The organism is Dactylosporangium salmoneum (genome assembly GCF_039532525.1).
Lineage (GTDB): Bacteria > Actinomycetota > Actinomycetes > Mycobacteriales > Micromonosporaceae > Dactylosporangium > Dactylosporangium salmoneum.
The window spans coordinates 1-53,833 of record NZ_BAAARV010000138.1 but is presented as its reverse complement, the minus strand read 5'-3'; the positions used below and the strand labels follow the sequence as shown (position 1 = coordinate 53,833).

Sequence of the window (53,833 nt, the reverse complement as noted above, 5' to 3'; positions counted from 1 at the left end):
AAGCCGTCCTGACCATCGCCATCATCAACGAGTGGCTATGACTGGGTTATGAAACACGCCTTAGGGTCGTGGGCCCTCCCCCAACCGATTCATCGACTCGGCGCCGCCCGCATAGCCGGCCACATCAGGCGACGGAACGCCGAGGGCAGGTGGCCGGCATCGAAGCGGGCATTGCGGGTACGGCGCAGGTCGCCCAAAGACTCTTTACGCGCCGAACCCGGGGCTCAGGCCGATACGAACGTGTGCGCCGAATACATCTCCAGCTCCTCCTTGACGCCGGTTTCCTCCAGGATCGGCGTGAGGCGGTCGCCGAATCGACGGCAAGCCTCCTCGGACTCCCACACGTCGACTACCCGGAAGCCGTGTTCGCCCTCTCCGGCGATGTGCGTCAGCAGGCCCTCGGCGGGCCAGTCCGCAGGCGTCTCCAAGCGGGTTTTGCCGCCGGTGAGCCTCCGGACGATTTCCTCGTACCGCTCCTGCGTAAAAGTCGGCCCCTGTGTAACAAGTACAACCGGCATGGCGACCCCCTCGCAGATCTGGGACTCAACCCAAAGGATAGTCCCGGCCTGCGGTGCTGGTCGCCCACAGCCGGTAGCCCGATGTCCACGTCGCCGCGGTCTGTCTAGGCTCGGGCCATGCGAAACGCGGAGGCCGAGGCCCTGGCGCTGCTGTCCGACCTCGTCCGCATCGACAGCGTCAACCCGGGGCTGGTCCCGGGTGCCGCGGGCGAGGCGGACATCGTCGAGCACCTCCGCTCGCGGCTCCACGGCTCGGGCTTCGTCACCACGGTGGTCCCGGCACCAGGCCATGCCAATCGCCCCAGCCTGGTGGCGGTGCCGCCGGGGCCGGCCGAGTGGCCGACGCTCGTGCTGAACGGCCACCTCGACACCGTGGGTGTGGCCGGGATGCCGGAGCCGTTCGTGCCTCGACTCGACGGGGACCGGCTCTTCGGTCGCGGCGCCGCGGACATGAAGGGTGGCGTGGCGGCGATCGTTGCCGCCGCGGAGCACCTGGTGGCGACGAAGGCGCCGGTTCGCCCGGTGCTCGCGCTGGTGGCCGACGAGGAGGACGCGAGTCTGGGCAGCGAGGCCGTGATCGACGCGCTGCCCGGGCTCGGGGTCCGGCCGGACGCCTGCCTGATCGCGGAGCCGACCGACCTCGCGCTGAGCAGGTCGCTGCGCGGATTCGCCGTCGTGCGGGTGAGCTTCACCGGCCGCGCCGCGCACAGCTCGCAGGCAGACCTCGGCGTCAACGCCGTCACCCATCTGGGCCGGTTGTTGCACGCGGTCGACGAACGAGCCGCGGCCGTCCGGGCCGGCGGCGGCGACCTGATGGTGACGGTCGCGCGCGGCGGGGAGTCGCCGTTCGTGGTGCCCGACCACGCGGAGTGCCTGGTCGAGCTGCGCACGACGGCGGGCCGCTCGAGCGCCGCGGCTCTCGACGAGGTGCGCTCGCTGCTCGAGCCGGAGTGGTGCGCCACTGCCGAGCTGGTCGCTTATCGCGACGGATGGCAGCTTGATACAGCAGGGCCGGCCGCCGGGCTTTCCCGCCGGCTCGGCGCCGAGCTCGGAACCGGACCGACCTTCGACGCGCCGTACTGGATGGAGGCTCCCTTGTGGCAGCAGGTCTGCCCCACCCTGGTGTGCGGCCCATCCGGCGGCGGGTTGCACGCGGTCGATGAGTGGGTCGACGTGCGCCAGGTCCGCGCCCTCGCCTCCGCACTGATCACGGTCCTCGCCGACTGGAGACCCGATGCCGACTGACCCGCGCGGGCTACGCGGTGACGCGCCACTGCTGGATGCCTGGCTGCGCTTCCGTGAGAGCCCACCGACGCCGTTCACCATCCCGGGCCACAAGCAGCGCACCGACCTCGTCGGCGATGTGGTCGCCGGTGATGTCCCGCTCTACGCCGGCCTCGACACCATGAAGCTCAGCACCGGCGTGCTCGCCGAGGCCGAGGCCCGCGCGGCGCGGCTGTGGGGCGCGGACTTCTGCCGCTTCTCCACCGGCGGCGCGACCCACGCCAACCAGGCCGTCGCCCTGGCCGTCGCGGGCGACGGCGACCGGGTCATCGTCAGTCGCACCCTGCACCGTTCGCTCTTGCTCGGACTGGTGCTGGCCGGCCTGACTCCCGTCTGGGTACGCCCCGAGGTCGACCCCGTCACCGGCCTCCCGCTCGGCGTCGCACCTGCGACCGTACGGCGCGCCTTGTCCGCGAATCCCGACGTGCGGGCGGTGTTCGTGGGCGACCCGTCCTACGTCGGCACCGTCGGCGACATCGCCGGCCTGGCCGACGCGGCACACGAGTTCGGTGTACCCCTGGTCGTCGACGCGGCGTGGGCCGCCCACTTCGGCTTCCATCCCGCGCTGCCCCGGCACCCGCTCCAGCTCGGTGCCGACGTCGTGGTGACCAGCGCCCACAAGACGCTGCCCGCCTGGAGCCAAGCCGCGCTCGTGCTGGCCCGCACCGACCGCGTCGAAGCCGCACGTCTCGACGCCGGCGTCGAGGCGACCGCGACCACCAGCCCGGCGGGCGCCATGCTCGCCAGCATCGACGCCGCCCGCGCGCTGCTCGAACGCGACGGCGAGGCCCTGCTCGGCGACGCCATCGCAGCCACCCGCGAGGCTCGGGACCGGCTCCGCGACGTCGACGGCCTCACCGTCCTCGACGGTCCCGGAGTCGACCCGCTCAAACTGACGCTGCTCCTGTTCGGAACCGGTGCCGACGGCAACCTCGTCGAGCAGGACCTCCTGGCCGCCGGGCTGCCGGTCGAGTCCGCCGACCGCGACGTGCTCGTCGCCGTCGTCTCGCTCGCCGACACCCGTGACTCCCTCGACCGCCTGACCACGGCCCTGGCCGATTCGGTGCGGCGGCACCGGGGCGCACCGCGGCCGGTCATCGGACCCGCGGCGTACCACGTCGAGCCCGTCGCGTCGATGCCCCCACGACAGGCGTTCTTCGCCGCCGCCAAGACGCTGCCGATTGACCTGGCCGTCGGACAGGTCTGCGCCGAGCTCGTCGCGCCGTATCCGCCCGGCATCCCGGTCCTCGCACCCGGTGAGCAGATCACGGCCGAGGCGCTCGCGGCCCTCAACCAGGCCCGGCGTGCCGGCGTCCGAATCGCCTACGCAGCGGACCCGTCCCTCAGCACTCTGCGGGTCACAAGTAGCTGAAGCAGCCGGGATAGCACATACCGCGCGACGGTATATGCTTCGACGGTGGACTCTATGAGTGAACAGGCGTTCCTGATCCTCGCGGCGCTCGCCGATCAGCCCCGGCACGGCTACGGGCTGGTGACAGAGGTCGCCGCGATGTCCGAGAACCGCATCCAGCTCCGGGCGAGCACGCTCTACGCAGCCCTGGAGCGTCTCGTCGCCCGCGGGCTCATCGAGCCCGAGCGCGACGAGGTCGAGAACGGCCGGCTGCGCCGCTACTACCGCCTGACGGACGCGGGTGCGGCCGCGGTGGAGGCCGAGACGCAGCGGATGACCGCCCAGGCCCGCGCGGCGAAGCGCCGCCTCGCCCGGCGCGCCCAGCAGTCGGCGCCTCGGCTCGGACTGACCGGATGAGCCCCGCGGACCGGATGGAGCCCTTGGAGCGGCGCTACCGCCGGCTGCTGCGGCTGCTGCCCGCCGACCACCGGGCCACCCGCGGCGAGGAGCTGCTCGGGCTGCTGATCGACCTCGACGAGGGTCGCACCCGGCCCAGCCTCCGGCAGGCCGCCGGGGTGTTCGGCCTCGCGCTGCGGCTTCGCGTGCCCCGCGCCGCATCCCTGCTGTTCGCGGCGTTCCTCGTCGCGTACAGCACCGCGGTGCTCGCCACCGTGTACGACGTCAGCACCACAACCATGACGGTCAGCGTCGACAGCCGGTTCCCCGTGCACAACGTGACCCTCGCGCTGCTGATCCCCAACGTGCTCCGGCTCGGCGTCGCGGTGTCATGGATCATCGGTGCCCGCCGCACGGCGGTGGCCGTCTTCGCCACGCTGCTCGCCTACTCGCTGTTCAACTCGGGACCCAACCTCCTCCTGTTCGACGTCGCGGTGCTCGTGGTGCTGGGAGCCGCCGTGGCGCTGCGGTGGCCGGCGCCGCGGCCGCGTGTCGTGCTGCTGGCGACGATCCCGCTCGCGATGCTGCTGTGGACGCTCACCGCGGCGGTGGGCAACCACGTCGCCTACGGCGGGCTGCCGTTCCTCGTCACCCACTTCGGCGGGCTGCCGTCCATCACCGTCGTCGTCGCCCTGATCGGCGCGATCGGCGGCCTGGTGTCCCGCCGGACCTCCGGCAGCAGGAGCCAGCCGAGCGGACCGCAGGACGAGCCCACACCCGCGACAGGCTGATCCGCCCATCGGCCCCGGGTTTGCTTGTCCTGAGACCCGCAAGCCCGGGGAACGAACGGGTCAGCTAAGGATGTCTCGTAACGGCGTTGGGGCCATTCAGTCATCCATGACGATGTCCCGGTGCAGGTGATCTCGGCAGCACATCCGGAGTGGATCGTGCCGTTCACCGGGTTACGCCCGGCCCAGTCCCGCCGGCTGGTGCGCCTCGTTGCCGAACGCGGCGGGAACGCCATCGCCGACGGACGCCCCGGCCGACAGTGGACGCTGCCACTGGCCGACCGGCTCCTGCCGGTCATCGCCTACGGGCGCACCAACCTGACGATGCGCCACCTCGGGCCGCTGTCCGGGGTGTCGCATCGGCTGGCCGGGCCAGGGTAGCGCGGTTGAGCGCTCGCGCGTCGAGGTGTCCGGTCATCCCCGGTCCGCTGCGGCGCGGTCGGCGGTGCGGCGCCGGCGCAGGTGGGGTTGCGCGAGCTCCGGCGGCACGTAGGAGACGTCGATCGGCCCGAGGTCGACGCCGGGCGGGACGACCTCGTCGATCCGGTCGAGGATGTCGTCGTCAAGGGTCGCGCCGGCGCCGGCGAGCAGATCGTCGAGGTGGGCCATGGTGCGCGGGCCGATGATGGCGGACGTGACCGCCGGGTGCGTGATGGTGAAGGCCAGGGCGAGGTGGGTCAGTGACAGACCGGCCTGTTCGGCGATCGGGACGAGCCGCTCGACGGCGTCGAGTTTGCGCTCGTCGGTCATGTGCCTGGGCACCCAGTGCATACGCGCCTGCGACGCCTGCTCGCCGCCGCCCTTGCGGTAGCGGCCGGTGAGCAGGCCCATGGCCAGCGGGCTCCAGACGAGCGTGCCGATGCCGTAGCGCGCGCAGACCGGGAGGACCTCGCGCTCGATGCCGCGGTTCAGGATCGAGTACGGCGGCTGCTCGGTGCGGAAGCGGGCCAGTCCGCGCCGCTCGGAGACCCACTGGGCCTCGACGATCTCCGCGGCCGGCAGGCTGGAGTGGCCGATCGCGCGTACCTTGCCCGCCCGTTGGAGGTCGGTCAGCGCGGCGAGGGCCTCCTCGATGTCGGTGCCGGGTTCGGGGTGGTGTACCTGGTACAGGTCGATGTGGTCGACGCCGAGGCGGCGCAACGAAGCGTCGACCGCGGTGACGATCCAGCGGCGGGAGTTGCCGCGACGATTGGGATCCGCACCCATCGGGCCGTTGACCTTGGTGGCGAGCACGACGTCGTCGCGGCGCCCGCGCAGGGCCTTGCGCACGATCCGTTCGGTCTCGCCGTCGCCGCCGTAGACGTCGGCGGTGTCGATGAAGTTGATACCGGCGTCGAGGGCCCGGTGGATGATTCGGACGCAGTCGTCGTGGTCAGGGTTGCCGGCCGGGCCGAACGTCATGGTGCCCAGGCAGTAGGGGCTGACCTGGATGCCGGTGCGACCCAGGGGACGCATACGCATGCATGGCTCCTTCTCGAGGCTGGGGGATCTGGCAGCGGGACGAAGGGCCCCTCGTCCCGCTGCCGGAGGGCGAGGATCAGGCGTTGGCGTGCTGGGCGGCGACGTCGAGGATCCATGTGATGCCGAAGCGGTCGGTCAGCATTCCGAACGCCGGTGCCCACTGCGCCGGGCCGTAGGCCTCGACGACGGTGGCGCCGTCGGCCAGCTTCTCCCACAGCGCGCCGACCTCTTCGACGGTCTCGCCGCGGACCGACAGGAAGAACGGCTCGCCGGTCAGCGTCATGCCGTGCTCGCGCCGCGTGGAAGGCGCCGCCGCGGAGAGCGGCGCGGAGAGCGCTGACGCGGAGGGCGCCGGCGCGGTGCCGGCTCCGGCCTGGCCGGGCACGTCGTAGGCCATGACGCGGAAGCCGTCCTCGGCCGCGACCTGGCCCCAGACGACCTTGCCAGCGTCGGGCAGTTCCTTCGGCATCCCGAAGTCGCCGTACGTGATGACCATGATCTCGCCGCCGAACACCGAGCGGTAGAACTCCAGTGCCTCGCGGGCGTTGCCCCGGAAGTTGAGGTGGGCTGTGGTGGTGATGCTCATCAAGACTCCTGGTGAGAGTTGTTCCGGGCACGGTGCCCGGCCGGCGTCACCACCAAGGTTCGACGGCATAGGTGACAGGTTGTGGCACCTACTGCGGGTAGATTCGAACTCGTGCCGAAAACGTCCGGTCGACTGCTGGCCCTGCTGTCGCTGCTGCAGACGCGCCGCGACTGGCCGGGCACGCTGCTGGCCGAGCGGCTCGACATCAGCCTGCGGACCGTGCGCCGCGACGTCGACCGGCTGCGCGAGCTCGGCTACCCCATCGCCGCGGTCAAGGGTCCTGACGGCGGCTACCGGCTCGGCGCCGGCGCCGAACTCCCCCCGCTGCTGTTCGACGACGAGCAGGCCGTCGCCCTCACCATCGCGCTGCAGATCGCCGCCACCACGCTGGGCGACGGCACCGGCGAAGCGGCAGTACGGGCGTTGACCACCATCCGGCAGGTCATGCCGTCCCGGCTCCGGCACCGCATCGACGCCCTGCAGGTCACCGCCGTCGAACGGCCTACCACCCGACCGGCCGCCCCGATCGACGGCGACGTGCTCCTGGCGATCAGCTCCGCCGCGCGAGCCCACGAGATCCTCCGCTTCGACTACGGCCCCGGGACCGCGGACAGGCCCCCGCGCCGCGTCGAGCCGCACCACGTCATCACCTGGGACGGACGCTGGTACCTCGTCGCGTGGGACCTCGACCGGTCGGACTGGCGCACCTTCCGCGCCGACCGGATCGCCCTGCGCATCCCCAACGGGCCCCGCTTCACGCCCAGGGAACTGCCCGGCGGCGACGTGACCGCCTTCGTCACCGGCAGGTTCCGCGGCGCCGACGACGGCTTCGTCGGCTGGCCGTGTCAGGGCACCGTGCTCCTCGACCTGCCGGCCGCCACCGTCGCCCTCTACACGCGCGACGGGATCGTCGAGGAGCTCGGCCCGGACCGCTGCCGGCTCACGCTCGGCTCCTGGTCCTGGCCCAGCCTTGCCGCTGCCATCGCCCGGTTCGACGCCGAGATCGAGGTCGTCGGCCCTGCCGAGCTCGTCGACGCCTTCAGCCACCTGGCCCGCCGCTTCGCCAGGACCGCCGCCGGCCGTACCCCGGGCGGGACTTCCTGATCCTCACGGCCGGGCCGCCCTGGGGGTTCGGTCCGGGTCGCGCTCAGCGGTGGGATCGATCAGCCCTGCGAAGGGTCTCCACCCGGGTCACGTCGGCGGAGGCCGGCGAATGCGTCGGCGCCGCGGGACCGCCCCGTCGCCGAGCCGCCGCGGGGGCAGAAGACCCTTGGAGGGTAGTCATGGTGTGCTCCGTAAGCTTTATGTGGTTACGGCACCACGTTCGCTGAGCCGACTGGTCCGCCACTGGTTGCCGTTGATGGATCGACGGTTGCGGACCGGTGTCATGAGACTGTCATGCTTCCGCCGTACCCCCGCCGCATCAGCGATCGATGGTTGCACTATGCACATGACGCTCAGGGTGCTCGCATGACCGCGTTGCTCAGCCGCGACGGCGCGGACTTCAGCCTGGTCTGCGATGCCTGCGGGCGGCTGGTCGGCAGCCTCGCGGCCTCGACCGGCGACTGGGACACGGCCTGGAACCTGTTCAGCCTTGACGGCTGGCAGGGCAGCAGCCTGGCCGTCGGTCCGCATACCTGCGGGGTATGCGGACCGGTGACGTCGCTCGCAGGCATCGTCGCCCGGTCGCTCGACGCGCCGTCGATCACCCCGGCCGGCCGGGTGAACCAGCGGGTGGTGACGCAGTTGCTCACCGATGTGCGCGCCATCTATCTTCGCGGCGAGCTGGGGTATGCCGACAACGCCCAGCTCTGGGATCTTCTCAGCGGGGAGCCAGGCCCCTTCGCACACCTGATGGTCGACCTCGGCGGGGTCGGCCGGCTGAGCTCGGCGACGATCGACGTGCTGGTCCGGGGTGCACAGCGCCTCGCCGACCGCGGCGGCCGAGCCTGCCTGGTGTGCGCCGGCCCGGGCGTTGCCGCAGCACTACGCATGCTGTGCCTGCAACGGGTCCTGCCGACGTTCACGGATCAGATCACCGCACTCGACTGGTTGCGCGCCGACGAGCCCGCCCTGCGGTCCTGACCCTGGCGGCGACGCGCGGCGGGGTCGTGGGCGTCAGGCATCGGCCGGTTCGGCCTCCTCGTCGACGGACGGGAACCCGAGCCACCACTCCCCTTCAGGCACTTCGCCGGAGGCGGCGGCGAAGGCGCGCAGCGCGGGCGCGACCGCCGGGTGCCACACGTCCGCGGTCGCCGCGACGACCGCGGCGAGGTGCTCACGCCGGCTGTCAGTCACCTGTTGTACGAGCCGCCGCCCGGCCGCGGTCAGCGTGAGCCGCACCACCCGCCGGTCCGACGCCGGCCGGGACCTGCGGGCCAGACCCTTGCGGACCAAGCGGTCACACATGCGGGTGCCGGTTGACGCGGCCACCTGCAGCTCGGCCGAGATGTCGGCGACCCGCTGCGGCCCCCGCGCGGCGAGGACGACCAGCGCACGGTACTGCGGCAACGTCACGTCCGGGTCGATGTCGGCGAGCGACCGGGCGGCGATGCCGACCAGCGCGCGGCTCGCGGCCAGCAACGCCTCGACCGCCTCGGGAGCTGCGATGCCGGCGTCCAGCGGGCGTGCGTCCTTGGGCATGCGCACACCCTAGAGGTGTGCCACATCATCAGGAGAAACGCCTCGCACATCGAGGGCAGCGGTGCCGGGAGACCTCTGTGGCCCGCGGATCGGTGGTGACGATCATGGCTCGCCCGCCTCCGCGGGGGCGCCGACGGCGTAGATCGACACGGTCCGCTGACACGGGCTGCCGTCCAGCTCGAAGGCGGTCGGGAATCCGGCGTCGGGCCGGTCGAGCACGCCGCCGAGCTCGACGCGGGCGGGCTCGGCGGTGATGAGCGGCCCTTGACCCGTCACCGTGATGAGCGAACCGGACTGGGTCCAGCCGGCGCCCTGGACACGCGTCACCCGCTGCCCGGAAGGTGCCGTGAAGCGCAACGTCCACGGCCGGCCGGCCGCTCCGGTGATCGAGACGTCGGCGGTGAAGGTGGTCGGCGTGCGATGCCCGACGTACCGGACGGCGCACCGGGAACGGGCGTCGTGCTGCGGACCGCTGGCGGTTGCCGCCGGCGTGGACCACATGGGGCGCGCCCACCCGGCCGCCGCGACGAGGGCCACGGCGGCGACCAACAGGGCCCGGCGGGGCCGGCGACGCGATGGCGCGGTCCGCCACGGGACCGTGCAGGGATGGCGGGGGCGCTCCGGCCGCTGCTCCCGCACCGGTGGAGGCGGCGCGGGAGCGCTCGCCTCGACGCCGTCCCCGTGGCGGCCCATTGCCGCACGCATGACCGCGGCGAGGCGCCGGGCCGACGGCCGGGCGTCCGGATCATCCGCCAGACAGGCGTCGACCGCGCCGACGATCTCGGCGGGCACCTCCGCCATCGGCGGCAGGCGCACCGCAGTGCATGCCCGGCGCTGGCGGACGAGCGCGTGCCGGCTCGCCTCGGTCCACGGCAGCGCACCGGTCAGCATCTGGTACAGCACCAGCCCGAGCGCGTACACGTCGGTGGCCGCCGTGACCGGCTCGCCACGCAGCTGCTCCGGGGCCATGTACTCGGGGGTGCCGACCAGCCCGCCGGTCCGGCCGCCCGGAACGGCACTGAGGATCGAGGCGAGCCCGAAGTCGACGATCTTCACCTGCGACGCCGTGAGCATGATGTTGCCCGGCTTGACGTCGTGGTGGACAACCCGGTGCAGATGCGCCGCCGCAAGCCCGTCGGCGACCTGCGCGACGATCCACGCAGCCTCCCGCCAGGGCATCGACGACGGCCCCCTCAGGCGACGATCGAGCGTCTCGCCGTCCACGTACTCCATCACCAGATACGGCACCCGCCGGGTCACACCCCGCGGGCGATGCCCCGCGTCGTACACCGCGGCGACGTTGGGATGGTTGATCCGGGCCGCGGCCCGCGCCTCCGCGACGGCCCGCTCCCGTGCCCGCGCGGAGCCGGCGAGCTCGGGCAGCAGTTCCTTGACCGCCACCGTCCGGTCCAACCGGGTGTCGAGGGCCTGCCACACCTCGGCCATGCCGCCCGACCCGGCCTGGCTCACCAGCCGGTACCGCCGGGCAATCGTCGGCATCGCCGCAACCCCTCCCCGGGCCTTCGCTCTCCTGAGCCGGAACCGGATCAGGAGCCTACCCAGCGGCCTTCGCCCAGGGCCAGAATCGGCCACCCATCCAGCACGACTGACACGGAACCGTCACATCAACAATCAATGCAGCCGCTAAATATTGCACTAATGCAACACTTCGCGTAATGCCGTGCAAAGGCCCCGCGAGCAGCGGCATACTCGGCTCAGCGGCATGACCCACGAGACGAGGACGCATCGGCACCATGGAGCTGGAAGGCCGGTACCGCCTGGAGCGGGTCATCGGCATCGGCGCCACCGCAGAGATCTGGCGCGGACACGACATGCTGCTGGAGCGGCCGGTGGCAGTCCGGCTGCCACGACCGGGCCGCCACGGGCGTCCGGAGGGGTTCCTGGCCGCCGGACGGATGGCCGCCCGCCTGACCCACCCCAACGTGACCGCCATCTACGACGTGGGCGTCACCGACCTCCCTGAGCGCGGGGCGGTGCCGTTCGTGGTCATGGAGCTCGCCGAAGGCCCGCTGCTGAGCGCGCGTCTCGACGCCCGGGCCATGACCTGGCGGCAGGCCGCGCGGATCGGGGCCGAGGTCGCCGCCGCCCTCTGTGCGGCGCACGGCCAATGGGTCGGCCACGGCCACCTCGGGCCGGACAAGGTGCTGTTGACCGACGTCGGCGCCAAGGTCATCGGCTTCGGTGGCAGCCTGTCCGACGACTTCGACGTCGCCGCTCACGACGTCCGGGCACTCGGCGCGATACTGACGGCCGGCCTCGCCGCCGACTTCGGCAGCGCGCCGGCCGCCCTGCTGGCCCTCGCCGACCGCTGCGCGAACACGGAGTCGGCCACGCTGCCCGACAGCGCCGCGGTGGCGGCCGAGCTCGCCCTCCTTGCCAACCTCGCCGCCGAGGTGCCCGCTGACGCACCCTCGCGGGCCGGCGCGCCGGCCCGCGGACGGCACGGCAGAACGCGATCCCAGTGGACCGTGCGGGTGGCCGTTCAGATGGCGGCCGTCGCCGTCCTGCTGCTCGGCGGAGTGGCAGCGCTCGGGCAAACCCGGCCGTGGTTCGGTCATCCGCCCGATGTCGCCGCCGTGCCGTCCAATGACGACCCGTGCGCGGACGCGGCCCTCGACCCGGGGTCCTGCCTCCCTGCCACGGCCCCGACGCAACCCCGTCCGACCACGGTCCCGTCCAGGCCGCGGCCGACCCCTTCAGCGTCCACGCCGGCGGCCGGCCACCACACCGCGGTGGCCGGCGTGAAACCGTCCACGTCCAAGTCCCCGGCCGCCTCCGCGACCCCGTCGCCGTCGGACTCCCCATCGCCGCCACCGTCGACTACGCCGTCGGATCCGGCGCCGTCCGATCCGGCAACGTCAGAACCGGCGCCGTCAGATCCGGCAACCTCCGATCCGGCGGCGACCGGCTCAGCGGCGACCGGTTCAGCTGAGGTTCTCTGAGTCGCTGCCGTCCGCCGGCTCAGTCCGGTGGCCGGCTGCGAATGCAGTGCGCCGGCGGCACCGCGAAGTCGCGCAGGAGGCCGCCCCGGGCTCCTGGCCGCCGGACGTCAATGGACGTTGAGCAGCCCCAGGAGCGCGCGGCGTTCGGCGGCGAAGCCGGGGGCGTCGGCGGCGCGCGGGCGCGGCAGGGGCACCTCGCGGTTCTCCGTGATCCGGCCGGCGTCGAGGATCAGGACGCGGTCGGCGAGCAGCAGCGCCTCGTCGACGTCGTGGGTGACCAGCAGCGCCGCGAACCCGTGATGCTCGCGCAGCCGGCCGAAGAGGCCCTGCATCCGCAGGCGGGTCAGCGCGTCCAGGGCGCCGAACGGCTCGTCGAGCAGGAGCAGGTCCGGGCGGCGGACGAGGGCACGGGCGAAGGCGACCCGCTGGGCCTGGCCGCCGGACAGTTCGGCCGGCCAGGCGCCGGCCCGCTCGGCGAGGCCGACCTCGGTGAGCGCCTCGCGGACCCGGGCCGGCAGGTCGCCGCCGCGCACGCCCAGGGCCACGTTGGCCCCGACCCGCTTCCACGGCAGCAGCCGGTGCTCCTGGAAGACCACGGCGGTGGCGCCCTCGGTGCGGTACGTGCCGGTCGCCTCCTCGTCGAGGCCGGCGAGCACGCGCAGCAGCGTGCTCTTGCCCGAGCCGCTCGCGCCCAGCAGCGCCACCACCTCGCCGCGCGCGATGGTGAGGTCGACGGCGTCGAGGACCACGGCCGGGCCGAATACGCGCCGCACCCCGGCGGCGACCGCTACGTCGCCCGCAGGCCCCGGCGCCATGCCAGCGCCCTCCTCTCGGCGTACCGCAGCGCGAGATCGGAGACCAGGCCGAGCAGCGCGTACGTGACCAGACCGAGCACGACGATGTCGGTCTGGCTGAACTCGCGGGCCTCCATCATCATGAAGCCGAGGCCGCCCTCGCCGTTGACCTGCTCGCCGACGACGAGGCTGAGCCAGCCGGCGGCGAAGGCGAGCCGCACGCCGAGGAACAGCGAGGGCAGCGCGCCGGGGATGACGACGTGCCGGACGCGTTCCAGGGCGCTCAGGCCGCAGGCACGCGCCGCCTCGACCAGGCGCTCGTCGATGTCCCGGATGCCGGCATAGGTGTTGAGGTACACCGGGAAGAACGCACCCAGCGCGACCAGCGTGACCTTCAGGGGCTCCCCGATGCCCACCCAGATGATGAGCAGCGGCACGAGGCCGAGGTGGGGCAGCATGCGGCCCATCTGCACGGTCGGGTCCACGAGGTCGTCGCCGAGGCGGGAGAGCCCGGCCAGCGCGCCGAGGGTGAGGCCGAACAGGCCGCCGATGAGCAGCCCGAGCAGCGCCCGCTGGATCGAGTCGAGCAGATAGCCGCCGAGGGGCCCGTCGGCGGCGAGCCGCCAGCCGGCCTCGAGCACGGCGCTCGGCGCCGGGAGCTTGTCGGTGTCGAGCAGCCCGGCCCGGGCACCGCCCTCCCAGGCGGCGAGCAGGACCACGGGGGTGACCGCGCGCCGCCACCGCCGGGCGCGGGCCCGCCGGGCAGTGACGGGCGCGGCGGCGGTGGCCGCGGTGTCACGGGCGAGGAGCGTCATCGCAGCAGGTCCGAGAACTGCTCGTCGACGCGGGCCTTGATGTCGACCTTGACCGGGATCAGCTGCAGGTCGGTGAAGCCGTCGGAGATCTGCTGCAGCTCGCCGCCGATCTCGGGCGTGATCGCGGCGAGCGGCTGGGCGCTTCGCTCCAGGGCGCGGCGCGCGACGTCCTCGGGGATGCCGAGCTCCGGGGCGAGGATCTTCACGCGCTCGTCGGGGTTGGCGATGCCCCAGTCGGTGACCTGCCGGTAGCTCTTGAGGAACTCGCGGATCTTGCCGGGCTTGGTCTTCAGCGCCTGCGGGGAGACCAGCAGGTACTCGCGGTTGTTCGCCAGCCCGGTGGCGTCGACGAGCACCTTGACGCCCGGCGTCTCGGCGAGGGCGAAGTACGGATCCCAGATGATCCACGCGTCGACCTGGTCGTTGTCGAAGGCGGGGCGGGCGTCGGCGGGCTTGAGGTACTGCACGTCGATGTCCTTGATGGTCATGCCGTTGGCCTCGAGCAGGCGCACGAGCAGCCAGTTGACGTTGGAGCCCTTGTTGAGGGCGACCTTCTTGCCGCGGAGGTCCTTGAAGGAGGTGTACCCCTTGCTCGCCTTCACCAGCACGGCCTCGCCCTTCGGCACGGGCGCCGACGTGCCGATGATCCTGAAGTCGATCTTCCCGGCGGCGGCGAAGATGGGCGGGGCCTCCCCCACCTGGCCGATGTCGATGGCGCCGGCCTTGAGCCCCTCGGTCAGCGCCGGGCCGCTCTCGAACAGCGACCAGGTCGTGCCGGGCGCCTCGGCCTTGCGGGCCTTGACCAGGCTCAGGCCGCCGAAGCGCTGGTAGCCCACGCGCAGCGGCTCCTCGGCCGCACCGGGCGCGGCGGCGGGCTGGCCGGACTTGTCGGCGCAGCCGGCGACCAGCGACGTGCCGAACAGCAGCAGCGCGCCGGCCAGGACGGCCGTGAGTCGACGCATCGGTGTACTCCCATGGCGGTAGGGGAAATCCAACGGCACCGGACTATACCCACCATCCCTACCTTTTGAATAGGAGATCACCTAGGATTCGGCCGTGACGCTCTCCTTCCACTGGTTCCTGCCCACCTACGGCGACAGCCGCGACATCGTCGGCGGCGGCCACGGACTGCCCGCCGGGTCGGCCGGCGGCGCGCGCCCAGCCACGGTCGCGTACCTCGGCCAGATCGCCCGCACCGCCGAGCAGCTCGGGTTCGTCGGCGCGCTCACCCCCGCCGGGCTGTGGTGCGAGGACGCGTGGCTGTCCACCGCGATGCTGGTGGAGGTGACCGAGCGGCTGAAGTTCCTGGTGGCGTTCCGCCCCGGCCTGATCTCACCGACCCTGGCCGCCCAGATGGCGGCGACGTTCCAGCGCCTGTCGCAGGGGCGGCTGATGCTCAACGTCGTCACCGGCGGCGAGAGCCACGAGCAGCGCGCCTACGGCGACCATCTCGACAAGGACGCCCGCTACGAGCGCACCGGCGAGTTCCTGCACATCGTGCGCGCGTTGTTCAGGGGCGATTCGGTGACGTACCGCGGCAGCCACCTCCACGTCGAGGACGCCCAGCTGCAGCGCCTGCCCGACCCGGTGCCCGACATCTACTTCGGCGGCTCGTCGCCGGCGGCGCTCGACGTGGCCGCCGAGCACGTGGACGCGTACCTCACGTGGGGCGAGCCGCCGGACGCCGTCGCCGAGAAGCTGGCCCGCGTCACCGAGCTCGCCGCCGGCCGGGGCCGGACCCTGCGCCTCGGCATCCGCCTGCACGTCATCGCCCGCGACACCGCCGACGAGGCCTGGGCCCAGGCGCGCCGCCTGCTCGACGGCATCGACCAGGCGAGCATCGAACGCGTGCAGGCCGGGCTGGCCCGCAGCGAGTCCGAGGGCCAGCGCCGGATGCTGGCCCTGCACGGCGGCAAGCGCGACGCGCTGCACATCGCCCCGAACCTGTGGGCGGGCGTCGGCCTGGTGCGCGGCGGCGCGGGCACGGCGCTCGTCGGCAGCCACGCCGAGGTCGCCGACCGGATCGAGGAGTACCACCGCCTGGGCGTCACCGAGTTCATCCTGTCCGGCCACCCGCACGTCGAGGAGGCGTACTGGTTCGGCGAGGGCGTCCTGCCGCTGCTCGCCGCGCGCGGCCTGTGGCGACACCCGGCCGCCGCCCCTGCGGAGCCGCCATCGGTGCCGTTCGCCACCGCGCCCTGATTCCGCCGCGGCGCGCCCGCACTGGCATAAAGCATATCTTGTACGTAGGATTAGTATGCAATTGCTCCGGTGCCGACGGAGGTTCACCATGTCCACCCTGCCGCGCTCCAGCCGCCTGGCCAGCCCCGTCGACACGACCGAGTACGGGGAGTACCGCATCAACCGCCGGCCCGGCGACCCACGCCCCCTCTACCGATTCACCGGCCGCGTCGAACGGGGTGTCGCCGGCCGGTACCACATCTACGCGGGCTGGTTCTGCCCGTGGGCGCAGCGCGTCACCATCGCCCGGGAGCTCGCCGGCCTCGGCGAAGCCGTGAGTGTGTCCTATGTGGACAATGCCCGCGACGGCCGCGGCTGGGCGTTCCGGGAGCGCTACGGCCCCGACCCGGTCAACGGGTTCGCGCTGCTGCGCCAGGCGTACGAGAAGACCGAGCCCGGCTTCGACGGGCACGTCTCGGTGCCGGCGCTGTGGGACAAGACCACCGGCAGCGTACTCAGCAACGACTACCGCACCATCGGCATCGACCTCGCCACGAGGTTCCGCGACGTCGCCGAGCCGCTGGTGGAGGCCTACCCCGAGCCGCTGCGCGACGAGATCGAGGAGCTGACCGCGTGGCTCGCGCCGGGGATCTCCGGGGACGAGACCCGGGCCCGGTTCACCGCGCTCGACGAGCGTCTCGCCACCCGGCGGTACCTCGTCGGCCCCACCATCACCGAGGCGGACATCCGACTGTACGTCGCGCTCGTGCGCTACGGCAGCGGTCTGACCGCGTATCCGAACCTGTGGGCGTACGCGCGTGACCTCTACACCGTGCCCGCCTTCCGCGACACCACCGACTTCAGCACGTACGGCGACTCCGGCGCCGCCGGCCTGGACTGGTCGGAGCCCGCGCACCGGCCGGAACGGAGCCACCGCCCCTTCGAACTGCTGGCCAAGGAGTCCTCATGAGCGACCTGTCCCCCGCCGACCTGCGCCGGGCGTTCGGCGCGTTCCCGACCGGGGTCACGGCCGTCGCCGCGCTCGTCGACGGTGTCCCGGTCGGCCTGGCCGCAAGCTCGTTCACGTCGGTGTCGCTCGACCCGCCGCTGGTGTCGATCTGCATCGCCCGCACCTCGACCACGTGGCCGGTGCTGCGCCGCGCCCGCCGCCTGGGCGTGAGCGTGCTGAGCGCCGAGCAGGAGCGCCTGGGCCGCCAGCTGTCCCGCCGCGGGGTCGACCGCTTCGCGGGCGCCACCTGGCGAACCAGCAACGACGGCGAGATCCTGCTGGACGGCGCGTGCGCCTGGCTGGACTGCACCGTCTACAACGAGCACCCGGCCGGCGACCACAGCATCGTCCTGCTGCGCGTGCACGACCTCGACGCCGATCACACCGCGGCCCCGCTGGTCTTCCACCGCAGCGGGTTCGGCCGCCTGCAGCTGGCCGCCTGAACGCGCCGGGCCGTGGCGGTCTCTGGCAGCCGGGCAGCAGCCTCCGCGGCCACGATCAGGAGTCGGGCGCCCAGCCCAGCGCGGGGGCCACGAGCAGGGACAGGTCGCTGAGCAGCCGGACGTTGTCGGCCAGGCCGAACGCCGGTGGGAGGAACAGCACCCCCCGACCGGTGGGCCCCCGACGCCGCGCTGCTGCGTCACGGTGTGGATCGGCTCCCCTGCCACCGCGGCCAGGAACCGCGCGAGGCGCCGCTGCCCTTCCGTGCGCGCGTCGGTGGCGACGCCGCCGAACACCGCGTCCCAGACGTCGGTGCCGCTGGAGAAGGCGAGCTGGAGCCGCCCGCCGATGAGCAGGTCGGTTGTGCAGGCGGCCTCGGCGAGCAGGATGGGCTCCTGGTAGCGGGCCGGGATGACGGCGCTGCCGAGAGTGATGCGGCTCGTGTGCTGACCGGCCGCGGCGAAGAAGGGGATCGGCGAAGACAGGTAGTTGTCGAAGTGGCGCTGGTAGGCCCATCCGGACTGGTATCCCAGGCCCTCGGCGGCCCGGAACAGCTCGATGCCCTCGCGCAGGCCGCGGGCGGCGGCGCCGGTGGGGAAGGAGACACGGGTGTTGAATCCGAGCCGGCGGATGTTCACGGATGCGCTCCTGTCCAGGCGGCGACGAGATCGGCGTAGGGGCCCGGCCGGGCGACGAGCTGCGCGTGGTTGCCGGACTGGACCAGGCGGCCGGCGGCGAAGACGAGCACCCGGTCCGCGGCCACGGCGGTGTTCATGCGGTGGGCGATGGAGACGATGGTGCGGCCGCGGGTCAGCGCGGCCAGGGCGTGCTGCACGGCGACGTCGGTGGCCGGGTCCAGGCCGGATGTCGCCTCGTCCAGCACGACGAGATCCGGATCGGCCAGCGCGGTGCGGGCCAGGGCGACGAGCTGCCGCTCACCGACCGAGAGGCGCTCGCCGCGCAGGCCGGCCGGGGTGAGCAGCCCGCCGGGCAGCGTCGCGAGCCAGCCGGCCAGCCCGAGCTCGTGCAGGATGCGTACCGCGTCGTGGTCGGTGGCGGCGGGCGATCCGAGCCTGATGTTCTGCCCGATCGTGCCGTCGAACAGGAACGGGTCCTGCGGGACGATGACCACCCGGCCCGCCAGCGACGCGGCGGACAGCCGCTGCAGCGGCACCCCGCCGAGCCGGATGGCTCCGACGGCCGGATCGAGGCGGCGGGTGAGCAGCTTGGCGAACGTGGACTTGCCCGATCCCGTACGGCCGACGACGGCGACGTGCTCACCCGGCTCGATGCGAACCGTCACGTCGCGCAGGACGAGCGGGCCGTCGCCGTAGCGCGCGGATACGTGCTCGACATCGACGCCGACGGGGCCGCCCGGGAGCGCGTCGCGGCCCTCGGCGTCGGTGCTGGGCGCCGTGGCCAGCTCCAGCGCGCGCCGCAAGCCGGTGAGCGCGTTCTGCGCCTCGCCGAGGCTCTGCACGAGGAACTGCAGCGGGCGGACGAAGAAGCCGACCAGGAACACCATCGCGACGACCTGGCCGGCGGTGAGGCGCGGGCGGCCCGGGTCGCCGGTCAGGGCCCACCAGACGCCGCCGAGCAGCACCGCCACGGTCATCGTGGAGATCGCCAGCTCGCCGAGCGAGGTGTTGGCGTGCAGCGGCGCGAGCGTGCGCACGAGACCGTCGCGGGCCCGGTCGACGGCCGCGTCGAGCTTGGCCCGGGCCCACGCGCCGGTGCCGGTGGCACGGATGACGGGCGCGCCGAGGACGGCCTCGGTCACGGCCGCCTGCATGGCGGACAGGTCGCGGCGGGCCCGGTCGTAGCGGCGGGCGATCACCCGCTGCAGGACGAGCATCACCCCGAACGAGAGCGCGGCCAGCACGAGCACCGGCGTGGCCAGCAGCGGGCTGTAGGCGAGCATGACGGCGGTGGCGACGAGCAACTGCGCGGCGCCGGTGAGGAACTGGATGCCGCCGCCCTGCAGGAAGGTGGTCACCTGGTCGGCGTCGGCGGTGAGCCGGGCCGTCGCGTCGGCGGTGGGCACCCGGTCGGCGGCGCCGGCCGCCATCTCGTGGAAGCGGCGCAGCCCGGCCCGGCGCAGCGCGGCGAGCGCCTCCTCGACCCGGGCGTGCAGCCGGCGGTTGAGCAGCATGGAGGCGACCCAGGCCACCAGGACGGCCGCGCTGCCGACGGCGACAGCCGGCCCGACGGCGCCCGGCGTGAGCCCCGCGTCGATCGCGTGTTGGACGGTCAGCGGCGCGATGACCCGGCCGGCGCCGCCGAGCAGCGCGAGCCCGCCGGTGAGCAGCAGGCCCCGGCGCAGCTGCGGCGAGACGCGTAAGGCCGTGGGGAGCAGGTCCCGCGGCCGGATGCCGGGGATGGGCTCAGTGGACACTGGAGTGCTCGTAGGCGGTCACGATGCGGCGGTACTCCTCCAGCTCCAGCAGTTCGGCGTGGCCCCCGACGGCCACGATCCGGCCGGCGTCCAGCAGCACGACCCGGTCGGCGAGCGCGACGGCGGCCGGACGGCTCGTGGCCAGCAGCACGGTCGGGCCGTCCCCGGAGGCGGTCAGCTCGGCGAGCCCGGCCAGGATCTGCCGCTCCACGCGCGGGTCGAGCGCCGACAGGGCGTCGTCGAGCACGAGCAGCCGCGGACCGCGCAGCACGGCACGGGCGAGGCAGATGCGCTGGCGCTGGCCGCCGGAAAGGGTCGCGCCGCGCTCGCCCACGACGGTGTCGAGCCCGTCGGGCAGGCCCCGCACGACCTCGTCGGCGGCGGCCACGCGCAGGGCGTGCCAGAGCTCAGTCTCGGTGTAGGGGCCGGGCCGGCGGGGATGCCCGGAGAGGACCAGGTTGGCACGGACGGAGTCGGCGAACAGGAACGAGGTCTGGGCGACGACGGCGACGTCCCGCGCCACGGCGTCCACGGCGAGCTCGCGCGCGTCGACGCCGTCGAAGAGCACGGCGCCGTCGGCCGGGTGGTCCTGCCCGGCGGCGAGGTCGAGCAGGGTGGTCTTGCCGGCGCCGACGGGGCCGACGACCGCGGTGACCGTGCCCGGCTCCAGGACCAGGTCCGCGCCGTCGAGCAGGCGGTGGCCGTCCCGGGTGACGCCGGCGCCGCGCAGCTCGACCCGCAGCGGGCGCCCGGCGGCCAGCCGCCGCCGGCCGGGCCGTGCCGGGCCCGGATGCCGCAGCACGGCCTGCACGCGGGCCAGGCCGGCAGCGGACATCGGCAGCATGGACAGGAAGCGGCTGATGACGTTGAGCGGGATGGAGATGGTGATCAGCAGGTACACCACCCCGACGAGGTCGCCGACGGTGAGGCCACCAGGGCGGGTCCGCGGCGCCCCGACGGCCAGGACGGCGAGCACGGCCACGGTCGGCAGCAGCTCCAGCAGCGGATCGAAGACCGCGCTGACGGCCGCGATGCGCAGGTTGGCGGCGCGCAGCCGCTCGACGGCCGGCGCGAAGCGGGCGTCCTCGGCCGCGGTGAGGCCGAGGCTGCGCACCACCGGGCCGCCCTCGACCGACTCGTGGGCGACGCCGGCGACAGCGCCGCGGGCGGCCTGCGCCTCGTGGGCGCGCGGCGCGAGCAGCCGCTGGTATACGGCGTTGAGGGCGAGGACGAGCCCGACCAGCCCCAGCCCGGCCAGGCCGAGCGCGGGATCGCGCAGGAACAGCTCGGCCAGCGCGAGCAGCAGCATGAACACCATGCCGGCGGCGAAGTACGCGAACTGCATCGGCGACCACAGCGCGTCCACGTCGGACACGGCGTGCGCGAGCAGCCGGCCGGGAGGATGTCGGCGATGCCAGGCCGGCCCGAGCTCGAGGTAGCGGTGCGCTACGGCCCGGCGGGTCTCGGCCTGCGCCCGGTACTGCACGCGCCCGGTGGCGAGGCCGCGCACGAAGATGGTGCCCCACCGGACCGCGGAGACGCCCATGATGAGCAGCGCACTGGTCCACCAGACGGCCGCCGAGGTGGGCCGGCCGGTCAGGGAGGGCACCACGAGGTGGTCCGTCGCCCAGCCGATCGCGACCGCGCCGAGCACCATCGTGGCCCCGTTGAGCAGGCCGGTGACGGTGGCCAGGGCCGCCGGGCTGGGATGGGCGCGAGCCCCGGCGAACTGGGCCGCGAGCGCCGAGGGCCGCTCAGGCATGCACGCCGGCGGCGGGACGGCGGGCCGCGGCGCGGCCGGGGACGGCGTCGAGCAGCTCACGGGTGTGCGGGCTGCTCGGGTTGGTGAAGACCTCGGCGACCGGTCCCTGCTCGACGACCCGGCCGCCGTGCAGCACCGAGACGGTGTGGGCGATCTCGGCGACGACGGCCAGGTCGTGGGAGACGAACAGGTACGACAGCCCCAGCCGTTGCTGCAGGTCGGCCAGCAGCTGCAGGATCTGCTCCTGTACCAGCACGTCGAGCGCGGAGACCGGCTCGTCGAGCATGAGCAGCCGCGGGTGCAGGGCAAGGGCGCGGGCGATCGCCACCCGCTGCCGCTGGCCGCCGGACAGCTCGGCCGGGCGCCGGTCGAGGTAGGCGGCCGGCAGGGCGACCTGGTCGAGCAGCTCCCGGGCGCGCGCCTCGCGGGCGCGACGGTCGCCGACCTTGAACGCGGCCAGCGGCTCGGTGATCGACTGCCGGACGGTGAACCGGGGGTCGAGGGCGGCGAACGGATCCTGGTGCACGAGCTGGGCGGTGCGGCGCAACGGCCGTAGCTCGTTCCAGCCCAGCCCGGCGATCTCGGTCCCGTCGAGCACGATGGAGCCGCTGGTGGGCGCCTCGAGGCCGAGCGCGATGCGCAGGGTGGTGGTCTTGCCGCACCCCGACTCGCCGACCAGGGCGTGGGTCTGCCCGCGCGGCACGGCGACGCTGACCCGTTCCAGCGCGTTGAAGCCGCGCCGGCCGCGCCGAGGGTCGGTGACGGCGAAGGTCTTGCTCACGTCGGTGAGGGTGAGGATCGGCTCGGGCATCTCCCGGTCGCGCACGTCGAAGCGGGGCACGACCTGGCCGGCGTGGGCCAGGCGCGGCGCGGCGGCGATGAGCCTGCGGGTGTACTCCTGACGGGGCTCGGTGAGGATCGCGCCCGGCGCGCCCTCCTCGACCTTCCGGCCGCCCTGCATGACCAGCACCCGGTCGGCGCGGTCGGCGGCGACGGCGAGGTCATGGGTGATGACGAGCAGCGAGATGCCGTGCTCGCGGACCAGCCCGCCGAGGTGGTCGAGGATCTTCTGCTGGACGGTGACGTCGAGGGCGCTGGTGGGCTCGTCGGCGATGATGAGCTTCGGCCGGCCCGCAAGCGCGATCGCGATCAGCACCCGCTGGCGCAGGCCGCCGGACAGCTCGTGCGGGTACTGCCGGATGCGCGACTCGGGGTCGGGCACCCCGGCCTGGTCCAGGTAGCGCACAACCTCCTCGCGCGCCGCAGGTCCGCCGATCCCCCGCCGCGTGACGGCCTCGCCGACCTGGACGCCGACCCGCTTGGTGGGGTTGAGCCCGACCATCGGGTCCTGCGGGATCAGCCCGACGACGCCGCCGCGCAGCCTGCGCAGGGTGCGCTCCTTCGCCCCGGCGATCTGCACGCCGTCGACGAGCGCGGACCCGGCGGTGATCCGCCCGTTGGGCGGCAGCAGGCCGATGAGCGCGTTGGCGGTGGTGGTCTTGCCGGAGCCGGACTCGCCGACGATCGCGACGACCTCGCCCGCGTTGACGGTCAGGTCGAGCCCGGCCACGGCCGGAATGAGCGTGCGGTGCCGTGCGTAGCCGATGTCGAGTCCGGCGATCTGCACGAGGGGCTGACCCGTCATCGCGTGATCTCCTGCAGGGTCTTGGAAATGTGGTTCAGGCTGAGCACGAGCAGCGCGACGAACAGGCCGGGCAGCAGGCTCAGCCACCACGCCGTCACGAGGTAGTTGCGGCCGTCGGCAATGAGGGTGCCCCACTCGGCGGCCGGCGGGGCCGCGCCGAAGCCGAGGAAGCTCAGCGACGCGATGGCGATGATCGCCACGCCACCGTCGAGCACGGCGAGCACCGCGACCGGGCCCCACGAGTTGGGCAGGATGTGCCGCAGCAGCACCCGCGACCAGGAGGCGCCGGCCGCGCGGGCGGCCTCGACGTACGGCAGGGTCTTGACCCGCAGCACCTCGGCCCGGGTGGTGCGGGCGAAGCCGGGCACGATGCCGACGCCGACGGCCACGGCGACCGGGATGGTGCCGTAGCCCAGCGCCGTGACGATCGACAACGCCAGCAGCAGACCCGGAATGGCGAGCAGCACGTCGATGACCCGCATGAGCAGCGCGTCGGTGACGCCGCCGAAGAACCCGGACACGACGCCCAAGGTCAGGCCGGCCACCAGCGCGATGCCGAGCGCGATGAGGGTGGCCTGGATGGTCAGCGGCGAGCCGTACAGCACCCGCGTCCACAGGTCCCGGCCGTAGCTGTCGGTGCCGAACAGATGGCCGGGTCCGGGCGGCAGGATCGCCGCCTCGGGGTGGGTGTCGTACGGGCCGGCCGCGGTGAACAGCCGCGGCCAGAACGCCGAGACCACCACGAAGAGCAGGTAGCCCAGCGCGACGAGGAACACCGGCTTGCGCGCCAGCCGCCCGATCACAGCGCACCTCCGTCCGCGACGGCCGCCGGTGGGCGTGCCCGGCCGCCGGTGTAGGAGATCCTCGGGTCCAGCAGCGGGTAGAGCAGGTCGACGAGGAGGTTGACCAGCACGAAGATGCTCGCGGCGACCGTGACCACGCCGAGCACGACGGGCACGTCCTGCGACAGCACCGACTGCTGGGCGAGGTTGCCCATCCCCTCGCGGGTGAACACCGTCTCCACGACGATCGAGCTGGTCACGGTGAGGCCGACGATGACGCCGAGGATCGTCATCGCCGGCAACGCCGCGTTGCGGAAGGCGTGCCGCAGGTGCACCGCCGATCGGGACAGGCCCTTGGCCCGCGCGGTGGCGATGTAGGGCTGGCCCAGGGCCTCGTCGAACGTCTTGATGAGCACCTGTGCCAGCACGGAGGAGGTGAGCACCGAGATCGTCGCCACCGGCATCACCAGCGACGCCGCGCCCTGCGTCCCGGTGGCCGGGAACCAGCCGAGCTGGAACGAGAAGAACTGGATCAGGAAGAGCGCGACGAAGAACTGCGGGAACGAGGCGCCCAGCGCGGGCAGCCGGGTGAGCACCAGCCGTACCGGATGGAAACGCACGAACGTGGCGAGGTAGGCCAGGGCCGAGCCGGCCACCAGCGACACCACGGCGGCGCAGGCGCTCAGCAGCAGCGTCTGGCCGATCCGGGCGCCGATCAGCTGGGTGACCGGCACCCCCTGGGTCAGCGAGATGCCGAGGTCGCCGCGCAGGAGCCCGGCCACATGGTGCCAGTACTGGGCCCAGATCGGCTCGTCGAGGCCGAACCGGTGCCGCATCCCGGCGTACTGCTCGGGGGGCAGGCTGTCCTGCTGGATGCCGGCGGCGGCCAGCTGCAGCTGCATCGGGTCGCTCGGCAGCAGGTAGAGGATCGCGAAGGTCAGCGTGAACGCCGCCCACAGCACCCCGACGGCCTGCCCCACCCGGCCCGCGATGTACCTGGCCATCAGTCCTTCCAGACGTCGTTGAGGCGCAGGAAGCTCTCGGAGGTGAAGGCGAAGCCGTGCACGTGGCTGCTGACGCCGGCCTTCTGGACCCGCTCGAACAGCGGGAAGGTGACGCCGGCGTCGATGAGGTAGTCCTGCAGGTCGGCGTAGGCCTGTTTGGTCTGGGTGGCGTCGGTGGTCTGCAGCGCCTTGCCGAACAGGTCCTGGATCTTGGAGATGCCGTCCGGGGAGGCGGAGCGGCGGGCCAGCGCCTTGGAGTTGGCGACGTCGGGGTTGAGGATGAACTGCAGGGCGCCCGGGTCGGCGCGGGTGAAGTACGTGCCGGTCAGGTCGTACTCGCCGTTGGTGAGGTACGTGGTCTGCTGCGCGGTGGTGAGGGTGCGCAGGCTCAGGTTGATGCCGACCTTCTTCAGCTGTGCCTGCAGCAGCTCCGAGCCGGCGCTGAACTGGGTGGTCGGGTAGTCGATGGTCAGCTGGGCGCCGTTCTTGTACCGGAAGCCGTCCTTGCCCACGCTCCAGCCCGCCGCCTCGAGAATGCGCTGGGCGCCGTCGGGGTCGTAGGCGAGCTTGTCGGTCTGCGGCCCGAAGAAGGGGGTGGTGGCGTCGAAGGCGCCCTGGACGACCGGGTAGTTCGCGCCGAACACGGTGCTCGCGTAGGTCTTTCGGTCAATGGCCTTGTTCAGCGCCTGCCGCACCTGCGGGTCGCCGAGGACGTGCCCGTCGGCGGTGTTGGCGAACAGGGTGTAGGACACGCCCGGCAGCGCCCGCTGCTCGACCTTGGCCCCGGAGCGGGTGATGAGCTGCTCGTCCTGCGGTGTGAAGGGGTTGCGAGGCCAGGCGATGTCCGTGGCGCCGCTGACGAGGTTGCCGGTGCGGACGCTGTCCTCGGCGATGTAGTTGAACACGACCTTGTCGAGGTACGCCTCACCCTGGTTCTTCGGCAGCGCCGATCCCCATTGGTAGCCGGGGCGCTTGGTGAGCACCGTCTCCACCTTGGCGGTGTAGTGGTCGAGCACGAACTGCCCGGATCCGACGACGCCCTTGCCGGTGCAGCGCTCGGCCGGGCTCAGCTGGTACTCGGCCGGGTCGGTGATGGCCAGGTTCGTCGTGGAGGTCGCCTGCAGGAACGACGAGTTCGGCCGGCTGAGGTGGAACGCGACAGTGCTCGGGTCGACGACCGTCGCGCCGGTGAGGCCCTGCACGTAGGAGGCGCCGTAGGCGGCGCCGTTGGTCGCCTTGACCGTGGCGATCCAGCCCGCGGCGTCGTCGGCGACGGCCTGGGCGTCGACCTTCTTGCCGTTGCTGAACGTGACCCCGTCGCGCAGCTTGAAGGTGTAGGTGAGCCCGTCCGGGCTGATCTGCCAGCTGCTCGCCAGCCATGGCACGATCTCGCCGGTCTGTGGGTCCTGGTCGGTCAGCGAGTCCGCGAAGTTGCGGATGATCGAGCGGCTCTCGATCCAGTACACCTGGAACGGGTCGATGCAGGCCAGGCTCGGGTTGTCGGGGAAGAACGAGACCTTCAGCGTCCCGCCGCTCTTGGGCGGCCCCGCGTCGCCGGCTCCGGCCGGCGCGGTCCCGCCGCCGCAGCCCGCCAGCGCGAGCAGCGCGGCACCGGCGGCCAACAGTCGAAACTTGTCCATGGAAGTCCTTTTCGGTTCGAGGGGCTTCAGGTGCCGAGGACCCGGCGGCCGCCCGCGAGCAGCACGGCGTCCTCCTGCGGCGGATGGACCCGGATGCACAGCGCGTCGCGCAGGTGCCGCTCCAGCGGGTGGTGCCGCGACAGGCCGGGGTTGCCCAGCGCCGCCACCGCCGCCTGGGTGGCGGCGATCACCGAACGCGCGATCGCCACCTTGACGGCGGACAGCTCGGGCAGGATCGACTGGTCGCCGGCCTCGAGGCGCAGCAGCGCGCCGTGCAGCAGCGTCTCGGCCTGCACGATCTGCAGGTCGATCTCGCCGGCCACGGTCTGGATGCGCTCGGTCTGGGCGATCGGCCGGCCCAGCGCGGCGGGCACCCGCTCGCGCGCGAACGCGGCAAAGGCCGACCGGGCCGCGCGGGCGACGCCGACGTACAGGGAGACGTGCCCGAGACTGCCGGGGCCGGCCGCCGCGGCGGGGTCGCGGTAGACGCCGTCGGGCCCGCGCGGGATCTCCACGAACGCGTCGGCCGGGACCTCGACGTCGCTGTAGATGACGTCGTGGGTGTTCGACGCGCGCAGCCCGAGGTGGTCCCAGGTGTCGATCCAGGCGATGCCGGGACGGTCGCCGGGAACGACGACGTGGCCGACGCGGGGCCGCTGCGGGTCGCCGCCCGGCTCGTCGGCGACGGCCCACACGACGTGGTAGGCCAGGCCGGCGCCGCCGGTGGCGTAGGCCTTGCGCCCGTTGAGCCGCCAGCCTCCGGCGGTGCGGGTCGCGGTGGTCTTCGGCAGCCCGCCGCGGGCCGGCGCGCCCAGCTCCGGTTCGGCGCGCACGGCGTTGGCCAGGGCCGGGCCGTCCTGCGAGCGGCGCAGCAGGTCGTCGTAGGCGGCCGCCGGCCAGCTCGGGTGTGCGGCCTGGCCGGCGTGGGTCAGCAGCAGGTTCGCGGCGAGCAGGCCGACCGAGGCATCGCCCTCGCCGATGGCGGTGAGCATGCGGGCGACGTCACGCGGCCCGGCACCGGGCCCGCCGTACTGACGGCCGACGGCGGCGGTGAGCAGCCCGGCGCGGTGCGCGGCGCGCAGGCCCGCCCAGGGCAGCTCGGCGGTGCGGTCGTACTCCGCGGCGGTCCCCGCGATCTCGGCGGTCACGGCCGCGAGGGCAGCGTCGGACAGGTCCGGTGCGGCGAACGTGTGGGCGGGCGCCTCGACGCCGGTCACGGCCGGACCGCCGTGGCGTACTGCGCATAGTCGGCGCCGTAGTTGCCGGGGTGTTCGGCCTGCAGGGTGCCCCGCCGGCCGGTCGCGCGGCGGTGGGCGAGCTCCTGGCGGACCAGCGGCAGGATGTACCGGCCGTAGTCGACGGCGTCGGCGAGCGTGTCGTAGCCGCGGATCGACACCAGCGACGCGCCCTGGTCGACGTAGTCGAGGATCGCCGCGGCGACCGTCTCCGGCGAGCCGACCAGGGCGGTAGAGGCGCCGGCGGCGTTGGTGACGGCGGCGGTGCGGGTCCACAGCGCACGGTCGTAGAGCTCCGAGCGCTCCGCGAAGGCCAGGGCGCGCTGCGAGCCGACGTTCTGCGGGGTGTCCTGGCGGTAGCGCTGGCCACCCAGGCCGTGGCGCTGGAAGTTCTCGCCGATGCGGGTGACGTAGCGGTGGGCCTTCTGCCAGGCCAGCTCGTCGGTCCGGTCGATGATCGGGCGGAACGTGACCCAGATCCGCGGAAGCGTCGTGCGGCCGGCGGCGCGGGCGATCTCGTGCACGCGGTCGATCTCGGTCCGCAGGTCGGCCAGCGGCTCGCCCCAGAAGCTGAAGATGTCGGCCTTGGCGCCGCCGACGGCGAACGCCTCGTCGGACTGGCCGCCGATCGAGATCGGGATCGGGCTGTAGTAGGGCGCGAACCCGGGGCCGAACCCGTCGAACTTGTAGAACTCGCCGTCGTGATCGAACGGGGCGGGCTCGGTCCACGCTCGGCGCACGATGTCGATGTACTCCGAGGTGCGCGCGTAGCGGCGCTCCTTGGGCAGGTAGTCGCCCTGCCGGGCCTGCTCGGCGTCGCTGCCGCCGGAGATGAGGTGGACCACCGCGCGGCCCTCGGTGAGCTGGTCGAGGGTGGCGAGCTTCTGCGCGCCGACCGTCGGGAAGGTGGTGTTGGGCCGCAGCGCGACGATCGGCCGGATCCGCTCGGTGAGCTGGCCGACCGCGCTGGCCACGACGAACGAGTCCGCGCTGCCCGACCCGTACGGCAGCAGCGTGTAGTCGTAGCCCGCGTCCTCCAGCGCGCGCACGTACCGCCGGAAGTACGGCAGGTCGATCCCGCGGCTCGCCACCGGCTCCAGTTCCGTCGACGGGTTGAGGTGCGACAGACTGATGAACTCCACCTCGGGCGAGGCGGTCGGCGGGATGGTGGTGGCGCCCTGCGCGACATCTCCTATCATACCTATCAGCTTGATAGGGAATACCCTGGGTGTCCAATGCGAAATCGAGGTCGGCACCGACCGCGATATTCGATCGGTCCGAGCCTTGCCCTTTCCTATGGTCCGAGTAGGAAAATAAAGGCATGAGCATGAGCGCGGTACTGCACCCAGTCGAGCTGCGCCGGGTCTTCGGCGCCTTCCCCAGCGGGGTCACGGCCGTGGCCGCGCTGGTTGACGGCGCGCCGGTCGGGCTCGCCGCGAGCTCGTTCACCTCGGTGTCGCTGGACCCGCCGCTGGTATCGGTCTGCATCGCCCACACGTCGAGCACCTGGCGGGTCCTGCGCCGCGCGGCGCGGCTGGGCGTCAGCGTGCTCGCGGCGGACCAGGAGCGCCTCGGCCGGCAGCTCAGCGCCAGGGGCGTCGACCGGTTCGCCGACGTGACGTGGCGGGCGACGCGCGGCGGCGAGATCCTGCTCGACGGCGCCTGCGCCTGGCTGGACTGCAGCATCGAGCGCGAGATCCCGGCCGGCGACCACGACATCGTCCTGCTGCGCGTCCGTGCCCTCGACGCCGACCGCAGCGTCGCGCCGCTGGTGTTCCACCAGAGCACGTTCGGCCGGCTGCACCGCGCCGCCTGAGGGCGGCGCCGGGCAGCCGGCCGATGCCGGTCGCGCTCAGGCGTCGACGGGCAGTCCCGCCTCGGCCCAGGCGGCGAACCCGCCCTCCACATGCGCAACGTCGGTGAAACCCTGCTCGATGAGCGCCGCGGCGACGGGGCGAGAGCCGTCGACCGATCCGCACACCACCACGACGGATGCCTGCCGGTGCGGCGAGTCCGGCCCGAAGCGCGCCCCGAGGTCGTCGCGGTTGGCGATGAGCGCCCCGGGAATGGTCCCGTCGGCGGCCCGGCGCGGCGCGCTGCGCACGTCCACGAGCACTGCGCCCGCCTCGACGCGGCGGGCCGCCTCGGCCGGCGACACGAGCGGCGGCTCCGGGCGGGGCTCGGGGCCGACCACGGCCGGCCGGCCGGGCAGGGTCGCCCACTGCGACCACGAACCGGGGTAGAGCACGACGTCGTCGACGCCGGCCAGCCGCAGCGCGGCGATCTGGTGCGCGGCCGTCACGCCGGAGCCGCAGTAGACGCCGACGGGGCGGCCGGGCGTGACACCGAGTGCGGCGAAGCGTTCGGCGAGCTCGGCCGGGTCGCGGAAGGTGCCCTCGGCGGTGAGATTCTCCGTGGTCGGGGCGCTGAGTGCGCCGGGAATGTGGCCCGGGCGCGGGTCGATGCTGTTGGGCTCGCCGCGGTACCGCTCGGCGGCCCTCGCGTCCAGCAGAACCCCGCCGTCCGCGAGCAGCCGGGCGACCTCGTCCGGGCCCGCCGACGGCAGCCCGCCGGCGGTGAGCACCACGTCGCCCGGTTCCCGCTGCTCCTCGCCGGTCGCGATCGGGTGTCCGGCGGCCCGCCACGCGGCCAGGCCGCCGTCGAGCAGCCGGACGTCAGCGACGCCGGCCCAGCGCAGCAGCCACCACGCCCGGGCGGCGGCGAGGTTGCCGTTGTCGTCGTAGGCGACGACGGTGTCGCCTACGTTGATGCCCCAGCGACGGGCGGCGGCCTGCAGATCGGTCACGTCGGGCAGTGGGTGGCGGCCGAGCCCGTCGGCCGGTGGGGCGGCCAGCTCGGTGTCGAGGTCGGCGTAGGCGGCGCCGGGGATGTGGCCGTCGAGGTACTGCGCGTGGCCGGTCGGGTCGCCCAGGCGCCAGCGCACGTCGAGCAGTCGCACATCGCCCCGGGCGGGGTCGGCGAGCTCGGCGACGGTGATGAGGACGGGTCCGGGGGGCTGGGTCATGTCAGATGGCCTTTCCTGGATTGAGGATGCCAGCGGGGTCGAAGACCGCTTTGACGCGCCGCTGCAGCGCGAGCACGTCCGGCCCGAGCTCTCGCTCGAGCCAGGCGCGTTTGAGCAGGCCGACGCCGTGCTCGGCGCTGACCGTGCCGCCGAGGGCGAGGGCGAGGGCGAAGATGTCGTCGGCCGCGCGACGGGCGGCCGGCGGGATGGCGCCCGGCGCCGTGCCCGGGCCGAGCAGGATGATCGGGTGGAGGTTGCCGTCGCCGGCGTGGGCGAACACGAAGACGTCGGTGCCGGTGGCGGCCGCGATCGCGTGCACGCCGTCGACCGCGTCGGCGAGCCGGGACCGCGGCACGGCGATGTCCTCGATGAGCGCCCGGCCCTTCGCCTCGATCGCCGGCAGCGCGTCGCGCCGGGCCGCGGACAGCGCCGCCGCGGTGCCGGCGTCCTCGGTCGTCTCCACCGACCGCGCGGTGCGGCCGAGCACGGCGGCGACGGCCGCGATCTCCTCGCCGGCGCCGAAGCCGTCGGCCTGCACGAGCAGCAGCGCGGCGCCCCGGCCGGCATGGCCGGTGCCGCGCAGCTCGTCGATGGCGGCCAGGGTCTTGCCGTCGACGAGTTCCAGCACCGCCGGGCGCAGGCCGGCGGCGCCCAACGCGGTCGCGGCGCCCGCGGCGGCGGCGACCGAGGCGAAGTAGGCCACCGCGGTGGTCACCCGCGTCGGGCGAGGCAGCAGCCGCAGTGTCGCGCCGACGACCACGCCGAGCGTGCCCTCCGACCCGACGACCAGGCCGGCCAGGTCGAGGCCGACGACGCCCTTGACGGTGTCGCGGCCCAGGCGCAGCAGGGTGCCGTCGGCCAGCACGACGTCGAGGGCGAGGACGCTGTCGCGGGTGACGCCGTACTTGGCACCACGCAGGCCGCCGGCATTGGTGGCGATGTTGCCGCCCACGGTGCAGATGGCGACGCTGCCCGGGTCGGGGGCGTACATCAGGCCGTGCTCGGCGGCGGCCCGGTCCAGCTCGGCGGTGACCACGCCGGGCTCGACGCGGGCGATCCCGTCGACCGGGTCGATGCCGAGGATGCGATCGAGCCCGGACACGTCGAGCACGATCGCCTCCGGGCCGGCGACCGCGCCGCCGGCCAGCCCGGTGCCGGCGCCGCGGGTGACGACCGGCGTGCCGGTGCGGCTGGCCTCGGCCAGGGTGCGCTGGACGTCGGCGACGGTCCGGGCCCGCACGACCGCCCGCGGCGGCCCGTCCGGCGCCCAGCCGGACCGATCGGTGAAGAGCGCCGCCGGGCTAGACAACGGCGTTCACCGTCGCCGCCAGCAGCTCACCCACGTGGTGGGTCCCGGGCGGCGCGCCGGCGACCGCCTGCGCCCCGAGCAGCCGCTGCAGCCGCTCGTTGACCGGCGTCGGCACGCCGGTACGCCGCCCCAGCCGCACGATCTCGCCGTTGAGATGGTCGACCTCGCTCGACGTGCCGCGGGCGAAGCTCTGCCAGGTCGACAGCCTTCCCGGCACGTGGCCGGGGACGGGCGCGAAGCTGAGGTCGGCTCCGGCGCGCAGGGCCTCCGCCGGGGCCGGGGTGATCCCGGCGGCCGCGTACGCCGCCTCGGCCTCGGCGACGAGCAGCTCGCCGGCCCGGTCCTTCTCCTCCGCGGTACCGTCGAGCAGGTCGAGGCCGTTGCGGACGTTGCCCAGCAGCTTGCGGGCCTTCCAGGCGGAGATGTCGGGCACGCCGTGAGCGGCGAACCCGGCCGCGGCGAGATCCCGGGCGAAGCGCTGCTGGGCCGGGTCGGGCTGGTCCGGGTAGCGGCCGAGCCACACGGCACCGACGACCGGGTGCGACGGGTTGACCACCTCTCCCGGGACCAGATAGCTGGCGGCGACGGCGACGGTACCGCCGTACACCCGGCAGAACCGCCGCAGCGCCGCCTCCTCCGTGGCCAGGCCGTTCTGCAGGGTCAGCACCGGCAGGTCCGTGCCGAGCCGCGCCGGCCCGCCGGCGGGGTCGGCGACCGGCTGCCACGCCCACTCGGCCAGGGCGGCGTCCGCGTCCTGGGCTTTGGTCGCCAGCACGAGCACGTCGGCGGTGGACAGGCGCACCTCCCCGGGGCCGCCGGCGACCGGCACCGCCACGACGTCGTCGCCGTGCGGGCGACGGATCCGCAGCCCGCCGGCCCGGATCGCGGCGAGCTGCGTGCCGCGGGCGACGAGCACAGTGTCGATGCCGGCCAGGTGCAGCTGCGCGGCCAGCAGCCCGCCGACCGCGCCGGCGCCGATCACCACGTACCGGCTCACGCGACCGTCACCGCGCTGCGGCGGGCCAGCTCCTGACGGACCAGCGGGATGACGTACCGCCCGTAGTCGATGGCGTCGTCGAGATTGTCGTAGCCGCGGATCGAGATGAGCTCGGCGCCGAGGTCGATGTAGTCGAGGATGGCCGCGGCGACCGTCTCGTAGCTGCCGACCAGCGCCGTGGAGGCGCCGGCCGCACCGGTCGCCGTCGCCGTGGGCGTCCACAGCGCCCGGTCGTGCACGTCCTGGCGCTTGGCGATCGCCAGCAGCCGCTGGGAGCCGACGTTCGCCGGCGCCTCGCCCCCGCCCCACCGCTGCTTGGTCGACCACAGCCCCGCCCCGGCCCGCCCCTGCAGGATCTGCAGGATCCGTTCGGCCTTCTCCCAGGCCAGCGCGTCGGTGGCGGCGACGATCGGGCGGAAGGTGACCCAGATCCGCGGGGTGTCGGCGCGGCCGGCCCGGCGGGCCTCGGCCGCGACCCGGTCCATCTGCTCCTTGGTGTCGGCGAGGGGCTCGCCCCACAGGCCGAAGATGTCGCCGAGCGCGCCGCCCACCCGGTAGGCGTCGTCGGACGAGCCACCGACGGAGATCGGGATGGTGCCGTGCACCGGGCGCACCACCGAGACGAAGTTCTCGAACGAGTAGTACTTCCCCGCGTGGTCGAAGGGCTCGGTGGAGCTCCACACCCTGCGCAGAATCCGGATGTACTCCTCCTCGCGCTCGTAGCGCTCGCTCTTGCTCAACCGGTCGCCCTCCCGGGCCTGCTCGGCGTCGCTGCCGCCGGCGATGAAGTGCACGACCGCGCGCCCGCCGGACAGCTGGTCGAGGGTGACCAGCGCCTTCGCGGCGACGGTCGGGTACATCGTGTTGGGCCGCAGCGCGACGATGGGCCGCAGCCGCTCGGTGACCTGGGTGAGCGCCACGGCGACACCGAACGGGTCGTGGAACGAGGAGTTGTAGGGCACCAGGGTGTAGTCGAAGCCGCCGTCCTCGAGCACGCGGGCGTAGCGGCGCAGGAAGCCGACGTCGATGGCCGGGTCGCCGCGGCCGTTGACCTCGTTGCTGGCATTGACGTTGATGGCACTGATGAACTCGACCGGCATGCCAAAAGCCTATTAAACTGATGGGAATTCATCCAATGCGGTTTACGGCTCGGCACCGATCGGCGGCGACGATCGGTGCCGAGCTTCAGGCCACGCTGCGCAGGTGCGCGCGGGTCGCGAAGAACTCCTCAATGACCCCGCACGCCATGCGCTCCAGTTCCGGGTCGATGCCCCGCCGGGCGGCGACCTGCAGCCCGACCGTGCCGACCTCCGGCAGCTGCCGCAGCGCGGTCAGGCCCGCGGGCGCGCGCCCGGTGCTGGGTAGCAGCGCCACGCCGAGGCCGGCCCGGACCGCGGCCACCACCCCGTCGAGGCTGGTCGACTCGGCGATGATGTCCGTCGGCTCGCCGGCCGACTCGAGGGCCCGCAACGCCCGGCGCCGCAGGCCGCACGGCTCCTCGAACGCCACGACCGGCCACGACGCCCGATCCCGGGGCGGCACGAACTGCGGCGCGGCATACCAGTACAACGGCAGCTCGGCCACCTGCGCGCCGGACGGCTCGGCGCCGTCGAGGACGACGGCGAGGTCGAGTGCGCCGCGGGCGACCACCTGGGCCAGCTGCGTCGAGCGGTCGATACGGAACCGCACGGACCGGCCCGGAAACCCGTGCCGCATCACGTCCAGCAACTGCGGCAGCACCTGATCGGCCGCGTGCTCGGTGCAGCCGACCAGGATCACCCGCTCAGCGGCGACCTCCAGGCGGCGCAGCGACTCGTCGTGCACGGCCAGGATCCGCCGCGCCTCGACCAGCAGCGCCTCCCCCTGCACGGTGAACCGCACCCCGCGGCCGGCCCGCTCGACCAGCGGCTCCTTGAGCCGCCGCTCGAGCAACCGGACGTGCTGGCTCACTGTCGACTGGCTCACGCGCAGCACCGCCGCGGCCCGGTGGAACCCGCCGCATTCGGCGATCGTCACCAGGGTCTTCAGGTGGACGAGGTCGAGAGGGTCGGGCATGGCGCTCATTCTCCTGGCACTATTGCTGGTAAATCGACGGGCACAGTATGTTTTTGCGATGATCGTGGTCGCGCTGCTGTTCGCCGGCGCCCTGGGAGCACTCCTGCTGCACCGCGAAGCGGCCTTCTGGGTACTGGCCGGACTCTCGATCGCGTGGCAGCTGGTCCTACTGGAGCGGGACCGGCGGCGCGACTGAGCACGGCCAGGCCACGCCGGCGACGACCCGCCCCATCGACCGCACCGCAACCGCCCACAACATGCCAGCAGCGTAGCAAGTACTCTATCATTCCGATAGGATTTGCGGCCGGACGGGACCTCGATGACGAGCGACCTGACCTGATGGCGGGTCGGAGGCCGCCGCCCGGCGACGGCCTCCGGCGGTGGTCTCAGCGCGGGTGGTACAGATACGGCCAGGCGCGGCGGAAGCGCCGCTCGACAACGGCGCCGACCTCGTCCAGCAGCGGCGCCGGTAGCCCGTCACGGGCCAGCACCCGCAGCGCGAGGTCGAGCAGCGGCGGCGCGGTCGCGGCGATGACCGCGTCCGTCAGGCCGTAGCGGGCCGCCTCGATCCACCGGCCGGCGGCGGGCGCGGCCAGGTCGCGCGCGGCGTCGACGGTCGGGCCGTCGCCCAGCAGGGCGGCGAGCACGGCGACCGGGACGAACCAGTCGCCGCCGGGCTGGGCGTCCAGGTAGCGCACCTGCAGCCGGCCCTGCGGGCGGACCAGCGGGAAGAGCGTGCCGAGGTGGTAGTCGAGGTCGTCGTACGTCGGGCGGCTGCCCAGCGCCCCGCCGATCCAGTCGGCGAAGGTGATGCCCGGCGGGACGGCCCAGCTGATGCCCGGGCGGCGCACGCACAGCAGCGGGGCGCGCAGCGCGTAGCGGGCCCAGGCGGCGGCCGGGTCCGGGCCTGTCGGCACGGTCCCGGCGCGGGCGGGGTCGATGCCGTACCAGGTGCGCATGCGGGCCGACGCCCAGCCCGTGTCGCGGCCGGCGAACACGGGCGAGTTGGCGAACACGGCCAGCAGGGTCGGGCCGAGTTCGTGCGCGGCCGCCCAGCGGGCCGCCAGCTGCGCGGGCGGGCCGGCGTCGAGGACGGGGCGCAGGCCGGCGGTGCTGCACATCATGGCGCGGCCGTCGCCGCTGCGCCGGGCGAAGAAGGCGGCCATCGCGTGGTACCGCCGCGACGACACCAGCCGTCGCGGCGCGCGGTGCGGGTCGATGCCGGCGCCGGCGATGCGCAGGTCGGCGGCGGCGAGCAGGTCGCCGAGCCGGTCGAGGTCGGCGTTGACGGCGGCATGCAGCCGGGCGAGGGACGGCTGCGGCCGCGCGGCGAGGCTGATCTGCCCGCCCGGGCCGAAGGAGACGCCGCCGTCGTGAGGCAGCGGGGCGAGGGCGGCGGTGACCGCCTCGAGGTCGATGGGCCGGGTGGGGTGGCCCGGATGGTGGAGGATGTGCTCGACTTCGACGCCGATGGAGGCGGGTGGGCCGGTCTTGAAGCAGATCGACGCGATGTAGCCCTCCGCGTCCTCGATCCGCCCGATCTCGGCACCCGCGTCGATCGCGTGTGCTAAGGGCTGCATGCGACGGATGCTACGCCCACCGCCATCGATCCAGCACCATCTGTACTTCCGGCAGCACGCTGGGTAAAATCGCCCAGTCCGCCGAGGAGGCCGGCCAGGATCCGCGGCCCGTCGAGCGTCAGCACCGACTCCGGATGGAACTGCATCGACGCGAAGTGCGCACCGCGCAGCGCGTGCACCTCGCCGGTGGCCGGGTCCCGGGCGACCGCGACGCCGCGATGCTCGTCCTCGTCGCTGTAGGCGGCGAAGGTGTTGTAGAAGCCGACGCGCTCCTCCCGGCCGAAGAGGTCCACGGCGCGCTGCAGGCCCTGGTTGGGCACCGGGCGACGGGCCACCCGCAGCCCCAGCGCCCCGGCGAGGACCTGATGGCTCAGGCACACCGCCAGGAACGGCCGTCCGGCGGCGAGCAGCTCGTCGATCAGGCCGCGCAGCCGGGCGATCTTCGGGTGCCCGCCCGCGCGCGGGTCGCCCGGGCCGGGGCCGAGCACGACGAGATCGTGCGCGCCGACGGCCGGCGGGGTCGCGTGCGGCACGACGTCGACGGTCAGCCCGAGCGCGCGCAGCTGCAGGGCCAGCATGGCCGTGAACGTGTCCTCCGCGTCGACGACGACGGCGGTGCGCCGGGCCGGCGCCGGGTGCGCGGCTGCCGCCCGCTCGCCGCCGGTCAGCCAGAAGCGGGCCAGGCCGGCGTTGCGACCGGCGAGCGCGCCGCGGACCCGCCGATGCTCGGCCAGGCCGGGTCGCGGGGCCGGGCGGTGCGGGGCGGCGGCAGCCGCGGACGGGGCGCCGGCCAGCGCGGCGAGCAGCGCGGCCGCCTTGGCGTCGGTCTCGGCCTCCTCGGCCCGCGGGTCGGAGTGGCGTACCAGGGTGGCCCCCACGTCGATGTTCACCCGGCCGTCGGCGGCGATGTCGGCGGTGCGGATGACGATCGCCGAGTCGAGCTCGCCGGGCCCGACGAGGGCGGCGATGCCGCTGTAGTAGCCGCGGCCACGCCGCTCGTGCCGGGCGATCACGCGGCAGGCGTTCTCCACCGGGCTGCCGGTGACGGTCGGCGCGAACAGGGTCTCGCGCAGGATGTCGCGCGGGTCGAGGGCCGTGCGGCCGCGGATGAAGTACTCGGTGTGCGCCAGCCGGGCCATCTGCCGCAGGTACGGGCCGTCGACCCGGCCGCCGTCCGGGCAGATGCGGGCCATCATCTTGAGCTCCTCGTCCAGCACCATGGCCAGCTCCTCGCGCTCCTTGCGATCGGCGAGGAAGTCCAGCACGCCGGGCAGGGTCGGGCCGGCGGGGCCGTACCGGTACGTGCCGCTGATCGGGTTCATGACCGCCTCCCCGTCGCGGACGCTGATGTGCCGCTCCGGCGTGGCCCCGACCAGGGTCCGCTCCCCGGTGTGGACGAGGAAGGTCCAGTAGGCGCCCGACTCGTCCAGCAGCAGCCGCCGGAAACAGGCCAGGGCGTGGGCGAGCCGGTAGTCGTCGATCACGGCGCGGAAGGTACGCCGGATGACGAAGTTGGCCCCCTCGCCGGCACCGATCTCCTCGGCGACGACCCGGCGGACCGTCTCGTCGTAGCGTTCGCCGTCGAAACCGGCGCCCGACAGCGGTACCGCCACATCCGGCAGCAGCGCGGTCGCGAGCGGCACGGGGAGCACGGACCGGCTGGCCACGCGCATCGCGAGCAGCCCCGCGCCGTCCTCGACGCAGGCGTACCCACGCTCGGCGACCTGCCGGAACGGCACCAGGACGAGCGCGGTCCGGTCGACCGGCACCTCCGCGAGGGTGTCCACGGTGGACATCGGGCCGGCGATCACCTCCACACCGTCCACGGTGGACGGCCGGTGCAGCAGCGCGAACGGCTCCATCACACACCCGCCCGGGCGAACAGGTCCGCGGCCAGGGTGACCACCGCACACCGGCGGGCCGCGTAGGCGACGGTCAGGCGATGGTCCTCGGCGCTGAAGTCGCCCACCGCGTCGGCGACCAGAAAGGGCTGGATGTCATGGCTGAACGCGTCGATGAGGGTGGCCAGGATGCCGACATGGGCGTAGACGCCGCACACGACGAGCTGATCGCGGCCGGCGGCGCGCATCCGGGCCAGCAGGTCGGAGCGGAAGAAGGCGCTGTAGCGCCACTTGGTGAGCCGCCAGTCGTACGGCGCCGGGGCGAGCGGCTCCACGACCTCGCGGTCGGCGGGGTCGACCCGCATGCCGGGGCCCCAGAAGTCGGCGAGGAGGCCACGCTGGGACGGGGTCATGCCGCCGGGCTGGGCGGTGTAGGCGACCGGCACGCCGGCGGCGGCAGCGTTGGCGCGCAGCGTCGCCGCGTTGGCCACCAGCCGCTCCCGCAGCCCGGGGGCGAACGGGCGCAGGAAGTACCGCTGCATGTCGTGCACCAGCAGGACCGTGCGCCGCGGCTCGGGCCGCCAGGTGGCGACGTTGGCGGGCAGGTCCGCCGCGGCGGGCAGCGGGTAGTCCGGGATGTGGGCAAGGCTCATCGGTTTCTCCTAGACGCCGAGCGCGGCGCCGCCGTCGACGGTCAGGGCGTGCATGGTGATGTGCCCGGCCCGGTCGGACAGCAGGAACACCACCGCCTCGGCCACGTCCTGCGGGCTGGCCAGCTTGCGCAGCGGGATGCCGACCCGGTAGGCGTCGAGCCGGCCGTCGATGGTGGCCCGGCGGGCCGCGTCGTCGGCCCACATGCCGTGCAGCATCGGCGTGTCGGTCGAGCCGGGCGCCACGAGGTTGCACCGGATGCCGTGCCCGGCCACCTCGAGGCCGAGGCACTTGGTGAACATGGTCGCGGCGGCCTTCGACGCGGCGTAGGCGGCCATGCCCTGCCGGGGCGTGTCGGCCGCGTTGGAGGCGACCGTCACGATCGCGCCCCGCCCGCGCGGCACCATCCGGCTGACCACGGCTCGCGAGACGTGGAACACGCCGGTGGTGTTGACGGCGAAGGTCGCCTGCCAGTCCTCGTCGGTGAGCCGGGCGGCGTCGGCCAGGCGCAGCACGCCGGCCGCGTTGACCAGGTGGTCGATCGGGCCGTGGCGCTCCTCGACGGCGTCCACGGCCGCCTCGACCTCGGCGCGGCGGGTGACGTCGGCCGGCAGCGCCAGCACGCCCAGCCCCTCGGCGCCGAGCTTCCCGGCCAGCTCGTGCAGCCGGTCCGCGTCGCGGTCCACGGCCGCGACCAGTGCGCCCTGGACGGCCAGGGCCCGCACCACGGCGGCGCCGATGCCGCCGGCCGCCCCGGTCACGAGTGCGATCTTGTCGTGCATACCGACCTCCTCAGCCACGCCATGCCGCGATCACCGACATGGCCTGTTCCGGGTTGAGCCGCGGGTCGCACAGGCTCGTGTACTTGTCGCCGACCCGCTCGACGTGCCCCGCGTCCGCGGCGCACTCGGTCACGTCGTCGGGCGAGGTCTCCAGGTGCAGGCCGCCGGCGACCCCGCCGGAGCCACGGACCGCGCACTGGAAGGCGCGGACCTCCCGCACCACGGTGTCCAGCAGCCGTGTCTTCAGGCCCTGGGCGGTGGTGACGGTGTTGCCGTGCATCGGGTCGACCAGCCACACCACCGGGTGGCCGGCGGCCCGCACGGCCTCGACGAGGACGGGCAGGCGGTCGGCCACGGCGGCCGCGCCGAGCCGGGCGATGAGCGCGAGCCGGCCCGGCTCGCGCCGCGGGTCGAGCCGCCCGCACAGCGCGACCAGGTCGGCGGCGCTCGTCGACGGGCCGACCTTGCACGCGACCGGATTGACGACGGCGGCCAGCAGCGCGACGTGGGCGCCGTCGAGCGCGCGGGTGCGCTCGCCGATCCACGGCCAGTGCGTCGACGTGAGCAGCCACCGGCCGGTCGCCGTGCGCCGCAGCTGGGGCAGCTCGTAGTCCAGCAGGAGCGCCTCGTGGCTGGTCCAGGTGGTCGGCACGGCCCGGCGCGGACCGAGCCAGCCGAGGTGGGTGAGCACCTCGCGCGCGGTGCGGTGACCGGCGACCAGCCGGGCCGGGTCCGGGCGGCGCGACTGCGGGTCGGGCTCCGGGGCGTTGACGAGGTGCCCGCGGTACACCGGAAGCTCCTGCCCGCCGACGAGCTCGACAGGCCGGGTGCGCGGCTTGGCGAGCTGGCCGGCCATCCGCCCCACCCGCAGCACCGGCCGGCGGGTCTCCTGCTGCAGGGCGCCGGCCAGCATGTCGATGAGGCCGGCCTTGCGGGTGACGTCGCCGTAGGAGCACTCGGCCGGGTCCTCCGCGCAGTCGCCGGCCTGCACCACCGCCGCCTCGCCGCCCGCCACCCGGGCCAGGTGGGCCCGCAGCGCGAACACGTCGGCGGCGCGGACGAGGGGCGGCTGCTGCGCCAGGTGCGTCCGGGCGGCGGCGAGCCCGGCCGGGTCGCCCCAGTCGGGCTGCTGGGCGGCCGGGCAGGCGCGCACCGCCGCGGCGAGGTCCTCAGCCATCGCGCAGGCCGGCGGCGAGGGCCGCGGCGATCGCCACGGACCGGCGGGCCTGGAACTCGGCGGCGGCGAGGTTGTCGTCGCCGACGTTGCCGGGGCGGTTGCGCGAGACGTTGCTCGCGCCGTAGGGGTTGCCGTTGTCCGGCCGGAAGAGCACCGGGTCGGTGGAGCCGGTGGACACGATGACCGCGCCCCAGTGGCAGAACGCGTTGTGCAGGGCCAGGATGGCGCTCACCTGGCCGCCGTGCGGGGCCGAGCCGGAGGCGAACGCACCGGCGACCTTGCCCGACAGCCGGCCGGCGATCGACAGGGCCGCGGTGGTGTCGATGAAGTGCAGCACCTGCGGCGCTGGCGAGCCGAAGCGCACCGGCGTGCCCAGCAGCACGGCGTCGGCCCACTCGAGGTCGTCCAACGTGGCCGGCGGCACCTGGGCGGTGGTCTCCGTGTGCCGCCGCCAGGCCTCGCGGTCGGTGACCGGCGGCTCGTCGACCAGCTCCGGGATGCGGTGCAGCCGCACGTCCGCGCCGGCCTTGACCGCGGCGTCCGCGGCGGCCTCCGCGAGCCGGAACACATTGCCCGTCGAGGAGTAGTAGAGGACTGCGACGTTGGTCATGGCGCCCATCGTCGGGCCGCGCCGACCGGCGGCTCAATTCCTACCCGTCGAGTATGTCAAGTGCGGCGCCGATGAGGGCCGCCGCCACCGCTTCCGGCCCCAGGACGGTTGCGGCAGCACCTAGGCAGCCGGCGGTGCGCCCGGGCACGGTGGCGTTGCGACCCCGTACCAGAGGGAGGACCGATGGCCCATGACGCCGCCTTGACCGAGCCCTACGAGGCGTTGTGCACCGCGCTGTTCGCCGGCCTGCCGCGCAAGGACCAGCGGCGCCGGGGCGCCGAGTACGTCCACGGCCTGCTGCACACCCCCGGCCGCAAGTCGATCCGCAACATCGCCGGGCACGCCAACGAGCAGCGGCTGCACCACTTCGTCAGCGACTCCACGTGGGACTGGACCCCGGTACGGCGCGCGCTTCGCCAGCACCTGCTGCGGGTCGCACCGCCGCAGGCGTGGGTGATCCGCCCGCTCGTCGTGGCCAAGTCCCGCCGCGCCCGGCCCGCCGTCGGGGTGTGGGCGGCGGCCCCCGGCCTGGCGGTGCCGGTCGGCTGGCGACTGCACCGGCCGGGCGACTGCCTCGGCGACGCCTACCTGGAGCTGTTCGACGGCCACCACGACCGGCCCGTCGTCGTGGACGCCCGCGGCGCCGACGCGACGCGGCTCGTCCGGCGGCTGCGGGCGGCCGGCGCGCCGGTGCTCGCCCGCATCGACCCGGACACGCCGGTGCGAGCCGGCGCGCGCACGCCCGGGCACGGTGAGCGGCCAGTGCCCGCGGCCCGGCTCTTCGGTGCCGGTGGCGGGCCGGTCGCCGTCTGCCCGGCCCGGCTGGCCGGCCCCGGGCGGGAGGACGAGCTGACACTGCTGGGCGTCCGCGCGCGGGGACCGTGGCCGGACGAGGTGTGGCTCACCGACCTCACCGGGCACCCGCCCGCGCACCTCGTGCGGCTGCGCCGCCTCGTCGACCAGGTCGACGCCGACCTGGCGGCGATCGGCGACCGCGTCGGGCTGCGCGACTACTCCGGCCGCTCCTACGCCGGCTGGCACCGCCACGTGACCCTCGCGTCCGCGGCGCACGCCCTCGTCGCCCTGCGCCAAGCCGGCTGAAGAAGGGAACCGCCCGTGCTCACCGTGCACGACACCACCACCGGGCCGCCCGTCGCCATTCTGGGCACCGGCATAGGCCTGCCCGACCAGATCATCGGCAACGAGGCCGTGGCCGGGCCGGCCGGCGTCACGCCCGAATGGGTCCTCCGCCGTACCGGCATCCACACCCGCCGCTGGGCCAAGCCCGACCAGGCCACCTCGGACCTCGCCGTCGCCGCGGCCCGGGCGGCCCTGGCCGACGCGGGCCTGCGCGCCGCCGACCTGAGCGTGGTGCTGGTCGCCACCTCCACGCCCGACTCGCCGCAGCCGCCGACCGCCTGCCTCGTCGCCGACGAGCTCGGCGCCCCGCCCGGCACCGCGGCGTTCGACGTCAACGCGGTGTGCAGCGGCTTCGTCTTCGCCCTCGTCACCGCCGAGCGGCTGCTGCGGGCGGGCGGCGGCCACGCGCTCGTCGTCGGCGCCGACGTCTACTCCCGCATCCTCGACCCGGCCGACCGGCGCACCGCGGTGCTCTTCGGCGACGGCGCCGGCGCGGTGGTCCTCGGCCCGGGCGCGCGGCCCTCGCTGGCCGCCGCCCGCCTCGCCACCTACCCCGAGGCGCACGGGCTCATCCGGGTGCCGGCCGGCGGCAGCCGCATCCCCGCCTCCGCCGACTCGCTCGACGCCGGGCTGCACCACTTCGCCATGGAGGGCCGCGCCGTGCGCGACTTCGTGCTCGACGTCGTCGCCCCGGCCATCCGCGCGTTCCTCCGCGACTGCGGGGTCGGGCCGGCCGGCCTCGCCGCGTTCGTGCCGCACCAGGCCAACCCGAACCTCGTCGCCGACCTCGCCGCGGCCGTCGGCGTGCCGGCCGGGCGCACCGCCACCGGCGGCGGCGAGCACGGCAACACCGGCGCCGCCGCGGTGCCGATCGCACTGCACGACGCCCGGGCCGCGCTGCGCCCCGGCGACCTGGTGCTGCTGGCCGGCTTCGGCGGCGGCATGGCGGCCGGGTTCGCGCTGCTGCGCTGGCCCGGCCCCGACCGACTGGAGCGTTCCGATCGACATCGATGAGTACCTGCACCGCATCGGCGCCGCCCGCCCGGCCCGCCCCGACCTCGAAGGCCTGCGGCACCTGCAGGAGCGCCACGTCCTGACCGTGCCGTTCGAGAACCTGTCGTACCACCTCGACGAGGACGTCCACCTCGGCGGCGCGGTCGTGGACAAGATCGTCCGGCAGCGCCGCGGCGGGGGCTGCTACGAGACCAATCCCGCTTTCGGGCTGCTGCTCGCCGCGCTGGGGTACCGCGTCGAGATCCTCCCCGGCCGGGTGTTCCGCCCCGACGGGCTCGGACCGCCCTTCTGCCACCTCGCGCTGCGCGTCACCGTCGGCGGCGTGCCGTGGCTGGTCGACACCGGCTTCGGCCGCAACAGCCGCCACCCGCTGCGGCTGGACACCGCCGAGGCCCAGCCCGACCCGCACGGCACCTACCACGTGCGCGACGGCGAGGTGTCCCGCAACGGCCGGCCGCTGTACCGCGTCGAACCCCACCCGGCCGAGCTCGACGACTTCCGCCCGACGCTGTGGTGGTGGCGCACCTGCCCGGACTCGCCGTTCCTGCAGGAGGTCTTCTGCTCCCTGCCCACCGCCGACGGGCGGGCCACCCTCAAGGGCCGCCGGCTCACGGTCGACGGCAGCACCACCGAGCTCACCGACGACGCGGCCGTGTTCGCCGCCTACCGCAAGCACTTCGGCATCGACCTCGACCGGCTGCCGCGCGACCCGCTCGCCGTCGCCGCCGGCGTCATCCTCGACTGAACCTCTGGAGTCTCCCGTGACAAGCATCCTCGACCTGCCCCACGACGCGGCCGTCGACCCGGACGAATATCTTCGCGCCGCGCTGCGCTGGCACTTCTCCCCCGCCACCGGCTCGCCGTTCTGGCTGGAGCGGGCCCCGGCGCTGGGCTTCGACCCGATCGCCGACATCGCCGGATTCGACGACCTCGCGCGCTTCCCGAACCTCGCCAACGACCTTCGCGCCGCGCGGGTCGAGGACCTGATCCCCCGCGGCTACGGCCCGCACCCCGACGTCGTCGGCGTCTTCGACAGCGGCGGCACCACCGGCGCCCCGAAGCGCGTGGTGCTGCTGCGCGACTGGCTGCAACGGCTGCTGGCCTGGAGCAGCGCCCAGCTCGACCGCCACGGCGTGCCGCAGGGCGTCAACTGGCTCTCCGCCGTGCCCTCCGGCCCGCACATGGTCGGCCCCGTCATCGCACACCAGACCGCCCTGCGCGGCGGCCTCACCTTCGCCGTCGACCTCGACCCGCGCTGGGTCAAGCGGCTCGTCGCCGAGGGCAACGCCACCGAGGCGGCCGCCTACGGCGAGCACATCGTCGACCAGATCGGCCACGTGCTGCACAGCCAGGACGTCGGGGTACTGATGATCACACCCCCGGTCCTGGAGCGCCTGGCCCGCCGCGAGGAGCTGGTGAAGCTCGTCAACGACAAGGTGCGCGCCATCAACTGGGTCGGCACCCAGATGGACCCGGACACCCGCCACCTGTACCGCACCGAGATCTTCCCCGGCATCGCCCTCTACAGCGGCTACGGCAGCACCATGATCCTCGGCAACGCCAGCGAACGGCCGGGCCTGACCGACGACGACCCGTGCGTGTACGACCCGTTCTCCCCGCACATGAGCTTCCACGTCGTCGACCCGGAGACCTCCCAACCGGTCCCCTACGGCGAACGCGGCCAGGTCGTCATGCACCACGTGAGCAAGAGCCTCTTCCTGCCCAACAACCTCGAGCGCGACACCGCCGTGCGGGTGCCCGGCCCCGATGGGCAGATCGGCGACTCGGTGGCCGACGTGGCTCCCGTCGCCACGTTCGACAACGAGGCCGTCATCGAGGGGGTGTACTGAATGATCTCCCTCGACGCCCTCGGCCCACGCGGCCCGCTGCGCTCCCGCCGCCGCCTGCCGGTCACCGACGTCACCGGCGCCGAAGCGATCGACCTGAGCCTCGTCCCGCGCCTGTTCGCCGCCCGGGCCATGGACGCCCTGCGGGCCGCGCGGCCGTTGCCGTACGAGCGGCGCATCGAGGCCCTCGCCGCGGCCGCGCACCACTTCCGCGACGACCGCATCGCCGGGCTGTCCTTCGACGAGTACGAGCGGACCGTCGCGCGGGTCTCCGGCGTGCCGCTGGCCGTGGTGCAGGACGCCACCGCGGCGATCGCCGCCTCGGCGGAGCTGGCCGGCGAGACCACCCCGCTGCCCCGCCCGCTGGGCGCCGCCGCCGACTGGCGCGACCCCGGCACCCGCCGGGGCAGCGCGGTGTGGACCCGCCGCGGCGAGACCTTCGCGGTGCACGCGGCCGGTAACCACCCCGGCCCGCACGGCCTGTGGCTGGAGGCGCTGGCCCTGGGCTACCGGGTGGCGGTCCGCCCGTCCCGCCGCGAGCCGCTGACCCCGCACCGGCTCATCACCGCCCTGCGCGCGGCCGGCTTCGGCGACGACCACGTCGTGCTGCTCCCGACCGACCATGACGCCGCCGGCGAGCTGCTGCAAGGCGCCGACCTGGGCCTGGTGTACGGCGGCGACGAGGTGGTCGAGCGCTATGCCGGCTCGGCGGTACTGCCACAGGGCCCCGGCCGCGCGAAGATCCTGCTGACCGCGGCCGCCGACTGGCGCGAGTACCTCGACACGATCGTCGACTCGGTCGCCGGGCAGGCCGGGGTCGCCTGCATCAACGCCACCGCGGTGCTCGTCGAGGGCGACCCGGCCCCCTTGGCCGAGGCGCTGGCCGAACGCCTGGCCGCCCTGCCCAGCCTCCCGCCCGAGCACCCGAAAGCCGTCCTGCCGGTCCAGCCCCTGGCCGCGGCCCGCGCGCTGGAGTCCTCGCTGCTGGCCCGCGCGGAGGGCACCCGCGCCTGGCTGGGCGCCGGCGGCATCGCCGACGACCTGGGCGACGGCAGCGCCGCCCTGCGTCCGGCGGTCTTCCAGGCCGACCGTCCGACCGCACCGCAGCTGCGCCTCGAGCTGCCGTTCCCGTGCGTGTGGCTGGCCCCGTGGAGCCCGTCGGACGGCCTGCCCCCGCTGCGCGACACGCTGGTGCTCACGGCCATCGGCGCCGGCGACGACCTGATCGACGCCCTGCTGAACGAACCGAGCATCAGCAATGTCTACGTCGGCGCCCACCCGACCCACTGGCTGCGCCCGGGCGTCCCCCACGACGGCTTCCTCGGCGAGTTCCTGATGCGCACCAAGACCGTCATCCGGTGAACGGTCATCCTGTGAGCTCGCCCGGGTCATGCAGCTGTTCTCCGGGGGCTCCCGCCGCCTGTCGTCGCGGCCGGCGCGACCATCCGGTCGTCAGCCGGCAGGGCGGTCGCTGATCCAGCGGGCAGCGAGCAACCCGGACGCTGCGGTGAGCGCGGTGGCCGCGACGACGGTGGCGTTGAGGCCGAGGGCGTCGGCGAGGACGCCGGCGACGAGCGCGCCGGCGGCGTAGCCGATGTCGCGCCAGAACCGGTACGTGCCCAGGGCGTTGGCCCGCCAGACCGGGTGGGCATGGTCGGAGACCGAGGCGATCAGGGCCGGGTAGACCATGGCGGTGCCGAGGCCGAGCATGACCGCGGACAGCACACCGGCCAGGAGTGGGCGGTCGAGCAGGGCGAGGGCGGCGACGAACCCGGAGGCTTGGACGAGCATGCCGGTGATGATGAGGGGCTTACGGCCGACGCGGTCGGCGAGGTGGCCGGTGGGGATCTGGCCGAGACCCCACAGCAGCGGGTAGAGCCCCTTGATGAGGCCGACGGCGGCGAGGCCGAGGCCGTGGTCGGTGAACAGCAGCGGGAAGACGCCCCAGGTCAGGCCGTCGTTGAGGTTGTTGACCAGGCCGGCCTGGCAGGCGCCGCGCAGCGACCGGTGCCCCCACGACGTCCGCGCGAACGTCGCCGCGAGCCCGGGAGGCTGGGCGGCGGCGGTGCTGGGCTTGGGGTGCTGGGCGAGTTCGAGGGCGACATGGGCGGCGGTGTCGCGGACCACGATGGACAGCAGCAGGCCGGCGACGACGAAGACGACGCCGATGAGCTCGGGAGCCGGACGGAGCCCGTACCGGGTGGCGAGGTAGCCGGTGAGCAGGGCGGTGCCGCCGACCGCGGCGTAGCCGGCGGCCTCGTTCAGGCCGGTCGCCAGGCCGCGGCGGGCCGGGCCGACGAGGTCGATCTTCATGTTGACGGTCATCGACCAGGTCAGGCCCTGGTTGACGCCGAGCAGGACGTTCGCGGCGACGATCCACCCCCACGCCGGCGCGTAGGCGAGGGCGAACGGGACCGGCAAGCCGAGTAGCCAACCGGCGAGGAGCAACTGCTTGCGGCGGAACCGGCCGATCAGCGCGCCGGCGGCAAGGTTCGTCAGGGCCTTGGTGACGCCGAAGGCGATGATGAACGCGAACACGGCCAGGTCGCTGGCCAGCCCGAACGTCTCGGCGCCGATGAGCGGCACCGTGGTGCGCTCCAGGCCGACGAGACCACCGACGCAGACGTTGGTGACGACGAGCAGGGTGAACTGCGCCCAGTTCTCCCGCAACCCCAGCCGCACCGGCCGGGCGGCCGCGACGGCGGCGCCGGTCATCGCGGGTCCCCGTCGACGAGGCGCAGCCCGTGCGCGGCGGCGTACTCGGTCGGGCCGCCGTCGAGTACCGTCACGTCGGTGCGGCCGGCGCGTTCCAGGATGCTGGCGGCGGTCATCGCGCGCTCGCCGTGCCCGCACGCCACCACCAGGCCCTTGGCCGCCTCGAGCGCGTGGCCGGCGAGGGCGCCGAGTTCGACGTTGACCGCGCCCGGCACATGCCCGGCGCCGAACTCGGCGCGCTGCCGCACGTCCAGGTATCGCCCGGGTGTCGTCTGAGCGGCGGGCACGAACGGCGTCGTGCGGCGCTGGTGTCCGGCGGCCAGCCAGGCGTCCATGCCGCCGGCAAGGTGCCCGGCAAGCCGCTCGTAACCGACCTTGGCCGCCTGCCAGACAAGGTCTTCGAGGTCCTGGCCGGGATTGACGATCACGGCGATCGGTGCGTCGTCGGGAACCAGCCAGCCCAGCCAGGTGGCGAACTGCGCGCGCAGCGGGATCGACAGCGCGCCGGGGACGTGCCCGGTGGCGAAGTCCGCCGCGGGGCGCGCGTCGACAACCCAACCGCCGCAGGCGAGCAGCGCCCGCACCGCCCCAGGATCGAGGGCGGGCAGCGGCGGGGCGCCGGCCAAGACGGACGGGCCGCGCCGGTTGCGCTCGGCGAGCCGGTCGAAGTAGGCCGGGTAGGTGCCGAGGCTCGCGAGCAGCCGCCGGACGAAGGTGTCCTCGTCGCCGGCGGCGAGGAGCGGGTTGGCGGCCTTCTCAGCGCCGATCGTGGTGGTGCGCTCGGTGCCGGGCGGGGCGGAGCAGAACGACCCGGCCCCGTGCGTCGGCCACACCGCGGTCGCGTCCGGCAGCCCGGTGAGCCGCCGCAGCGACCAGTACTGTGCCCGGGCCAGCTCCTCGGTGCGGCCGGCGCCGAGCAGGTCGGTGCGGGCGGCCGACCCGACGATGAGTGACCCGCCGGTGAACACCCCGAGCTCCCGGTCGCCGTCGAGGAGCAGATAGGCGAGGTGCTCGTCGGTGTGGCCGGGGGTGGCGAGCGCCCGCAGCCGGAGCCCGCCCAGGTCGACCTCGTCGCCGTCGCCGACCCCCCGGTGCGGGAACGACCGCCCGCCCGCGGTCGCGGCGAGGACCACGGCGTCCTGGTCGTGGCCGAGCTGGACGGCGCCGGAGACGAAGTCGGCGTGCAGGTGGGTGTCGGCCGCGTACCTCACGGTCAGCCCGCGCCGCCCGGCGGCGGCGTGCAGGGCGCGCAGGTCCCGGCAAGGATCCACGGCGAGGGCGCGGCCGTCGCCGAGGTCGACAAGGTAGGCGCTGTTGCCCAGCCCCTCGTCGACGAGCGGGATCAGATGGTCTTCGGCGAACCCCACGACGCCCTCCAACTTCGGTCGCTGGCGTTGTCCCCGCCAATGTCATACACTATTCCATGGATTTATGGAGGATGCCATGTCGGTGCACGACCCAGCCGCGAAGGCGGCGCTGTACGAGGCGTTCGCAGCCAGTGGGAAGGCATTGTCGAGCGGCAAGCGCCTGGAGCTGCTCGACGTGCTCGCCCAGGGCGAGCGGACCGTCGACGCCCTCGCCAAGGCGACCGGCCTGAACCTGACCACGGCGTCGGCGCACCTGCAGACGCTGAGGCAGGCCGGGTTCGTCGCGACCCGGCGCGACGGCGTGCGGATCTTCTACCGTCTCGCCGGCGACGACGTCGCGCAGTTGTTCGCCTTGCTGCGCCGGGTCGCCGACCGGCACCAGACCGCGGTGCCACCGGCCCGGGAGGCCTACCTCGGCTTCGACGGTGCGCAGGAGATCACCCGCGCCGAGCTGCTGGCCCGCGCCGAGGCCGGCGGGCTGCTCATCCTCGACGTCCGGCCCATCGACGAATACCTGGCCGGGCACGTCCCCGGCGCGGTGTGCATCCCGGTCGACGAGCTCGCCGAGCGGATCGGCGAGCTGCCTGAAGACGCCGAGATCGTCGTGTACTGCCGCGGCGAGTACTGCGTCTTCGCGTACGACGCCGTGCGGTTGCTCACCGAGCGGGGGCGGCAGGCGATCCGGCTCAACGACGGCATGCTCGAATGGCGCCTCGCCGACCTGCCGGTCACCGCCGGACAGGAGCCGTGACCGGCGGCCTGCCGTCGCGTCCCGGCCTCGCCGGCGGGCCGGTCTACCTGGACTCGGTCGGCCTCGAAGACCCGGCCGGGCCTCGTTGCGCTCCAACCTCCGAGCCTCTGCACCGGCCGGCCCGGACGACTCTCGCCAAGGCCGGCCGGACGGCGCGCGCCACGCGAACGAAAGAGACCGCCATGACCCACGTCGCGTTACCGGAACCCACCACCGGCACCATCGTGCGGGCCGTGACGCAGCGCCGGATCCTGACCGTCCTGGTCTGCTCGCAGATCCTCAGCGGCGCAGGCCTGGCCGCCGGCGTCACCGTCGGGGCCCTCCTCGCCCAGAACATGCTCGGCACCACGAGCCTCGCCGGGCTGCCCTCGGCGCTGTTCACCGCCGGCTCAGCGCTCGCCGCCGTCGCGGTCGGGCGGCTGTCCAACGCCCGCGGCCGCCGCCCCGGCCTCGCAGCCGGGTACCTCACCGGCGCCCTCGGCAGCATCGGGGTCATCGCCGCCGCCGCGCTCGGCAACCCGGTCCTGCTCTTCGCCGCCCTGTTCGTCTACGGCGCCGGCACCGCCACCAACCTGCAGGCCCGCTACGCCGGCGCCGACCTCGCCGACCCGGCCCGCCGGGCCCGGGCCATCGCCACCGTCCTGGTCGCCACCACCCTCGGCGGCGTCGTCGGCCCCAACCTCGCCGCCCCCACCGGAGCTCTCGCCGAGCGGCTGGGCCTACCCCCGCTCACCGGCCTGTTCCTGCTCTCCGGCGCCGCCTACGCCCTCGCCGCCGTCGTCCTGGCCGTATGGCTGCGCCCCGACCCGCTGCTGCTCGCCCGCGCCGAGGCCGCCGCAACGACCGCCACCACGAATGCCACCGACTCCCCCGCAGGGCCCGGGCCGGGCCTGCGGCTCGGCGTCCTCGTTATGGTCCTCACCCAGCTCGTCATGGTCGCGATCATGACGATGACTCCGGTCCACCTGCACGCTCACGGCCACGGCACCGCCGCCGCCGGGCTCGTCATAGCCCTGCACATCGCCGCGATGTACCTGCCGTCCCCGCTCACCGGCCGGCTCGTCGACCGCTACGGCGCCCGCCCGCTCGCCGCCGCCTCCGCCGGCACCCTCCTCGCCGCCGGGCTCGTCGCCGCCACCGCCTCCGGCGGCTCCGTTGCCCCGCTCGCCGCCGCGCTCGCACTGCTCGGCATCGGCTGGAACCTCGGCCTCGTCGCCGGCACCACCCTCATCACCGACGCCGTCCCCCTCGCCACCCGTGCCAAGACGCAGGGCGCCGTCGACGTCGCGATCGCCATCGCCGGCACCACCGGCGGCATGGGCTCCGGCCTCGTCGTCGCCGCCGCCGGCTACCCGGCCCTCGCCCTCGCCGGCGGCATCCTCGCCTTGCTCATCCTCCCCGCCGTCGCTGCCGCGGCACGCCGGACATGACCGGCACCGAGCCGCCCGGCCTGACCGTCGACGGCACCGGCCTGCGCTGCGTCGCCCTGCTGCTCCAGCTGCGCAAGGCCATCGCCGGTCTCCCGCCGGGCACCGTCGTCCACGTCATCGCCACCGACCCGGCCGCCCCGCTCGACCTGCCCGCCTGGTGCCACCTCATCGGCCACAGCTACCTCGGCCCGCTGCCCGAGCCCGGCCCGCTCGCCTACGCGTTGCGCATCGGCGGCGAGGCACGCCCCGTCGACGCCTCGCGGCCCTGGCATCTCGCCCCCTGAACCGCACCTGCCCCGCGCGGCAGACGAGACCGGGACGATGGTGCGCGGCGCTCACGCCGGCGGGACGGCCCCGGGATGGCGCCGGCTCCACGCCCGGGCGGCGTCGATGAGCTCGATCAGGCTGTGGCCCAGGGCGGTCAGCTCGTACTCGACGTGTGGCGGGTTCGCCGGGTGATCGTGCCGCTCGACGTACCCGTCGCGCTGCATGTCGCGCAGCGTCTCGGCGAGGACCTTGGCGGTGACGGGGGCGAGCTGCGCGCGCAGGTCGGTGAAGCGGAGCGGGCCGGCGGCCAGGCACAGCACCGCCATGCCGGTCCACTTGCCGCCGACCTGGACGGGAAACGCCGACGTGGGGCAGGCCGGGTGGATCCGCGCCGGACGACCTTGTGCGGTGCTCATGCGGCGGCCCCCGGTTTCGTTGCGGTAACCAGTACCCCGGACGGTACCGTCCGGCGCATGACAGCTCCCATCGCAGTGCTCGGCGCCGGTGGCCGGGCCGGGCGGGCCGTGGTCGCCGAGGCGGTCCGGCGCGGGCAACCGGTCGTCGCGATCGTGCGCGAGCCGGCCCGTCACGACGACCTGCGCGGCCCGGGCGTGACCCTGGCGGCCGGCGACGCGCTCGATCCCGAATCGCTGGCGTCGGCCGCCGCGGGCGCGCGCGGGCTGGTCTGCGCGGTCACCCCCTTCACGGCGCCGCCGGCGTCCTTCGACGGCTTCGACGCCGGCTACTACGGCCGGGTCTTCGCAGCGATCGCTGCGACCGGGGTCGCCCGGACGGTCGTGGTCGGCCTGTTCGCCACCCTGCGCGCACCGGACGGCGGCCTGGTGCTCGACGACCCGGCGTTGTTCCCGGCCGCGCTGCGCCCGTTCGCCCGCGCGCACGCCGACGGCATCGAGCGCCTGCGCGCCACCGGGGGCACCGACTGGCTCGTGCTGAGCCCGCCGCCGGGCCTGAGCCCGGACGCCGAACCGACCGGCCGCTACCTGCTCGCCGAACCGGTCGCCGACGCGCGGCGGTGGGCCCAGCCCCTCGCCCATGCGGACCTGGCCACCGCCGTGCTCGACGAACTGGACCACCCGACGGCCCGGTGCGCACACCTGGCGGTGTACGCGGCCTGACGGCCGCCGCGCGCAGCACCTCGCCGGACAGGTCGCCCCGAGCCGGCCGGCGTCCGGGCACGCCATGAGTGCGCGGCAGACTCGGCAGCGGTGCCCGGGACCGCGGTCGCGGGCGGGCGGCGGAAGTTCGTCGCCACCAGGATCGTCAGGAACCATGCCGACCGCCGTCGATTGACCTCGCCACGTCCGAGGGCGGACGTCGCGCGGCGCGGTGCGTTAGGATGTGCGTGGTAGAGCGCCTGCCTGCGCCACGAATGGCTGCCCACGTCGACCATGTGACGTGGCCAAGGGTCTCCGACTCAGCGCGAAGTCTCCGCTGCGGTACGTGTGTGCCGTCCGTCGGGCGGGTGACGTGGGCGCCCGCTGAGGGGCGTGATGGGCATGTTCGAGCGGTTCACCGACCGAGCACGACGGGTTGTCGTCCTGGCACAGGAAGAAGCCCGGAT

The 53,833-nt window shown here is 74.2% G+C and carries 51 protein-coding genes and 3 pseudogenes; 22 read left to right on the top strand and 32 right to left on the bottom strand.

The features are described from left to right. Window positions 1-224 precede the first annotated feature (224 nt). The gene (locus ABD352_RS54735) at window positions 225-518 is read right to left on the bottom strand and encodes a hypothetical protein (RefSeq protein WP_344620633.1); all 294 of its coding nucleotides are present in this window, start codon (window positions 516-518) and stop codon (window positions 225-227) included. Between the two features lie 117 nt (window positions 519-635). On the opposite strand from ABD352_RS54735, the gene ABD352_RS54730 reads away from it, so the two are divergent. The 5 genes and pseudogenes from ABD352_RS54730 to ABD352_RS54710 all read left to right on the top strand — a co-directional run. After that, complete coding sequence (locus ABD352_RS54730) at window positions 636-1,763, top strand: M20 family metallopeptidase (RefSeq protein ID WP_344620632.1); 1,128 nt, start codon at window positions 636-638, stop codon at window positions 1,761-1,763. Then, complete coding sequence (locus ABD352_RS54725) at window positions 1,753-3,174, top strand: aminotransferase class I/II-fold pyridoxal phosphate-dependent enzyme (RefSeq protein ID WP_344620631.1); 1,422 nt, start codon at window positions 1,753-1,755, stop codon at window positions 3,172-3,174. Before ABD352_RS54730 ends, ABD352_RS54725 begins: the two co-directional genes overlap by 11 nt. A 54-nt stretch (window positions 3,175-3,228) precedes the next feature. Continuing rightward, window positions 3,229-3,570 carry a PadR family transcriptional regulator gene (locus ABD352_RS54720; RefSeq protein ID WP_344620630.1) on the top strand — a complete coding sequence of 114 codons (342 nt, stop codon included), beginning with the start codon at window positions 3,229-3,231 and terminating at the stop codon, window positions 3,568-3,570. After that, window positions 3,567-4,340, top strand: coding sequence for a hypothetical protein (locus tag ABD352_RS54715; protein WP_344620629.1), 774 nt, complete (start codon window positions 3,567-3,569; stop codon window positions 4,338-4,340). Before ABD352_RS54720 ends, ABD352_RS54715 begins: the two co-directional genes overlap by 4 nt. 120 nt (window positions 4,341-4,460) lie before the next feature. Beyond that, window positions 4,461-4,706, top strand: a pseudogene (locus tag ABD352_RS54710) (helix-turn-helix domain-containing protein); the annotation flags it as partial. A 45-nt stretch (window positions 4,707-4,751) separates the two neighbouring features. On the opposite strand, the gene ABD352_RS54705 reads toward ABD352_RS54710, so the two are convergent. Both ABD352_RS54705 and ABD352_RS54700 read right to left on the bottom strand, forming a co-directional pair. After that, a complete protein-coding gene (locus ABD352_RS54705) occupies window positions 4,752-5,798 on the bottom strand; it encodes an aldo/keto reductase (protein ID WP_344620628.1) in 1,047 nt (348 codons plus the stop codon). A 76-nt stretch (window positions 5,799-5,874) separates the two neighbouring features. Continuing rightward, window positions 5,875-6,384, bottom strand: coding sequence for a VOC family protein (locus ABD352_RS54700; protein ID WP_344620627.1), 510 nt, complete (start codon window positions 6,382-6,384; stop codon window positions 5,875-5,877). A 111-nt stretch (window positions 6,385-6,495) separates the two neighbouring features. On the opposite strand from ABD352_RS54700, the gene ABD352_RS54695 reads away from it, so the two are divergent. Both ABD352_RS54695 and ABD352_RS54690 read left to right on the top strand, forming a co-directional pair. Continuing rightward, window positions 6,496-7,488, top strand: coding sequence for a helix-turn-helix transcriptional regulator (locus ABD352_RS54695; RefSeq protein ID WP_344620626.1), 993 nt, complete (start codon window positions 6,496-6,498; stop codon window positions 7,486-7,488). A 366-nt stretch (window positions 7,489-7,854) separates the two neighbouring features. Further along, window positions 7,855-8,469, top strand: a complete 615-nt coding sequence (locus ABD352_RS54690) for an STAS domain-containing protein (RefSeq protein ID WP_344620625.1) — start codon at window positions 7,855-7,857, stop codon at window positions 8,467-8,469. Window positions 8,470-8,502: 33 nt separating this feature from the next. On the opposite strand, the gene ABD352_RS54685 is transcribed toward ABD352_RS54690, so the two are convergent. Beyond that, window positions 8,503-9,027, bottom strand: a complete 525-nt coding sequence (locus ABD352_RS54685; RefSeq protein WP_344620624.1) for a MarR family winged helix-turn-helix transcriptional regulator — start codon at window positions 9,025-9,027, stop codon at window positions 8,503-8,505. 102 nt (window positions 9,028-9,129) lie between these two features. Next, window positions 9,130-10,527 (bottom strand): serine/threonine-protein kinase, encoded by a 1,398-nt coding sequence (locus tag ABD352_RS54680; protein WP_344620623.1) that lies wholly within the window; start codon window positions 10,525-10,527, stop codon window positions 9,130-9,132. Window positions 10,528-10,781: 254 nt separating this feature from the next. On the opposite strand from ABD352_RS54680, the gene ABD352_RS54675 reads away from it, so the two are divergent. Next, window positions 10,782-11,990, top strand: coding sequence for a hypothetical protein (locus ABD352_RS54675; RefSeq protein ID WP_344620622.1), 1,209 nt, complete (start codon window positions 10,782-10,784; stop codon window positions 11,988-11,990). 107 nt (window positions 11,991-12,097) lie between these two features. On the opposite strand, the gene ABD352_RS54670 is transcribed toward ABD352_RS54675, so the two are convergent. The 3 genes from ABD352_RS54670 to ABD352_RS54660 are packed head-to-tail and all read right to left on the bottom strand — an operon-like array spanning window position 12,098 to window position 14,561. After that, on the bottom strand, window positions 12,098-12,805 hold the full coding sequence (locus tag ABD352_RS54670; RefSeq protein ID WP_344620621.1) for an ABC transporter ATP-binding protein: 708 nt from the start codon (window positions 12,803-12,805) through the stop codon (window positions 12,098-12,100). After that, the gene (locus ABD352_RS54665; RefSeq protein WP_344620620.1) at window positions 12,778-13,599 is read right to left on the bottom strand and encodes an ABC transporter permease; all 822 of its coding nucleotides are present in this window, start codon (window positions 13,597-13,599) and stop codon (window positions 12,778-12,780) included. Before ABD352_RS54665 ends, ABD352_RS54670 begins: the two co-directional genes overlap by 28 nt. Then, window positions 13,596-14,561 carry an aliphatic sulfonate ABC transporter substrate-binding protein gene (locus ABD352_RS54660; protein ID WP_344620619.1) on the bottom strand — a complete coding sequence of 322 codons (966 nt, stop codon included), beginning with the start codon at window positions 14,559-14,561 and terminating at the stop codon, window positions 13,596-13,598. The genes ABD352_RS54665 and ABD352_RS54660 overlap by 4 nt, the downstream gene beginning before the upstream one ends. 94 nt (window positions 14,562-14,655) lie before the next feature. Here ABD352_RS54660 and ABD352_RS54655 point away from each other — a divergent pair, with 94 nt between their 5' ends. The 3 genes from ABD352_RS54655 to ABD352_RS54645 all read left to right on the top strand — a co-directional run bounded on the left by ABD352_RS54655 (window position 14,656) and on the right by ABD352_RS54645 (window position 17,232). After that, a complete protein-coding gene (locus ABD352_RS54655; protein WP_344620618.1) occupies window positions 14,656-15,801 on the top strand; it encodes an LLM class flavin-dependent oxidoreductase in 1,146 nt (381 codons plus the stop codon). Between the two features lie 88 nt (window positions 15,802-15,889). Continuing rightward, window positions 15,890-16,750 (top strand): glutathione S-transferase C-terminal domain-containing protein, encoded by an 861-nt coding sequence (locus tag ABD352_RS54650; RefSeq protein WP_344620617.1) that lies wholly within the window; start codon window positions 15,890-15,892, stop codon window positions 16,748-16,750. Beyond that, the gene (locus ABD352_RS54645) at window positions 16,747-17,232 is read left to right on the top strand and encodes a flavin reductase family protein (RefSeq protein ID WP_344620616.1); all 486 of its coding nucleotides are present in this window, start codon (window positions 16,747-16,749) and stop codon (window positions 17,230-17,232) included. Before ABD352_RS54650 ends, ABD352_RS54645 begins: the two co-directional genes overlap by 4 nt. A gap of 270 nt (window positions 17,233-17,502) precedes the next feature. On the opposite strand, the pseudogene ABD352_RS57990 reads toward ABD352_RS54645, so the two are convergent. The 9 genes and pseudogenes from ABD352_RS57990 to ABD352_RS54605 all read right to left on the bottom strand — a co-directional run. Beyond that, window positions 17,503-17,868 (bottom strand): annotated as a pseudogene (locus ABD352_RS57990) (LLM class flavin-dependent oxidoreductase); the annotation flags it as partial. Then, entirely contained in the window at window positions 17,865-19,625 is a 1,761-nt protein-coding gene (locus ABD352_RS54640) for an ABC transporter ATP-binding protein (RefSeq protein WP_344620615.1), read from the bottom strand. The gene ABD352_RS54640 and the pseudogene ABD352_RS57990, both read right to left, overlap by 4 nt. After that, window positions 19,615-21,387: an ABC transporter ATP-binding protein gene (locus ABD352_RS54635; RefSeq protein WP_344620614.1), complete on the bottom strand. Its 1,773-nt coding sequence runs from the start codon at window positions 21,385-21,387 to the stop codon at window positions 19,615-19,617. Before ABD352_RS54635 ends, ABD352_RS54640 begins: the two co-directional genes overlap by 11 nt. Continuing rightward, complete coding sequence (locus ABD352_RS54630; protein ID WP_344620613.1) at window positions 21,380-23,032, bottom strand: dipeptide ABC transporter ATP-binding protein; 1,653 nt, start codon at window positions 23,030-23,032, stop codon at window positions 21,380-21,382. The genes ABD352_RS54635 and ABD352_RS54630 overlap by 8 nt, the downstream gene beginning before the upstream one ends. Further along, entirely contained in the window at window positions 23,029-23,835 is an 807-nt protein-coding gene (locus ABD352_RS54625; protein WP_344620612.1) for an ABC transporter permease, read from the bottom strand. The genes ABD352_RS54630 and ABD352_RS54625 overlap by 4 nt, the downstream gene beginning before the upstream one ends. Continuing rightward, window positions 23,832-24,818 (bottom strand): ABC transporter permease, encoded by a 987-nt coding sequence (locus ABD352_RS54620; RefSeq protein WP_344620611.1) that lies wholly within the window; start codon window positions 24,816-24,818, stop codon window positions 23,832-23,834. The genes ABD352_RS54625 and ABD352_RS54620 overlap by 4 nt, the downstream gene beginning before the upstream one ends. Then, the gene (locus ABD352_RS54615; protein WP_344620610.1) at window positions 24,818-26,458 is read right to left on the bottom strand and encodes an ABC transporter substrate-binding protein; all 1,641 of its coding nucleotides are present in this window, start codon (window positions 26,456-26,458) and stop codon (window positions 24,818-24,820) included. Before ABD352_RS54615 ends, ABD352_RS54620 begins: the two co-directional genes overlap by 1 nt. Before the next feature lie 26 nt (window positions 26,459-26,484). Further along, window positions 26,485-27,675 (bottom strand): acyl-CoA dehydrogenase family protein, encoded by a 1,191-nt coding sequence (locus ABD352_RS54610; RefSeq protein WP_344620609.1) that lies wholly within the window; start codon window positions 27,673-27,675, stop codon window positions 26,485-26,487. Next, window positions 27,672-28,892 carry an LLM class flavin-dependent oxidoreductase gene (locus ABD352_RS54605; protein ID WP_344620608.1) on the bottom strand — a complete coding sequence of 407 codons (1,221 nt, stop codon included), beginning with the start codon at window positions 28,890-28,892 and terminating at the stop codon, window positions 27,672-27,674. The genes ABD352_RS54610 and ABD352_RS54605 overlap by 4 nt, the downstream gene beginning before the upstream one ends. A 122-nt stretch (window positions 28,893-29,014) precedes the next feature. Here ABD352_RS54605 and ABD352_RS54600 point away from each other — a divergent pair, with 122 nt between their 5' ends. After that, window positions 29,015-29,509 carry a flavin reductase family protein gene (locus ABD352_RS54600; RefSeq protein ID WP_344620607.1) on the top strand — a complete coding sequence of 165 codons (495 nt, stop codon included), beginning with the start codon at window positions 29,015-29,017 and terminating at the stop codon, window positions 29,507-29,509. Window positions 29,510-29,545: 36 nt separating this feature from the next. On the opposite strand, the gene ABD352_RS57985 is transcribed toward ABD352_RS54600, so the two are convergent. The 6 genes and pseudogenes from ABD352_RS57985 to ABD352_RS54575 form a co-directional block, all read right to left on the bottom strand. After that, window positions 29,546-29,851 carry a rhodanese-like domain-containing protein gene (locus tag ABD352_RS57985; protein ID WP_425553995.1) on the bottom strand — a complete coding sequence of 102 codons (306 nt, stop codon included), beginning with the start codon at window positions 29,849-29,851 and terminating at the stop codon, window positions 29,546-29,548. A gap of 6 nt (window positions 29,852-29,857) precedes the next feature. Beyond that, window positions 29,858-30,718: pseudogene (locus ABD352_RS54595) on the bottom strand (sulfurtransferase); the annotation flags it as partial. A gap of 1 nt (window position 30,719) precedes the next feature. Further along, complete coding sequence (locus tag ABD352_RS54590) at window positions 30,720-32,027, bottom strand: FAD-binding oxidoreductase (RefSeq protein ID WP_344620605.1); 1,308 nt, start codon at window positions 32,025-32,027, stop codon at window positions 30,720-30,722. After that, complete coding sequence (locus ABD352_RS54585; protein ID WP_344620604.1) at window positions 32,020-33,024, bottom strand: ketopantoate reductase family protein; 1,005 nt, start codon at window positions 33,022-33,024, stop codon at window positions 32,020-32,022. Before ABD352_RS54585 ends, ABD352_RS54590 begins: the two co-directional genes overlap by 8 nt. After that, entirely contained in the window at window positions 33,021-34,124 is a 1,104-nt protein-coding gene (locus ABD352_RS54580; protein WP_344620603.1) for an LLM class flavin-dependent oxidoreductase, read from the bottom strand. The genes ABD352_RS54585 and ABD352_RS54580 overlap by 4 nt, the downstream gene beginning before the upstream one ends. A gap of 85 nt (window positions 34,125-34,209) precedes the next feature. Further along, complete coding sequence (locus ABD352_RS54575) at window positions 34,210-35,079, bottom strand: LysR family transcriptional regulator (protein WP_344620602.1); 870 nt, start codon at window positions 35,077-35,079, stop codon at window positions 34,210-34,212. Between the two features lie 58 nt (window positions 35,080-35,137). Between ABD352_RS54575 and ABD352_RS54570 the strand changes: the two genes are divergently transcribed. Next, window positions 35,138-35,275, top strand: a complete 138-nt coding sequence (locus tag ABD352_RS54570) for a hypothetical protein (protein WP_344620601.1) — start codon at window positions 35,138-35,140, stop codon at window positions 35,273-35,275. Window positions 35,276-35,465: 190 nt separating this feature from the next. Here ABD352_RS54570 and ABD352_RS54565 read toward each other — a convergent pair whose 3' ends face one another. Genes ABD352_RS54565 through ABD352_RS54540 form a run of 6 tightly spaced genes read right to left on the bottom strand, consistent with a single transcriptional unit; the run spans window position 35,466 to window position 41,720 of the window. After that, window positions 35,466-36,659: a glutamate-cysteine ligase family protein gene (locus ABD352_RS54565; protein ID WP_344620600.1), complete on the bottom strand. Its 1,194-nt coding sequence runs from the start codon at window positions 36,657-36,659 to the stop codon at window positions 35,466-35,468. After that, complete coding sequence (locus ABD352_RS54560) at window positions 36,647-38,521, bottom strand: anthranilate synthase family protein (RefSeq protein WP_344620599.1); 1,875 nt, start codon at window positions 38,519-38,521, stop codon at window positions 36,647-36,649. Before ABD352_RS54560 ends, ABD352_RS54565 begins: the two co-directional genes overlap by 13 nt. After that, on the bottom strand, window positions 38,521-39,153 hold the full coding sequence (locus ABD352_RS54555; protein WP_344620598.1) for an isochorismatase family protein: 633 nt from the start codon (window positions 39,151-39,153) through the stop codon (window positions 38,521-38,523). Before ABD352_RS54555 ends, ABD352_RS54560 begins: the two co-directional genes overlap by 1 nt. Before the next feature lie 9 nt (window positions 39,154-39,162). Beyond that, window positions 39,163-39,933 (bottom strand): 2,3-dihydro-2,3-dihydroxybenzoate dehydrogenase, encoded by a 771-nt coding sequence (locus ABD352_RS54550; RefSeq protein ID WP_344620597.1) that lies wholly within the window; start codon window positions 39,931-39,933, stop codon window positions 39,163-39,165. A gap of 10 nt (window positions 39,934-39,943) precedes the next feature. Then, a complete protein-coding gene (locus ABD352_RS54545) occupies window positions 39,944-41,110 on the bottom strand; it encodes a 3-deoxy-7-phosphoheptulonate synthase (RefSeq protein WP_344620596.1) in 1,167 nt (388 codons plus the stop codon). Continuing rightward, window positions 41,103-41,720: an NAD(P)H-dependent oxidoreductase gene (locus ABD352_RS54540; RefSeq protein WP_344620595.1), complete on the bottom strand. Its 618-nt coding sequence runs from the start codon at window positions 41,718-41,720 to the stop codon at window positions 41,103-41,105. The genes ABD352_RS54545 and ABD352_RS54540 overlap by 8 nt, the downstream gene beginning before the upstream one ends. A gap of 183 nt (window positions 41,721-41,903) precedes the next feature. Here ABD352_RS54540 and ABD352_RS54535 point away from each other — a divergent pair, with 183 nt between their 5' ends. The 5 genes from ABD352_RS54535 to ABD352_RS54515 are packed head-to-tail and all read left to right on the top strand — an operon-like array spanning window position 41,904 to window position 47,083. After that, window positions 41,904-42,821, top strand: coding sequence for a transposase (locus ABD352_RS54535; protein WP_344620594.1), 918 nt, complete (start codon window positions 41,904-41,906; stop codon window positions 42,819-42,821). A gap of 15 nt (window positions 42,822-42,836) precedes the next feature. Next, window positions 42,837-43,874: a 3-oxoacyl-ACP synthase III family protein gene (locus ABD352_RS54530; RefSeq protein ID WP_344620593.1), complete on the top strand. Its 1,038-nt coding sequence runs from the start codon at window positions 42,837-42,839 to the stop codon at window positions 43,872-43,874. Further along, complete coding sequence (locus ABD352_RS54525) at window positions 43,861-44,619, top strand: arylamine N-acetyltransferase family protein (RefSeq protein WP_344620634.1); 759 nt, start codon at window positions 43,861-43,863, stop codon at window positions 44,617-44,619. Before ABD352_RS54530 ends, ABD352_RS54525 begins: the two co-directional genes overlap by 14 nt. A 16-nt stretch (window positions 44,620-44,635) precedes the next feature. Then, window positions 44,636-45,724 (top strand): AMP-binding protein, encoded by a 1,089-nt coding sequence (locus tag ABD352_RS54520; RefSeq protein WP_344620592.1) that lies wholly within the window; start codon window positions 44,636-44,638, stop codon window positions 45,722-45,724. Then, a complete protein-coding gene (locus ABD352_RS54515; protein WP_344620591.1) occupies window positions 45,725-47,083 on the top strand; it encodes an aldehyde dehydrogenase family protein in 1,359 nt (452 codons plus the stop codon). 90 nt (window positions 47,084-47,173) lie between these two features. Here the strand turns inward: ABD352_RS54515 and ABD352_RS54510 are convergent, their stop codons facing one another. Both ABD352_RS54510 and ABD352_RS54505 read right to left on the bottom strand, forming a co-directional pair. Beyond that, window positions 47,174-48,436, bottom strand: coding sequence for an MFS transporter (locus ABD352_RS54510; protein ID WP_344620590.1), 1,263 nt, complete (start codon window positions 48,434-48,436; stop codon window positions 47,174-47,176). Next, complete coding sequence (locus ABD352_RS54505) at window positions 48,433-49,803, bottom strand: MBL fold metallo-hydrolase (RefSeq protein WP_344620589.1); 1,371 nt, start codon at window positions 49,801-49,803, stop codon at window positions 48,433-48,435. Before ABD352_RS54505 ends, ABD352_RS54510 begins: the two co-directional genes overlap by 4 nt. 76 nt (window positions 49,804-49,879) lie before the next feature. Between ABD352_RS54505 and ABD352_RS54500 the strand changes: the two genes are divergently transcribed. The 3 genes from ABD352_RS54500 (at window position 49,880) to ABD352_RS54490 (ending at window position 52,268) form a co-directional block, all read left to right on the top strand. Beyond that, complete coding sequence (locus ABD352_RS54500; protein ID WP_344620588.1) at window positions 49,880-50,554, top strand: ArsR/SmtB family transcription factor; 675 nt, start codon at window positions 49,880-49,882, stop codon at window positions 50,552-50,554. A 182-nt stretch (window positions 50,555-50,736) separates the two neighbouring features. Then, window positions 50,737-51,984 carry an MFS transporter gene (locus tag ABD352_RS54495; protein ID WP_344620587.1) on the top strand — a complete coding sequence of 416 codons (1,248 nt, stop codon included), beginning with the start codon at window positions 50,737-50,739 and terminating at the stop codon, window positions 51,982-51,984. Beyond that, window positions 51,981-52,268, top strand: coding sequence for a sulfurtransferase TusA family protein (locus ABD352_RS54490; RefSeq protein WP_344620586.1), 288 nt, complete (start codon window positions 51,981-51,983; stop codon window positions 52,266-52,268). Before ABD352_RS54495 ends, ABD352_RS54490 begins: the two co-directional genes overlap by 4 nt. A gap of 51 nt (window positions 52,269-52,319) precedes the next feature. Here ABD352_RS54490 and ABD352_RS54485 read toward each other — a convergent pair whose 3' ends face one another. Continuing rightward, window positions 52,320-52,667 (bottom strand): winged helix-turn-helix transcriptional regulator, encoded by a 348-nt coding sequence (locus tag ABD352_RS54485; RefSeq protein ID WP_344620585.1) that lies wholly within the window; start codon window positions 52,665-52,667, stop codon window positions 52,320-52,322. Between the two features lie 57 nt (window positions 52,668-52,724). Here ABD352_RS54485 and ABD352_RS54480 point away from each other — a divergent pair, with 57 nt between their 5' ends. After that, complete coding sequence (locus ABD352_RS54480; protein ID WP_344620584.1) at window positions 52,725-53,387, top strand: NAD(P)-dependent oxidoreductase; 663 nt, start codon at window positions 52,725-52,727, stop codon at window positions 53,385-53,387. Window positions 53,388-53,833: the final 446 nt, after the last annotated feature.

Bases quoted from the DNA above. Each gene is read 5' to 3' on its own strand.
- ABD352_RS54575 (WP_344620602.1), bottom strand. From the start codon at position 35,079: ATGCCCGACCCTCTCGACCTCGTCCACCTGAAGACCCTGGTGACGATC.
- ABD352_RS54490 (WP_344620586.1), top strand. From the start codon at position 51,981: ATGACCGGCACCGAGCCGCCCGGCCTGACCGTCGACGGCACCGGCCTG.
- ABD352_RS54600 (WP_344620607.1), top strand. From the start codon at position 29,015: ATGAGCATGAGCGCGGTACTGCACCCAGTCGAGCTGCGCCGGGTCTTC.
- ABD352_RS54550 (WP_344620597.1), bottom strand. From the start codon at position 39,933: ATGCACGACAAGATCGCACTCGTGACCGGGGCGGCCGGCGGCATCGGC.
- ABD352_RS54685 (WP_344620624.1), bottom strand. From the start codon at position 9,027: ATGCCCAAGGACGCACGCCCGCTGGACGCCGGCATCGCAGCTCCCGAG.
- ABD352_RS54645 (WP_344620616.1), top strand. From the start codon at position 16,747: ATGAGCGACCTGTCCCCCGCCGACCTGCGCCGGGCGTTCGGCGCGTTC.
- ABD352_RS54565 (WP_344620600.1), bottom strand. From the start codon at position 36,659: ATGCAGCCCTTAGCACACGCGATCGACGCGGGTGCCGAGATCGGGCGG.
- ABD352_RS54560 (WP_344620599.1), bottom strand. From the start codon at position 38,521: ATGGAGCCGTTCGCGCTGCTGCACCGGCCGTCCACCGTGGACGGTGTG.
- ABD352_RS54555 (WP_344620598.1), bottom strand. From the start codon at position 39,153: ATGAGCCTTGCCCACATCCCGGACTACCCGCTGCCCGCCGCGGCGGAC.
- ABD352_RS54515 (WP_344620591.1), top strand. From the start codon at position 45,725: ATGATCTCCCTCGACGCCCTCGGCCCACGCGGCCCGCTGCGCTCCCGC.
- ABD352_RS54630 (WP_344620613.1), bottom strand. From the start codon at position 23,032: ATGACGGGTCAGCCCCTCGTGCAGATCGCCGGACTCGACATCGGCTAC.
- ABD352_RS54665 (WP_344620620.1), bottom strand. From the start codon at position 13,599: ATGACGCTCCTCGCCCGTGACACCGCGGCCACCGCCGCCGCGCCCGTC.
- ABD352_RS54680 (WP_344620623.1), bottom strand. From the start codon at position 10,527: ATGCCGACGATTGCCCGGCGGTACCGGCTGGTGAGCCAGGCCGGGTCG.
- ABD352_RS54715 (WP_344620629.1), top strand. From the start codon at position 3,567: ATGAGCCCCGCGGACCGGATGGAGCCCTTGGAGCGGCGCTACCGCCGG.
- ABD352_RS54635 (WP_344620614.1), bottom strand. From the start codon at position 21,387: ATGCCTGAGCGGCCCTCGGCGCTCGCGGCCCAGTTCGCCGGGGCTCGC.
- ABD352_RS54605 (WP_344620608.1), bottom strand. From the start codon at position 28,892: ATGATAGGAGATGTCGCGCAGGGCGCCACCACCATCCCGCCGACCGCC.
- ABD352_RS54720 (WP_344620630.1), top strand. From the start codon at position 3,229: ATGAGTGAACAGGCGTTCCTGATCCTCGCGGCGCTCGCCGATCAGCCC.
- ABD352_RS54675 (WP_344620622.1), top strand. From the start codon at position 10,782: ATGGAGCTGGAAGGCCGGTACCGCCTGGAGCGGGTCATCGGCATCGGC.
- ABD352_RS54580 (WP_344620603.1), bottom strand. From the start codon at position 34,124: ATGCCGGTCGAGTTCATCAGTGCCATCAACGTCAATGCCAGCAACGAG.
- ABD352_RS54495 (WP_344620587.1), top strand. From the start codon at position 50,737: ATGACCCACGTCGCGTTACCGGAACCCACCACCGGCACCATCGTGCGG.
- ABD352_RS54660 (WP_344620619.1), bottom strand. From the start codon at position 14,561: ATGCGTCGACTCACGGCCGTCCTGGCCGGCGCGCTGCTGCTGTTCGGC.
- ABD352_RS54650 (WP_344620617.1), top strand. From the start codon at position 15,890: ATGTCCACCCTGCCGCGCTCCAGCCGCCTGGCCAGCCCCGTCGACACG.
- ABD352_RS54690 (WP_344620625.1), top strand. From the start codon at position 7,855: ATGACCGCGTTGCTCAGCCGCGACGGCGCGGACTTCAGCCTGGTCTGC.
- ABD352_RS54570 (WP_344620601.1), top strand. From the start codon at position 35,138: ATGATCGTGGTCGCGCTGCTGTTCGCCGGCGCCCTGGGAGCACTCCTG.
- ABD352_RS54615 (WP_344620610.1), bottom strand. From the start codon at position 26,458: ATGGACAAGTTTCGACTGTTGGCCGCCGGTGCCGCGCTGCTCGCGCTG.
- ABD352_RS54500 (WP_344620588.1), top strand. From the start codon at position 49,880: ATGTCGGTGCACGACCCAGCCGCGAAGGCGGCGCTGTACGAGGCGTTC.
- ABD352_RS54705 (WP_344620628.1), bottom strand. From the start codon at position 5,798: ATGCGTATGCGTCCCCTGGGTCGCACCGGCATCCAGGTCAGCCCCTAC.
- ABD352_RS54485 (WP_344620585.1), bottom strand. From the start codon at position 52,667: ATGAGCACCGCACAAGGTCGTCCGGCGCGGATCCACCCGGCCTGCCCC.
- ABD352_RS54480 (WP_344620584.1), top strand. From the start codon at position 52,725: ATGACAGCTCCCATCGCAGTGCTCGGCGCCGGTGGCCGGGCCGGGCGG.
- ABD352_RS54540 (WP_344620595.1), bottom strand. From the start codon at position 41,720: ATGACCAACGTCGCAGTCCTCTACTACTCCTCGACGGGCAATGTGTTC.
- ABD352_RS54730 (WP_344620632.1), top strand. From the start codon at position 636: ATGCGAAACGCGGAGGCCGAGGCCCTGGCGCTGCTGTCCGACCTCGTC.
- ABD352_RS54620 (WP_344620611.1), bottom strand. From the start codon at position 24,818: ATGGCCAGGTACATCGCGGGCCGGGTGGGGCAGGCCGTCGGGGTGCTG.
- ABD352_RS54535 (WP_344620594.1), top strand. From the start codon at position 41,904: ATGGCCCATGACGCCGCCTTGACCGAGCCCTACGAGGCGTTGTGCACC.
- ABD352_RS54510 (WP_344620590.1), bottom strand. From the start codon at position 48,436: ATGACCGGCGCCGCCGTCGCGGCCGCCCGGCCGGTGCGGCTGGGGTTG.
- ABD352_RS54725 (WP_344620631.1), top strand. From the start codon at position 1,753: ATGCCGACTGACCCGCGCGGGCTACGCGGTGACGCGCCACTGCTGGAT.
- ABD352_RS54735 (WP_344620633.1), bottom strand. From the start codon at position 518: ATGCCGGTTGTACTTGTTACACAGGGGCCGACTTTTACGCAGGAGCGG.
- ABD352_RS54700 (WP_344620627.1), bottom strand. From the start codon at position 6,384: ATGAGCATCACCACCACAGCCCACCTCAACTTCCGGGGCAACGCCCGC.
- ABD352_RS54545 (WP_344620596.1), bottom strand. From the start codon at position 41,110: ATGGCTGAGGACCTCGCCGCGGCGGTGCGCGCCTGCCCGGCCGCCCAG.
- ABD352_RS54670 (WP_344620621.1), bottom strand. From the start codon at position 12,805: ATGGCGCCGGGGCCTGCGGGCGACGTAGCGGTCGCCGCCGGGGTGCGG.